A 57,671-nucleotide genomic window follows, 5' to 3' on the forward strand; every position below is an offset into this window, starting at 1 on the left:
ACGGACGGCCTGTGCGCCGTTCTTGCCTCTTAAAAAGAAGGTTCCCGCTCAAGGGGACCGGTGACCTCAACAAAGGAGAACAGCAGAATGCTCAAGAAACTGATCCTCGCAGCCGCCATGTCGACGGCGCTTTCCGCGGCGGCTCACGCGGAGACGCTCAAATGGGGCTCTTCGCGCGATATCTACTCGCTCGACCCCTATTCCTATGGCGACAGCTACACGCTGTCCTTCCTCAATCACGTCTATGAGGGGCTCGTGCGCTTTGACGCCGACCTGAAGATCGAGCCGGCCCTGGCGACTTCCTGGGAGACGGTATCGGACACCGTCTGGCGGTTCCATCTGCGCGAGGGCGTCAAGTTCCACAATGGCGCCGATTTCACGGCCGATGACGTGATCGCCTCGCTGACGCGGGTTAGCGATCCGGCATCACCGCTGCGGGGCAACCTCCCGGCCTACAAGTCTGCGAAGAAGGTCGACGACCGCACCGTCGATATCGAACTGACCGGCCCCTATCCCCTGCTCTTGAACGACCTGACGAACATCCACATTTTCGACGCCACATGGCTCGCCGACAACAACTCGCTGAAGCCGACGGATGTCGGCAAGAAGATCGAGGGCTACGCAACCTATCACACCAACGGTACGGGCCCGTTCAAGCTCGAAAGCCGCACGCCCGACAGCAAGACCGTTCTCGTCAAGAACGACGAGTGGTGGGACCCGGCGAAATCCAACATCGATCGCATCGAGTTCACGCCGATCGTCTCGGCCGCAACACGCGTGGCGGCACTGTTGTCAGGCGAGATAGACTTCACTGAGAATGCGCCGGCGCAGGATCTCCCACGCCTTCTCGCGCAGCCGGACCTGAAGGTCATGGAGCGCACGGACCTTCGCACCATCATGATGGGCTTCAACCGCAAGCCGAAACTGGCCGACGGCGTCGACAACAAGTTCAACGACCTGCGTGTCCGCCAGGCCGTCGCCCATGCGCTCGACACAGAGCTCATCCAGAAGCGGGTCATGCGCGGCAAGTCGAGGACAGCGGGTGCGATCGTTGCGCCGGAGATCCCGGGATATGTCGAGGCACTGGACAAGGTCGTACCGTACGATCCCGAATTGTCGAAGAAACTGCTTGCCGAGGCCGGCGCCAGCGATCTCCCCTTCACGCTCGTCTGCACGAACGAGGCCTATGTCAACGAAGAGGAGCTTTGCCAGAGCATCGTCAACATGCTGAGCCGCGCCGGCTTCAAGCCGCAGCTCGACATCGGCCCGACGGCGGCACAGGCGCCCAAGCGCACGGGCGGTCTGTCGGACGTCTACATCATCGGCTGGGCGAACGAGCCGATGCTCGACAGCTACTCGATCCTGCTTCAGATGATCGAAACGAGGAGCGACAAGGCGGGCGTCTTCAACTGGGGCGGCTGGAGCTATCCTGAGATCGACAAGCTGATCATCCAGGCCTCGACGGAAATGGACCGGACGAAGCGGCTCGATCTGCAGACCAAGGCAATGCAGATGGTCAAGGACGAGATCATCATGCTGCCGCTGCACCAGCAGCCAATGGCCTGGGTGATGAGCAACAAGATCGATAAGGTCGCTCAGCTCGCCGACAACAAGCCGCGCCATTGGCTCACGCATATCGCGGAGTAGCCCTGTTGCGGAGCTGGAACGGCGGAACGTTGCGGCTCCCCTTCACTACCAGATAGGCTCAACCGGAGCCGGCAGCGTGGATGCTGCCGGCTCCCTTCGCCTCTTGTCCGTCTAGATCAGCCAGTCGGCGTCGAGCGCATAGGCCTCGATGGAATCGATCTGCATCTCCGCCCCATCGTCAAATTCGCCATCGGGCGAACCGGCCATTCCGCCGACCGCGAGATTGACGAGCATATACATCGGCTCGTGTATGTCCGCTGGGGTATCGGCGCGGGCGATCTCCGTATCGTCGAAGTACCAGACGATCTCGTCTTCCGTCCAAAGCACGCCGTAGTCATGGAACCCTTCGGTATCGGCGACTTGCGCGCCGTCTCGGACGATCGTGTGCTCGCCGTTTTCGTTGGAATGGGCGGTGGTGATGACGGTGTTGGCGTCCTGCCCGCGCATTTCGACAACATCAAGCTCCGGCGGCCAGGAACCGTCGGCGGGGAGCAGCCAGAAAGCGGGCCAGGCGCCTTGATCGTCCGGCATGTCGGCCCGCATCTCGAAGTAGCCGTAGGTCTGGGCAAAGGACGAATAGGTCGTCAACATCCCGGACGTGTAGTCATAACCGCCGATCTCGGACTGGATCGCCTCCGGTGCACGTTCTGCGGTGATCGTTAGAACACCATCCTCGACCGAAAACGGGTTGGCGGATGCGGTCGGCCCGTAGCCCGGATTGATGTACCATTGCAGCTCACCGTTTTCCGAGAGCGTCGCCCCCTCCTCCGGCGCCCACCAGTATTTCGCGTCCCAAACGCCGCTTGCACCGTCGATGAGCTGAAGCGTGTCGAAATCGTCCGAGAAGGTCTGCGTCAGGCCGGATCGGTCCAGGCTCAACTGGAACTGGCCTTCTTGCAATTCATCGGCTGTGGTATCGGCCAGGACCAGGCTTTCGCCATCGTCGAGATGGAGGCGGAGATCGTTTCCCTCCTGGGCCGCATTCGCCAGCAACTCGTCGAACGAAGTGATCCCGTATCCGTCGAGGCGAATGGTATCGTTGGAACTGAAATCGGCGACAAGGTCACTGCCGTTGCCGCGCTCGAGCACGAAGGTATCCGCACCGCCGGAACCGATCAGCACGTCGTTGCCTACCCGTCCATCGATGGTCTGGCTGCCGGAGCCACCGGTAATGATGTTGTCGGCGCCGTTGCCGAAGGCGTGTCGGCCGTCACCGGTGACGGTCAGGTTTTCGAAGTTCTCCGGCAAACTGTAGCTCATCCAGGTATCGATCGTGTCGATCCCTTCGCCGGCTGCCTCTTCGGCCCGGTTCGCCGATGAATAGAGGTAGTAGATGTCGTCGCCCGTGCCGCCGAACATGGTCACATCGACGGAACTGTCGCCCCAGATCGAATCGTTGCCGGGTGTTCCGTAGAGCGTGGACCCGGATCCGGTTGCGGAAAACCATGCGGTCGAACTTCCGCTGTAATGGAGCGGTTGTCCGAGGGCGTTCATGGCTGTTCTGCTCATCGAGAAGTCTCCTGTTTACTGGAGTGCCCCTTCCCGATGAACACCTCTAGCATCTAGAGCTGTGGCCTGTCGCCCACACCGGCGACATTTGCGAAGAATCTCGAATGAAGGCCTTTGGCTTGGAAGCCGAAAGGGTGTCAGAACCACCAACCGAAAGCGGGCGCATCGGTCGGACCGACCTAGGCGTATTTGGACGCGAGAAGGGCTGCGAGCTCTGCCTGACAGTTTACGAGCGGGCGCGTGTCCTGACTGGCTTTTGCCATCGCCATAGCGCCGGAATAGGCGGCGATGATGAGGGTCGCGAGACTGTTAGGTTGAATGTCGGCGACGCGTTTCAGGCGGATGTCTTCGTGGAATCGCGCCGCCAGCGCTTTCTCCCAGGCGTCGAAAATCGCACCCAGTGCCTCCTGCATCTCGTCATCGTGCTTGGAGACTTCGATCGCCATATTGTTCAGCGGGCAGCCGGAGACGGAACCGTTCTCGGAGAGTTCGTTGATGATCTCGGTGAAGATCTGATCGATTGCTGCAAGCGTATCGCTGGAGGCATGCAGCGGTTCGATCCACGTCTGCCGCACCGCCTCGGCGACGCGGTCGCGGATAACGGCCAATCCAAGTTCCCGTTTGGCTGGAAAGTGGTGCGCCATGGCGCCCCCCGATACGGAGGCCTTCGCGCGCAGTTCCGACATTCCCGTCGCGAGGTATCCTTGCGTGACAAAGGCCTGGTAGGCCGCATCCACGATCCTGCGGCGCACCGCTTGCGGGTCGTTGGTTCTTTTGTGTTCGATCATGACCGTCACCTGAAAATCCGATTCAGATAGTGCCTTGACAAAACAGGTCAATCAACCTGTTATTGGAAACAGGACAATCGACCTGTTTTGGAGGAATCATGAAACCGCACGCCGTTTACGAACTTCGCCGCTACCGACTTCATCCCGGCGGAAGGGAGCGTCTGATCGATCTGTTCGACCGCGAATTCGTCGACCCGCAGGAAGCGCTTGGAATGCGTGTCGAAGGTGAATTCCGCGACTGTGGTGATCCCGACGCCTTCGTCTGGGTACGGTCCTTTGCGGATATGGAGACGCGAACGGAGGCGTTGGCGGCCTTTTATTCGGGGCCGGTCTGGAAGGAGCATGGATCTCTAGCCAACGAGACGATGCTCAACTCGGACAACGTATTGCTGCTGAAGCCTGTCGCCGGCACACAGCCGTTTGCTCGCAATCTCGCAAGGGAGAAGGAGGCACGGTCGACCAAAGGTCTCGTCACTGTGAACATCTGCTCGCTGGCCCCCGGCACGGAGGACCGTTTCGCCGCATTCTTCATCGCCGAGGCGCTGCCGATCCTCGAAGAAGCCGGCGCTCGCATCGAGGCGGTCTTCGTCACCGAGCGCAGCGCAAACGCCTTCCCAAGGCTCCCCGTCCGTGAAGGCGAGACGGTGTTTGTCTGGTTTGAAATGCATGAGGACGAGGACGGCTTTTCACGGCATCAGGAGCGGTTGAGCAACGACGTCAGGTGGACCAGTGAGGTCTTTCCTCGAATGGATAGCCAGTGCTGGCGAAGGATCGAGGTTTCGAGGCTGACCCCGACGTCGCGCTCGCTCTGCACCCTGTAGCCGTCGCTCATCCACTATGGCTCGGCACGCATAGGCGATAACCGCCGGGAACGTATCCTGGCGGAACCAAACCGGCCTCCAAACGTTGTGTTGGGTTAGGGGAGGCACGGGATGAAACACACGGATGTTCGAACAGTCGACAACTCCCAGATCAAACATATCTGGGACGTCGCGGATTATTGCCGGCGGACCGGCATTCACAAGACCGAAGAGCTGCGCCTGATCAAGGTGCTTGGCAGATACGCAACCAGCCACGAGCTTCAGATGAACATCGTGCGCGTTCAGACGCGCATCCGCTGAAGCTTCAATTTCGGAATTGCGCGAACGATCACCGGCGTGTTCGGTGGCCGATTTCGCTTTTTGGCCATTCAAAAATTTCTGAGCGTCTTAGGTAGCTTAGTCGACGAACTTGACGATGACGCCAGGCTTGACCATCGCCGCCAACTCCTCCGCATCCCAGTTGGTTAGGCGAACGCATCCGTGCGATCCGGACTTGTCGATCATCGAAGGCTCCGGCGTCCCGTGAATTCCGTAGGTGGGCTTCGAGAGATCGATCCAGACGGTGCCGACCGGCCCGTTCGGGCCACCCGGCAAGGTCAGGACCTTTCGGTTATCGCCCTGCTTGAAGTTGATCCTGGGATTGTAGACATAGGGCGGCATCCGGGCGACGCCTTTGACCTTGTGCGTTCCCGAAGGAGACGGTGTCTCCCGGCTGCCGATCGTCGCCGGATAGGCCGCGATCAGCGTACCATCGGCGCTAAGCGCCAAGATTTGACCGGTGCGCCGGTGTGCTTCGATACGTTGGACCGTTCCTTGCCTCGCAGCCCCTGGGTTCACAACGGAGACCGTATCACCGACCGAGAACGCTGAAATCGGATTGAGCGCCCTGAGGAGATCGATATCCATGTGGAAGCGCTCTGCCAGCCTCTCGGCGACGCTCGTGTATCCGAGCTGATCCATCTTCGCCTGCTCGGAATAGTCTTCGGGAATCTCAGCCACCAGCCCTTTGACGTCGTCCTCGGAGATGACATAGGGCTCGACCACCGTCGTCTGCTCCAACAGTCGCCCGATCACGTCGGCGTCCAGTTTTCCGTCAGCGGGCAGGCCTTGCATGGTCTCGAAGGCGGCGATCGCCTTGGCGACATTCTCGCCGGCGAAACCATCGATCACGCCGGGCGAAGCCCCTGCCCGATCGAGAAGAACCTGAAGCCGGACGATGGCGGGATCTGGCGTGTCCGAGGTCTCGGTCCTTCGTTCCAGCGATGTGGGCGTGATCGACGCACGGTCGATGGTTTCTGGCTGAAGCGCCTGGGCATTGGCCAGACCGGCGGGGGATAGCAGCACTACCGCCGCCAATAGAACCTTGTTTTCCATGATCGCTCAATCGATCAGGGCGCTGATTTGTTCCCGCCTCGCAGCTCCAAGATGCTGTTTTCTCAAGAGCAAACGGTATCGGTCTTTCGGTCTTTTCGCCGCCGCCAATCGTCCCAAATCCGTGGCCAGATACGCGCGCCACCGCCGCGTCCGAGAAAGTCTCTTGACAGAACATGAAACTCGAAATCTTATTGTAAAGCGTTTTAGTAAATCGGTTTACAACGGCAAGGGATGGAGCCAAGGTGACCACACGACGCGTCACAGGTCTGAAGGATGTAGCCCGAGCTGCCGGCGTTTCCGTGACGACGGTGTCACGCCTGCTGAACGGATCGCTCGACCTGCCCTTCGAGACGAAGAAGCGGATCTCGGATGCGATCCGCGACCTCAATTACCAGCCCAACCCGCATGCCCGCCGGCTCAGCCGCGGTCGTTCCGACACCATCGGTCTTGTCGTTCCCGATATTGCCAACCCCTTCTTCGCGACGCTCGTGGCAGCCGTCGAAGAAGAGGCGGATACCCGCGGTCTTGCCGTCTCGCTTTACGCCACCCTGAACCGGGCCGGTCGTGAGGTCGCCTATCTTCAACTGATCGAACGCAATCATGTCGACGGCCTGATCTTTGTCACCAACCACCCGGATGACGGTCAACTCGCCACCTTGATAAACCGCACCGGCAAAGTCGTGATCGCCGACGAAGACGTCCCGGGCGCCCAGGCACCGAAGCTGTTCTGCGACAACGAGATGGGCGGATCGCTCGCCGGCCGGCATCTGGCCGAATTCGGGCATAGGGATGTGCTCTTCGTCGGTGGCCCCGAAGCGATGATCAGTTCGCGTCGGCGCTTCAACGGTCTTGAGCAGGCGCTGCGCGATGCGTTCGGCGAAGATTTCCGGCTGTCAAAATACGCCGGCGACTACACCGTGACCTTTGGTCGGCAGGCGGCGAAACGCTTCATCGAGGAAGGCCGCCCGGCAACGGCGATCTTCGCCAGCTCGGACGAAATCGCCATCGGCATGATCGAGGTCTTCCGTGACCAGGGGGTGTCCGTTCCTGACGATGTCTCTGTCATCGGCTTCGACGATGTCGGCCCGCTGCATCTTTTCGGTCCGCCCATGACCGCCATTCGCCAGCCGGTCCGAGCGATCGGCGAGCGCGCCCTCTCCCTTCTTCTCGAAACAAACTGGCAGGGCAAGCAGGCTCTCGTCGAAGAGCTCCTGCCAGTCGAAATCGTCGTGCGGAAATCCGTTGCTCCGCCGGCGAAACGATAAATCACGCAATGGAGAACCAACAGAGGATGAGAACATGAACTGGAATTTGAAACGCAGGACCTTAATCGCCACGCTTGGTTTTACGGCATTGACGACCCTCGGCGCGGCTCTTTCGCCAGCCCTTGCCGCCGAAAAGACTTTCGCACTCGTGCAAATCAACCAGCAGGCGCTTTTCTTCAATCAGATGAACGAAGGCGCGCAGAAGGCAGCTGACGCTGCCGGCGCGAAGCTCGTCATCTTCAATGCCAACAACGACCCGGCTGCACAGAACAGTGCGATCGAAACCTACATCCAGCAGAAGGTCGATGGCATCGCCGTCGTCGCAATCGACGTCAACGGCATCATGCCGGCGGTCAACCAGGCGGCCGAAGCCGGGATCCCCGTCGTTGCCATCGATGCAATCCTTCCGGAAGGCCCCCAGAAGGCGCAGATCGGCGTCGACAACGCCACGGCGGGCGCCGACATGGGCAAGTTCTTCCTCGACTACATCAAGACCAACGCCGATGGCAAAGCCAAGATCGGTGTCGTCGGCGCGCTTAACTCGTTCATCCAGAACGTTCGTCAGGAGGGATTTGAAAAGACGATCAAGGATGTCGACGGCATCAGCTCGGCCGGCGTCGTCGATGGACAGAACGTGCAGGACAACGCACTTGCGGCCGCCGAGAACCTGATTACCGGCAACCCCGACCTGACCGCGATCTATGCGACCGGCGAGCCGGCCCTGATGGGCGCGATCGCCGCGGTTGAAAGCCAGAGCAAGCAGGATAGCGTCAAGGTCTTCGGTTGGGATCTTACCGCCCAGGCGATTGCTGGCATCGACGCAGGTTATGTCACCGCCGTGATCCAGCAGGATCCTTCTGCCATGGGCGCCGCTGCGATCGACGCCTTGAAGAAGGTCTCCGACGGCGGCAGCGTCGAGAAGACCATCGCCGTGCCGGTAACGATCGTCACCAAGGACAACGTCGAGCCATATCGGGCGATCTTCAAATGATGACGACTGAAAGACAGCATCCTCCCGCTGTCGCTGGTGTCGGGGGGGCTTTGCCCTCCCGCACCGGTGTCAGCCCCCGCGTGTCCCTCAAGGGGATCGTCAAAACGTTCGGATCGCACCAGGCGCTGCGCGGCGTCGACCTCGATATTTATCCCGGCGAATGCCTTGGCCTCGTCGGCGACAATGCCGCCGGCAAATCGACGCTGACCAAGGTCATATCGGGAACCTACATTCCCGATGGCGGAACCATTACCCTGGAAGGCGAAGAGGTCCGGTTCTCAGGACCTGCAGATGCGCGCAACCGCAACATCGAAATGGTCTTTCAGGACCTGAGCCTTTGCGACCACATCGACGTGGTCGGCAATCTCTTCCTCGGCCGAGAAATCAGCAAGGGACCATTCCTCGACACGAAGACCATGCTCGCCGAAGCACGCAAGATGCTCGACGCGCTGGAAATCCGCATTCCGCGGCTGACCGGCAAGGTCGCCCAGCTCTCGGGTGGACAGCGCCAGGCGATCGCGATCGCGCGTGCCGCATCGTTCAATCCGAAGGTCCTGATCATGGACGAGCCCACCTCGGCGCTTGCCGTGGCGGAGGTCGAAGCCGTGCTCGCGCTGATTAACCGCGTCAAGGCAAAGGGCGTCTCGGTCATCCTGATCACCCATCGCCTCCAGGACCTGTTCCGGGTCTGCGACCGCATTGCCGTCATGTACGAAGGCACCAAGGTGGCAGAGCGCGAAATCGGCAAGACCAACCTGGAAGACCTCGTCAAGCTGATCGTCGGGGAAGGAGCCAAGCAATGACGGCCTACACCGAACGCGCGAAAGGCTCGCCAGCGGCAGACTTCCTCTCGGAAAACGCCCAGGTCCTGTCGATCGCCTTCTTCTTCCTGGCCTGCGTCGTCTTTTTCGCGGCCACGACCGATACCTTCATGACGCTCGGCAACATCCTGAACGTCATCCGCCAGGCAGCGCCGATCCTCATCGTCGCCGTCGCCATGACGCTGGTGATCATCACCGGCGGCATCGATCTGTCGGTCGGCTCGCAGGTCGCCCTGGTCAATGCGGTCGCCGCCATCGTCTTGGCGATGGGGTATCCCTGGCCTCTCGTCGTCATCGCGATGCTGTTCTTCGGCGCTTTTCTCGGCTTCGTGCAGGGATGGTTCACCGCCTATCAGGGGATTCCGGCCTTCATCGTCACGCTTGCCGGCCTGTCGATCCTGCGCGGCTTGGCGCTCTATCTGACGCAGGGCTATTCGATCCCGATCAAGGATGCCCCGGGCTTCTTCATGCTCGGCCGCGGTGAATTGCTGGGTATTCCGATGCCTGCCCTGATCGCGGTTGCGGTCGCGGTCGCTGGTTATGTCGTCATTTCCTCGACCAAATACGGCCGCCAGGTCGTGGCCGTCGGCTCCAACATGGAAGCCGCCCGTCGCGTCGGCATGCCGGCAAAATGGGTGATCGCTTCGGTCTACATGATCGCCGGGGTCGCCTGCGCCCTTGCCGGCCTCTTGATCGCCGCGCGCCTCGGCTCCGGCTCGTCGAATGCAGCGGTCGGCTTCGAACTACAGGTCATCGCCGCGGTCGTGCTCGGCGGCACGTCGCTGATGGGCGGCCGCGGCACCATCCTCGGCACCGTGCTCGGCACCATGACGATCGCGGTCATCGGTAACGGCCTCATTCTCATGCATATCTCGCCGTTCTTTACGCAGATTGTTACCGGCGCGATCATTCTCGTTGCGATCTGGCTCAACACCCGGATCTTCACCGCCAACTTCCGCTTCGGCGGCAAGAGATGACCGTCATGAGCAAGGAGTTGTCAGAAGGACATGTGCGGTCCGGCAAGGTGATGACGGTGAACGGCGCGATCGGCGCGGGCCAGCTCGGCATCACACTGATGCACGAGCACATCCTCAACGATTGCCGCTGCTGGTGGAACGCGCCGCAAACGAAGGAGCGTCAGTATCTCGCTGAAGGCTTCGTCTGCATGGAGATCCTCGGCGAACTGCGCCAGGACCCCTTCGTCAACAAGCACAACATCACGCTTGACGACGAACCCCTGGCGATCGCCGAATTGCAGGCTTTCGCGACTGAAGGCGGCCGCACGGTGGTTGAACCCACCTGCAAGGGCATCGGCAGAAACCCGCTCGCCTTGCAGCGGATCTCCAGGGCGACGGGCCTCAACATCGTGATGGGAGCTGGATACTATCTCGCTTCTTCGCATCCCGCCGAGGTCGCCGACATGAGCGTCGACCAGATCGCCGATGGCATTGTCCGCGAGGCCATCGACGGTGTCGACGGCACGGGCGTGAAAATCGGGCTGATTGGCGAGATCGGCGTCTCCTCCGATTTCACTCCAGCGGAGGAGAAGTCCCTGCGTGGGGCCGCACGGGCGCAGGTCCGGACCGGCCTGCCGCTGATGGTGCACCTGCCCGGCTGGTTTCGGCTCGGCCATCGGGTGCTCGATGTCGTCGCCGAGGAAGGGGCGGATCTGCGCCACACCGTGCTTTGTCACATGAACCCGTCCCACGACGATTTCGCCTATCAAAGCGAGCTCGCCGAGCGCGGTGCGTTCATCGAATACGACATGATCGGCATGGACTTCTTCTATGCCGATCAGCAGGTGCAGTGCCCGAGCGACGAAGAGGCAGCACGAGCGATCGCCAGGCTGGTGGACGCCGGCCACATGGACCGCATCCTGCTCTCGCACGATGTGTTCCTGAAGATGATGCTCAGCCACTACGGAGGCAACGGCTATGCCTACGTCCTGCGCCACTTCCTGCCGCGCCTCAAGCGGCATGGACTGGACGACGGCGCGCTCGACAGAATGATGCGGGACAATCCCCGCTCGGTATTCCAAACCGGGGCCTGACATCGGCTCCCAACGCAATTCAAGACATACGGATAGACCATGACAAAGAAAGTGCTTCTCGTCGGTGAGAGCTGGGTAAGCTCCGCCACCCACTACAAAGGTTTCGACCAGTTCGGCAGCGTCACCTTCCATCTGGGCGCGGAACCGCTCGTCAAGGTGCTCAAGGACAGCGAGTTCGAGCTGACCTACATGACCGCACACGACGCCGTGGACCAGTTCCCCTATGAGATGGCCGGCCTCGACCAGTATGATGCGATCATCCTGTCGGATATCGGCGCCAACTCGCTGTTGCTGCCGCCGGCGGTATGGCTGCATTCGCGCACCGTTCCGAACCGCTTGAAGCTCATCAAGGCCTGGGTCGAAAAGGGTGGAGCGCTGCTGATGGTCGGCGGCTACTTCTCCTTCCAGGGAATCGATGGCAAGGCCCGCTGGCGCCGCACGGCCGTCGAAGACACGCTTCCGGTGACCTGCCTTCCCTATGACGACCGCGTCGAAATTCCCGAGGGCGCGGTTGCAGACGTCGTCAAGCCGGATCATCCGACCATGGCGGGGCTTTCGGGCAGCTGGCCGCTGCTTCTTGGCGTCAATGAGGTGGAGGTTCGCGATGGAGCGGAGGTCATCGCCCGGCTCCCAGAAGACCAGGGCGGGCATCCGCTGCTCGTGCTTGGCGGCTTCGGCAAGGGGCGCACCGCCGCCTGGACGTCCGATATCGGCCCCCACTGGCTGTCGCCGGCATTCTGCGAATGGGAGGGCTACGGCCGCCTCTGGAAGAACATCCTTGGGTGGATGACGGAAACGGCGCGCTAAGCACAGCGAGGATCGCGCGCTAGGGAGAGCCTAGCGCGCGGCGAGGATCGCTTGCAACTGCTCGATCGACGGAAACGCCGAACGGGTTCCGGGACGGCTGACAGTGATGGCGGCGGCCCGTGTTGCATGTTCGATCGCGGTGCGATCGAGGCGAGTGCCACGAAGTGCGGCGGATGCGAGCGCCACCGCCATAAACGTGTCGCCCGCGCCCGTCGTGTCGACGACGTCGCATTCGACGGCGCCGATCCGGACACTGCTTTCGGCGGTGACGAGCATGGCTCCGTCGCCGCCGAAGGTCAGAACGACTTCGCGAACGCCGGCCGCAAGCAGCTTGCGGGCAGCCTCTTCGCCGCTGGTGCCGGTCATCGCCTGCGCCTCGCCCTGGTTGAGGAAAGCGATGTCGATCAAGGGCCACAGGGTGCCGAAATAGGGACGCAAGGGAGACGGATTGAAGGCGGTGATCATGTGACGAGCGCGTGCAGCTTCAAGGATGCCGCGTGTCGTTTCGTCCGACAGGTTTCCCTGGAGCACCGCGAGGTCGCCGGGGACCGCGTCGGTCAGCGGAGCGATGGCGTCGGCAAGCGTGAGGTTCTGGGCTGAATCCGTGGTCGTGATGTTGACGTTCTCGCCATCCGGCGTGGTCAGCACGATCGAGAAGTCGGTGGACTTGCCGAGGACCGGCACAAGCCTGCTGACGACCGGCTCGCTCGCCAGATGCTGGCGGATCATGTCGGCGCGAAAACCGTCGCCGAAGGCTGCGACAAGGCTCGTCAGTAGGCCCGTGCGGGCCATGACGACAGCCTGGTTCGCGCCCTTGCCACCGAGGTCCCGGGACCGCTGGCTACCGTGGATCGATGCGCCCGCGGCCGGCATTTCCGACACGGCGATGGTCTCGTCCACCGTCACATTACCGATTACGTAAGCGTGCATGAACATACCTTCGAAAGGGAGAGAAATGCAGGAAATATCTGACAAGTCCTCAAGCGCCATAAGGGAAATATTCGGGACTGACAAGGTTCTGATCGGCATGATCCATTGCCCCGCATTCCCCGGCGCGCCGCGCTATCGGGGCGCCGATATGTCCGCGATCTACGACGCCTGCATGCGCGATGCCGAGGCCTTGGTCGAGGGTGGGCTGCATGGCCTGATGATCGAAAATCACGGCGACGTGCCGTTCTCCAAACCGGAAGATATCGGCCACGAAACGGCGGCCTTCATGTCGGTCGTCACCGACCGGATCGCCCGGGCGACGGGTGTGCCGCTCGGCATCAACGTTCTTGCCAATGCGCCGATCCCGGCCTTTGCCATCGCCATGGCGGGCGGCGCCAAGTTCATTCGCGTCAACCAGTGGGCCAATGCCTATGTCGCCAACGAAGGCTTCATGGAAGGGCGGGCCGCAGAGGCGATGCGCTACCGCTCCCTGCTGCGCGCCGAGCACATCAAGGTCTTTGCCGACAGCCATGTGAAGCACGGCGCCCACGCCATCGTTGCCGATCGCTCGATCCAGGAACTGACGCGCGACCTCGCCTTCTTCGACGCCGATGGCGTGATCGCCACCGGTCAGCGCACCGGCAATACGGCAACCATCGAGGAAATCGAGGAAATCGGCTCGGCGACGAACCTGCCGCTTCTGGTTGGCTCCGGCGTGACCAAGGACAACATCGTCGAAATCCTCAAGCGCACCAACGGCGTGATCGTCGCCTCGTCGCTGAAGCAGGGCGGGGTCTGGTGGAACCCGGTCGATATCGAGCGAGTGAAGGCTTTCCGCGCCGCTGCCGAACCCGCGCTGGAGGCGTGACGATGGCGGCTGAAACGCTTTCGCAACAGATCCTGCGGGAGAACGCCGCCGTCTTCGAAGCCATGGTGAACCATCGCTTCGTCGAGGACATAGTCATGGAGCGCCTGCCCACACCGGTTTTCGAACGCTATCTCGTCTATGAGGGCGCGTTCGTGGAAACCGCGATCTCGATCTTCGCCTTTGCGACGGCCAAAGCCGAGACAATCGAACAGAAGCGCTGGCTGATTGCCGTTCTGGACGCGCTCGCCAACCAGCAGATCGCCTATTTCGAACGGATTTTTGCGGCGCGCAACATCGATCCCGGGGCCTACGATCTCGATGTCGCCGAGGTCGAGGCTTTCCGGGCGGGCATGCTGGAGATCGCCCGAAACGGCGGTTTCCTCGATACCGTCGCTGCCATGTTTGCGGCCGAGTGGATGTACTGGACCTGGTCGAAAAGGGCCGTCCGCTCATCGTTTGCCGATCCGCACTTGAAGGAATGGGTCGAGATGCACGCCGATGATGAGTTCGCGGCCCAGGCGAAGTGGCTGAGCCGAGAACTGGATGCGGCCGGCAACACGCTCGACGCTTCCGAGCGCAAACGCCTGAGCGCTATCTTCGGGCGAGCGCAGCAACTGGAAATCGCCTTTCATGATGCAGCCTACAGCTGATCAAGGCGACATGTGAGAACGGCCATGACCTCTCGAACAACGATCAACGGCAAGCGCCTGCTCAAGCGTCTCGACGATTTCGCAAGGATCGGCGGGACGCCGGCCGGCGGCGTCAACCGGCAGGCTTTGTCGCCGGAAGATCGCGCCTCCCGCCTGATGCTGGCGGAACTCGCGATTGCGCGCGGTTTTCGCGTCTTTCAGGATCCGATGGCAAACCTGTTCATCAGGCGGGAGGGCCGTTTTCCTCATCGCCCGCCGTTCGTCATCGGCAGCCACCTCGACAGCCAGCCAACCGGCGGGCGCTATGACGGGGCACTCGGCACCCTGACGGCCTTTGAGGTGATGGAGAGCCTCGAAGATTCCGGCATCGAGACCGATCTTCCGCTTGAGGTCGTCGCCTGGACCAACGAGGAAGGAAGCCGCTTTGCCCCAGGCACGATGGGATCGATGGCTTTTGCCGCCGGCGCCATCCCCGAGGCCTGGTCCGATCTTCGCGGGCGCGACGGAGCGTCGTTCGTCGACGAGTTGGAGGCAACACTGAAAGCCTTGCCGGACGCCGAAATGCGCCCGCTTGGCTTCCCGATCTCCGGATACCTGGAGCTTCATATCGAACAGGGCCCGTCGCTCGAGCGGGAGAACATACCGGTCGGTATCGTCTACGGCATCCAAGGCACGCGGTGGTTGGAGGTTACGATCGAGGGACAGGCAGCGCATGCCGGCACGACGGCGCTTGAATTCCGTCGCGACCCGATGGCCGCCGCCGTGGCCGCGCTTGAACCACTTTACAAGAATGCCATGCCGAGCGACCCGCGCGCACGCTTTACCGTCGGCCGCTTCGCAGTCGAACCAGGTTCGGTGAACGCGATACCAGGTTCGGTCACGTTTACAGTCGATCTGCGCCACCCGGAGACCAAAGCCATCGACGACCTGGAGGCGCGGGTCCGGCAGGCATGTGCCAGCGCCTCCAACGCCAACGGTTGCCAGAGCGCAGCGCGGCAAATCTTCGACATGCCGCCCGCCCTCTTCTCGGACGACCTGCTCGCCTGTCTCGATCGCGCCGCCGCCTCGCTCGGGTTGAAGACCAAGCGCATGCTCTCCGGTGCCTTCCACGATGCCCTGTTCGTCAGTCGCGTCGCGCCGGCAGCCATGATCTTCGTGCCTTGCCGAGACGGGCTCAGCCACAACGAAGCGGAATATGTCGAGCCCGCGCATTCCATCGACGGTGCCCGTATGCTGCTTGCCGCAACCCTCGAAGCGCTAGCCGCGAGCACATAGGGGCAGCCCGGGGCAACCAAAGCGCAAGCGCGCTCCGCTTATGATGGCGAATATGCTATCCGAATGTGCCGCATCCGGGTGGACGATATTTTTTTTCGTCGACCATGGATGAGAAATCGCATCGGCTCCGTATATGCGGGTATGGATTCGAAAAAGGGTGCTTTCGACGTTATTGGGCAGCTGGCCGCGCTGCGGCGCTATGCGCGTTCGCTCGCGCGCAATTCGCCCGACGCTGAAGATCTCGTCCACGATGCCCTGGTGAGAGCCTACGAGCGGCGCTCGACATTCCGATCGGGCGCGAACCTTCGGAACTGGCTCTTCGCCATCGTTCGCAACGCCCATATCGATCGCGTGCGGTCGGCGATGTCGCGCGGCCAGCGTGACGGCCAGACGGCGCAGGAAGCGGCGTCGTCCTACCCGGCCCACCAGGAACACAGCGTCCGGCTCGCGCAGGTTCGCGAAGCGTTCATGCTGTTGCCGGAAGAGCAGCGCGAAGCCCTACATCTCGTTGCGGTCGAAGATCTCTCCTACCAGGAAGCGGCCGATATACTCGACATTCCCGTCGGGACCTTGATGTCGCGCGTCTCGCGCGCACGAGCGGCGCTCAGAGATTTCGAAAGCGGTCGGAAGAAGCCCAACCATCTGAAGCTTGTCGGAGGCGACAATGACTGATGTCGATACGATCACCGATGGCGATCTCGACGCCTACATCGACAATCAGCTGGATGCGACCGGTCGACTACGGGTCGAGACCTGGCTTGCCAGGAACCCGGATGCGGCGGCGCGCGTCATGGCCGACCTTGGCATGCGCACCACGCTCAAGCTGGCGATGACGTCGGACGCCGTTGCCGGTCGTCCGGAAACGCGCGAAGCGGCTCGGCGCCTTTCATCTGGCCTGGCCAATGCGCGCGTTTGGAACGCGCTGCACAAGGTTGCGGCGGTCGGCTTGCTGGTGTCGGTCGGGTGGATTGCCCATTCGGCTGTCGGCCCGAGCGAAGTCAATGCCTCGGCCCATCCGCCGGCATTCGTGGAACACGCCATCCGCGCCCATCAGACCTCGCTCGTCCGGGCGGGAATGCCGTCGCAGCCGGAGGTCCAGACCTACGACCGGGACGACATTCGTGCCGCGACCGCCATCGTCATGCCGGAGTTGCCGAAGGGCTGGAACGTCGTCGATGTCCAGGTATTCCCGTCGGAATTCGGACCCAGCGTCGAGATGAGCGTCAAGACCGATGCGGGCACGGTCATTTCACTTTTCGCCGGCAGGCCCGGTCGCTTTGCGGTCGAACCCGTGAAGGACCTCAACCTATCCAATGCCGAGGCTGCCTGGTGGCAGGTCGGCGAGGTTGCCTATGCCGTCGTTTCAAGCACGCCGGGCATCGGCCTCAGCGACGAGGCCGAGCTTCTCAAGAACTCACTTTACTGAGGAAACCTTCATGTATCAGAACCAGAACCGCTTCGGCGGTATGAGCCAGGCTTCGGCCGCCGCCCTCGACGAGGGCCTTCGCCAGCACATGCTGCGCGTGTTCAACTATATGGGCCTCGGCCTCGTGGTGACGGGCCTCGTCGCCTTCGTCGTCGGTACCACTCCGGCGCTTTACGTGCCGATCTTCTCCACCCCGCTGAAGTGGGTGGTGATGCTGGCGCCCCTCGCCTTCGTCTTTTTCTTCTCGTTCAAGATGCACTCGATGTCGGCATCTTCGGCGCAGATGACCTTCTGGGCCTTCTGCGCCGTCATGGGTCTGTCGCTCGCCTCGGTGTTCCTGGTCTTTACCGGCGCCAGCATTGCCCGCACCTTCTTCATCGCCGCCACCATGTTCGGCGCGACGAGCCTCTACGGCTACGTGACGAAACGGGACCTCGCGAAGTTCGGTTCGTTCATGATCATGGGCCTGATCGGCGTGATGATCGCTTCGATCGTCAACATCTTCCTCGGCTCCAGCGCTCTTCAGTTTGCCGTCTCGGTGATCGGCATCGTCGTCTTCGTCGGCCTGACCGCCTGGGACACGCAGAACATCAAGGAGCAGTATGCCGACAACTTCGACCAGGAATCCCAGCAGAAGCTGGCGGTCTTCGGCGCCCTCTCGCTCTACCTGAACTTCGTCAACATCTTCCAGCTGCTGCTGAACTTTACCGGCCAGCGCGAAGAATAACTGTCGCCGATATCAAGGACATATCTCATGGATCGCAATGATCAGCAGGCCATCGACGGCCTGTTCTCCAAGCTCGCCCAGGCGGAGCGGCAATCCGCTCCGCGCGACGCCCACGCGGACCGCTTCATTCAGGAGCGGATCGGCCAGCAGCCGGGCGCGCCCTATTACATGGCGCAGACGATCGTTGTGCAGGAGCAGGCGCTGGAGGCGGCTCAACGCCGCATCGAGGAACTGGAAGCGCGCGGCGCACAGAGCCAGCAGCGCGGTGGCTTCTTCGCCTCGATGTTCGGCAGCAATGCTGCCCCTCCGCGCCCGGCGCCGCAACAGGCCGGGTATGGCCATGCCGCCTCGAGCTCGCCATGGGGCAACCAGAGCCAGGCTTACGGCCAGCCGATGCAACAGCGCGCCGGCGGAGGCTTCCTCGCGGGCGCCGCGCAGACTGCGATGGGCGTTGCCGGTGGCGTCCTGCTCGGCAACGCGATCGCGGGCATGTTCGGCGGTAACGAGGCTCAGGCCGCTCAACCCGCCGCCCCTGCCCCCGAGCCGGAAGCGCCCGCCGACGACATGGATTTCGGCGGCGACGAAGATATTTGACGCCGCTTTTGGCTTCCGGGGATCATCCCCCTCCCCCGGAAGCCAGCCTCCGACCTGAGTCATCCTCCTCTCATGACCCCAGCTGCACCAAGCCCATTGCCTGTCCCCCATCCGGTCACGACGACCCGCCGCCTCTCCGGTCGCGCAGGATGGGCCGCGTTCGGCTTGCTGTTTGCTGCGCCTTACCTGGCCTATCCGATAAGGCGGACCACGCGGCATGCCTGACGACGCCGACCCTGACCAACCTTTATCGGACCCCACAATCGCGACGCCGCTGAAGCGGTTTCGCAGTCACTTCCGTTGCGCTCGTAGCCGTCTGCCAGACGGGCGGGCGACGCATTTTCTTTTCCCCTTAACAATAGAAGGATTGGCCTTGCCTTGAGGGCTGGCCTTTAAACCCAATGATGTTCGAATGGATGTCTGATCCGGCCGCCTGGGCGGGTCTCGCCACCCTCATCGTTCTCGAGATCGTGCTCGGTATCGACAACCTCGTCTTCATCGCCATCCTCGCGGACAAGCTTCCAGAGCATCAACGGGAAAGAGCCCGACTGATCGGTCTCGGACTGGCGCTGGGCATGCGCCTCGTCCTGCTTGCCTCGATCGCCTGGATCGTGACACTGACCACGCCTCTGTTCACGGTGCTCGGCGCCGAGATCTCCGGGCGTGACCTGATCCTTCTGTTCGGCGGCCTGTTCCTTCTGTTCAAGGGGACAATGGAGCTGCACGAGCGCCTCGAGGGCCATGCCGGTCACAAGGAAGGCAAGGTGGAGCATGCGGTCTTCTGGCAGGTCCTCGTGCAGATCGTCGTCCTCGATGCGGTCTTCTCGCTGGACAGCGTCATCACCGCCGTCGGCATGGTGCAGCATCTTTCCGTGATGATGATCGCGGTTATCGTCGCCGTCGGCGTCATGCTGCTTGCGTCCAAGCCGCTGATGGCCTTCGTGTCGAAGCACCCGACCGTCGTCATCCTCTGCCTCGGCTTCCTGATGATGATCGGTTTCTCCTTGATCGTCGAAGGCTTCGGCTTCCATATCCCCAAGGGCTATCTCTATGCGGCGATCGGTTTCTCGGTGCTGATCGAGGCCTTCAACCAGATCGGCCGTCGCAATCGCGAGCGGTTCATGACAACGGGTGATTTGCGCGAGCGCACCGCGAATGCCGTTCTCTCGCTCCTCGGTCGACGCAAGAGCGAGACGTCACTCGGCGAAACGGCCGATGTCATCGCGGAGCGGGCGACAGAGGACGAGCTGTTCACGCCGGTCGAGCACGAGATGATCGAAGGCGTGCTGACACTTGCGGAGCGACCGGCGAAGTCGGTCATGACCCCGAGGCTCGATGTCGAGTGGCTGGATATCGAGGAGAGTGATGACGAGCTGCGCCGCAAGATCATCGAAACAGGCCATTCGCGCTTCCCGATCGGGCGCGGCAATCTCGACGAGTTCCTGGGCGTCGCGCTCGCAAAAGACCTTCTGAGAGACCTTCTCGAGACCGGCAAGATCGACTTCAACCGATCGCTTCGCCAGCCGCTGGTCGTGCATGAAACCGTGAGCGCCCTGCGCCTGCTCGAGCAGTTGCGACAGTCGCCCCTCCAGGTTGCGATCGTGCTCGACGAGTATGGCTCGATGGAAGGCCTGGTGACGCCGACCGACCTGCTCGAAGCCATCGCCGGCGACTTTGCCGACGATGATGACGACCAGTTGACGGTCGAGCACGAGGAAGACGGCGCGCTGCTCGTCGACGGGTGGATCGATATCCGCCATGTCTCAAAGCTGCTGGACGTCGATCTGGTGGATGAGGCCGACCGCTACTCCACGCTGGCGGGCCTCGTTCTCTGGCGCCTCGGACATCTGCCGAACCAGGGCGAAAGCGTCAGCTTCGGTGGCCTGACCTATGAAGTCGTCGCCCTGGATGGCCGCAACGTCGACAAGGTCAGGATCAGAAGGCCGCAGCCGGAGGAGATGGCGGGCGCCCAGCTTCGCTGAGCTTCCGCCCGGCTGCTTCCGCATCGCGAGTTAAGCAGCCGCTCCGCCAGTTTTCACGCCCGACAGCGGCTATTCCGCCGGTTCGGGCGTGAAAAACACGTCGGCATGCATGTCCGAGCGGTTCAGGCCACGCGCGAAGGCAACCTCCATTGCCGCGTCCACCATCGGCGGCGGGCCGGCGACATAGGCTTTCCATCCGTCGAGGTCAGACAGATCCTCGGCCACGGCCTTTGTCACGTATCCACGGCGGTATCCTGCCGAATCCGCTTCCGACAATACGGCCTGGAAGACGAGATTGGCGTGCCACTCGGCGAGCGCACGGAAATGATCGACGAGATAGAGATCGCGCTCGCTGCGTGCGCCGAAATAGAGATGGATCGGCTGTTTCATTCCGTGAGCAAGGGCGGTTTCGACGATCGACTTGATCGGTGCGAGGCCGGAGCCGCCGGCGATGCACAGGATCGGGCCGGAATGGTTCTCCCGCAGATACGAAGATCCCATCGGGTATTCCAGCGCCACCCTGTCGCCTGCCTTCAGAGCGCCGTGCACATGTTGCGAGGTCGCGCCGCCGACGACATGACGAATGTGGAACTCCACACCGCCATCGCCGTGTCGATTGGCCATGGAATAGCTGCGGGCCGGGACCCCTTCAAAGCGGACATCGGCATATTGCCCCGCAACGAAGCGCGAACTTGCCCCACCCTCGGCATCGATGCGCACCAGCTTGATGTCGTGCGTGAGGTCCTCCAGATGCGTCACGATGCCGTTTAGCCGTTGGGGCGACTGAGGCGCATCTTCTTCGCCGTTTCCAAGCCATGCCACGGCAGTGTCCGTTACGGGAAGCGCCCGACAGGCGAGGATAAGGCCGCCGGCTTTCTCCTCATCGGTGAGAGCGAAGGGCGAATGCTGGAGCAGCTCCACCTCGCCTTCGATCAGCCGAGACTTGCAGGCGCCGCACCGCCCGGACCTGCAGCCATGGGGGTAAGGAAGCTTGGCCGCGAGCGCGGCGTCGAGAATGGTCTGGTCGGCATACACCTCGAGGTTTGTCCGCGCCGATCGTATGTCTATGCGTTTGACGGTCATATCAAATGTTTCCTCATGAGAGTTCGGATCCGCTCGCCGGCCGGCTTTTGACGGCGGCAAGCGGAAATGCCTGCAGGCTGCGGCTTCCAGCGCTGGTAAGGTCAAGGGGTGTCGGATGACGGCCGACGCTTTTGGGTTCGGATGCCGTAGGCTCAGAATGCGACGGCGAACCTGCACCGATCGCCGGGCGGGACTTTCGGCGCGACCACACCAATGAGAGTGGCGTCGTGCCCCAGCGGAGAGCACGGCTCAATCGTAGGCGGCGGCTCCCCCACCGGAGTGCCGGAGCCGGAGAATACACAAGACGAAAATCCAGATTTTCCAATCTCTTTCCGGCAGATCCTGATCATTCGTATCAGGGTGAGCGAAAGAAATTTCTGGAGGTCTTGACCTTTCCATCGTTGGAAACCGCACCTTCGCGAAGAACTGATCGCTGCCGTGGCCACTCCGGCCGGGCGCGTGAACAGATGAAGGTGAACGAGAATGAGTAAAAAGGCCGCCGCCCTGTTTCTAGCCGGTATCGCAACCGTTGGAGGGCTTGCCCTTGTCAACGACGATGGAGCGGGAACCTTCGCCAAACGCCTTCTTGCGCTTGCCTCCTCGACCAGTGCGTCCGAGGCAGTCGCGGCGACCGGAACCGCGGGTGCGCCCATGCCCAAGGTCCCGGTCGCCGAGGTCGTCACGCGCGAGGTCGCGCCGGCGGTGGAATTCACAGGCCATTTCGAGGCGGCAAAATCCGTTGAATTGCGTCCGCGCGTGGGCGGCGCCGTCGACAGCGTCAGTGTTCCCGAAGGCGCGCTCGTGAAAGCGGGACAGGTCCTGTTCCAGATAGATCCGCGACCGTTCCAGGTCACCATGGACGCCGCCACGGCGCGGTTGAAACAGGCGATCGTTCTGCTCGATCACGCCGACATTGCGTTCCAGCGCGCCAAAACCCTGGTTCCGAACGGAACCGTGTCGCGCAAGACCTATGACGATGCCGAAGCCGTCCAGCGCCAACGGCAGGCCGAGGTCGAAATTGCCAAGGCGGCAGTGGCTGCGGCCGAGCTTGATCTCTCCTTCACCCGCGTCGTGGCTCCGATCGGCGGGCGGGTCGATCGCGTGCGGGTGACCGAAGGCAACCTGGTTTCAGGCGGCAATGCCGGCGCCGCCACGCTGCTGACCACCATCGTTTCGACGGACCCGCTCTATGTCTACTTCGACATAGACGAGGCGACGTTTCTCGATTTTAGCGGGCGAGCGCGGCCTGACAAGGGAGAAGGCGCCACCGAGAAGCTGCCTGTCGGGGTTGGCGTCATGACGGATACCGGTTTCCCCCATGCGGGCGTTCTCGATTTCATCAGCAACCAGGTCGAACGCAGCACCGGCACGATCCGGGCCCGCGCGATCGTCGCGAACCCGGATGGATTGCTCGCACCCGGTCTCTTTGCACGGGTAAACCTCGTAACCGCGGAGCCTGCCCGCACAGTTCTCATCCACGATCAGGCGATCGGTACCGATCAGGGGCGCCGCTACGTGCTGGCGCTCGGGCCGGAGAACAAGGCCGAATATCGACCGATTGAGCTTGGGCCGATGATCGACGGCCTGCGGGTGGTCTCAAGCGGTCTCAAGCCGGGTGACAAGATCATTATCAAGGGGCTCGTTCGCCCTGGCATGGAGGTGGACCCGCAGGCGGTTTCGATGGTGTCGGGCGAAGCGGCCGAAGGTGATGTGGCAGCGGCCGCTTCGCAGGGGGCGCGTCGATGAACATTCCACGCTTCTTCGTCGACCGCCCCATCTTCGCGGTCGTTCTTTCGGTGCTGATGCTGATCGGTGGTGGCCTGACCCTCCTTAAGCTGCCGCTCAGCGAATATCCCCAGGTGACGCCGCCGACCGTGCAGGTCACCGCAAGCTATCCGGGCGCGAGCCCCGAAGTGATCGCCGAAACGGTTGCCGCTCCGCTGGAGCAGGTGATCAACGGCGTCGAGAATATGCTCTACATGAGCTCGCAGGCTGCAACCGACGGACGCATGACGCTGACGGTGACTTTTCAGCAGGGCACCGACCCCGATATGGCGCAGATTCAGGTTCAAAACCGCGTCTCTCGCGCGCTTCCGCGCCTGCCACAGGAAGTTCAGCGCATCGGCGTCGTGACGCAGAAGACCTCGCCGGACATCCTGATGGTCGTGCATCTCGTCTCCCCGGACGACCGCTACGATCCGCTCTATCTGTCGAACTTTGCCACGCTGCAGGTTCGCGACCAGCTCGCGCGCCTGTCCGGTGTGGGGGACGTGCTTGTCTGGGGCGCCGGCGAATACTCCATGCGGGTCTGGCTCGACCCGGCCAAAGTCGCAGCGCGCGGATTGACCGCCTCCGATGTGGTCGCGGCAATCCAGGAACAGAACGCTCAGGTGGCCGCCGGCTCCGTCGGCCAGCAACCGGACGCGTCGGCAGCGCTGCAGGTCACGGTCAACACGCTCGGCAGGCTATCCAACGAGGAGCAGTTCGGCGCGATCGTCGTCAAGACTGGCGCCGATGGCCAGGTCACCCGCCTGCGCGACATTGCCCGTATCGAACTGGGCGCGGACTCCTACGCGCTTCGCAGTCTTCTTGACGGCAAGCCGGCGCTGGCGCTGCAGATCATCCAGAGCCCCGGCGCCAACGCACTCGACGTGGCAAGCGCCATTCGCGCCACCATGGAAGACCTGCAGAAAGGCTTTCCGGAGGGCATCGAGTATCGCATCGCCTACGACCCCACCGTCTTCGTGAAGGCCTCGCTGGAGGCCGTGGTGATGACCCTGCTCGAAGCGATCGTTCTGGTCGTCATCGTGGTCGTGCTCTTTCTTCAGACCTGGCGGGCGTCGATCATCCCGCTGGTTGCCGTGCCGATCTCGTTGGTCGGCACCTTCGTGCTGATGTACATGTTCGGCTTTTCGCTCAACACGCTGTCGCTGTTCGGCCTGGTGCTCTCGATCGGGATCGTGGTCGATGACGCCATCGTCGTCGTCGAAAACGTCGAGCGTCACATCGCGCTTGGCGAAACACCGAAGGAAGCGGCGCGCAAGGCGATGGACGAGGTGACCGGGCCGATCATAGCCATCACCTCCGTGCTCTCGGCCGTGTTCATTCCGTCCGCCTTCCTGTCCGGCCTGCAAGGCGAGTTCTATCGCCAGTTCGCGCTCACGATCGCCATCTCGACGATCCTGTCTGCTGTCAATTCCCTCACGCTTTCCCCTGCACTTGCAGGCGTACTTCTGAAGCCACACCACGGCGAGGTGAAGCGCGATCTCTTGACCCGGGTGATCGACGGCCTGTTCGGCTGGTTTTTCCGGCTCTTCAACCGGTTCTTCGAGCGCGCTTCGGATGCCTATGTCTGGTCCGTCCGTCGTGCCGTCAGGCTCAGCGCGCTCGTGCTGCTCGTCTATGGCGGCCTGGTCGCTATGACATGGCTGGGCTTCCAGACCGTGCCGGCCGGTTTTGTGCCGGCGCAGGACAAGTACTACCTCGTCGGCATCGCCCAATTGCCGACAGGCGCATCGCTAGATCGAACCGAGGCGGTCGTCAAAAAGATGTCGGAGATCGCACTCGCCGAACCAGGCGTGGAAAGCGTCGTCGCCTTCCCGGGGCTCTCGGTCAACGGCATGGTCAATATCCCCAATGCCGCCGTCATGTTCACGATGCTGAAGCCGTTCGACGAACGCAAGGATCCCTCCCTGTCCGCATTCGCGATCGCCGGTCGCCTGATGGGCAAGTTCAGCCAGATACCGGACGGTTTTGCCGGCATCTTCCCGCCGCCACCCGTTCCGGGTCTCGGCACGACCGGCGGTTTTAAGATCCAGGTCGAGGACAGAGCGGGCCTCGGCTTTGCGGCGCTTGCCGAAGCGCAGGGCGCGATCATGGGCAAGGCGATGCAGACGCCGGAGCTTGCCGGCATGCTCGCAAGCTTTCAGGTGAATGCGCCACAGGTGCAGGTGGACATCGATCGGGTGAAAGCCAAGTCTCAAGGGGTGCCGCTCAACACCATCTTCGAAACGCTGCAGGCCAATCTCGGTTCGCTCTACGCCAACGATTTCAACCGTTTCGGCCGGACTTATCGCGTGGTGGTTCAGGCGGACGCGCCATTCCGAATGCAGCCGGAGGATATTGGCCGATTGAAGGTGCGCAACGCGGCGGGTGCAATGATCCCGCTGTCGGCGCTGCTGACGGTCAAGCACAGTTCGGGGCCGGATCGCGTCATGCATTACAACAGCTTCCCGTCGGCCGATATCAGCGGCGGACCTGCGCCCGGTTACTCCTTCGGACAGGCGACCGCAGCCATAGAACGGATCGCCGCGGAGACGCTGCCACCCGGCATGACCTTTGAATGGACGGAGCTCGCCTATCAGGAGAAGCAGGCCGGAAACACGGCGATGTATATCTTCCCCCTGTCGGTCCTGTTGGCGTTTCTCATACTCGCTGCTCAGTACAACAGCTGGTCGTTGCCCTTCGCCGTTTTGTTGATCGCACCGATGGCGCTGCTTTCCGCGATCGCAGGCGTCTGGCTTACCGGCGGCGACAACAACATCTTTACGCAGATCGGCTTTGTCGTTCTCGTGGGGCTCGCGGCCAAGAATGCGATCTTGATCGTCGAGTTTGCGCGAGCGAAGGAGGACGAAGGCGCCGATCCTCTGTCCGCCGTGCTCGAGGCGGCCCGTCTTCGGCTGAGACCGATCCTGATGACGTCGCTTGCCTTTATCGCCGGCGTCGTTCCGCTGGTGATTGCAAAGGGCGCCGGCGCCGAGATGCGTCATGTCATGGGCATCGCCGTCTTCGCCGGCATGCTCGGCGTCACTGTGTTCGGCCTTGTGCTGACACCTGTGTTCTACGTCCTGGTGCGGAAACTGGCGATCCGACGCGAAAATCGCCAAGGCAACGAGGCAGTACCGCTCGAACAGCACGCCTGAAAAACAGCGGCGATCGCATGCCGGTTTGGCCTCACGGCCAAGGGGCCGCCTGCGATCGCCACCTCGCCCGTCGCCTGATCTCTTACGACCTTAGAACTCGCAGGTCGGCATCTCACGTTGAGAGGAAGAGCCCGCGAAAATGATGGCCAGGCCGACACCAAGCGCCGCCCAAACGCTGCCACACACGGCACCTCTTCCAACGGCTCGCCTTTTGCCAGGCGATCGCGCCGTATCTCGACCGGATGGGGTGCGGCCGCGCTTGAGGGGCAAAGACGATAGAGCGTCGATGTCAGAAGCGCACATGGGCACCCGCCTTCGCGCCGATCGTCTGCTCGCCATCGCTCTCGATTCCGTAGAGCAATGAGAAATCGAAATCCCAGTTGAGGTCGTTGGAGAGGTTCAGCCCGGCGCTGACCGTTCCGAACGCACCGTTGTTGTCGAGCGCGGCAAACCCGGCTGTGCCGCCGACGCGCGGCGTCAGCACCAGGCCGTTGTCGAGGCGGTAGGCCCGCTCCAGATCTGCCCCGACGCTGAGCCGCAACTGTTCCTCGGTGAAGCCTTTGAGGTCGACCTTGGTGCCGTCGCCGCTCGAAACGCTATAGTCTTCGACCTTCTCGTTAAGGAAAACGGCGCGTAGCGCAGGCGTCAGCACGGTTGCATCCCCGAGCTGCCACTGCCCCTGCAGTTTCGTGTCCCACATGATCCGGCGCGTATCGAACGAACCGTCGAAATATTTTGTGTCGATGTCGTTCCACGAGCCGCCGTAGAGCAGGCTGGTATCGAGGAACACGCCGGTGCCAAGCTCGAAGGAGGCATAGGGCCCGGCCAGCCAGCCGTTTCCGGTCAGTTCGGCATCGGCGTCAGTCGGATCGGTCATGCGGTCGAGGTGAAACGACAGGCCTACCAGCACCTTCTCCGACAGCAGATAGTCCGCACCGGCAGAGAGGAGGCCGAACGTTCCCCAGCGGCCGGCGTTCTCATCCCTTTTGTGCACCGCGACAGTGCCGTCGATCCAGATATTGAACGGCGAAAGCGTGGCCGCGCCCCCGCCTTCGCCCCCGACCTCATCGGCGGAGGTAAGCTGAGCGAGGCTGGTGGAAAATCCGACCGTCATCCCATCGGCGGCAGGCGACATGCTGGTCGAGACCGGATCGCCACCGGCCCGGCCCATCCTGCGGCGCTCGATCAGGCCCGGCACCTTGACCGTCGTCGACAGGAGGTTCTGCCGCGCACGAACGAAATCTCGCACCAGACCGTCGATTTCTGCCGCGACTTTTTCGCTATTGTGCACGATCGCGTAGGTGATCGTGCCGGTATTGGACAGGCCGAGCGCGCTTTCCAAGCGGTATCCGACGACGGCCGTGCCGATGAAGCCGGGATTGGGCGTGAACCTCAGATAATAGCCAACCGGCGCGAAGGCTCCGCTTGCAGCGAGTTCGCCTTCGATGATCTCGGCCTTGCCGGCACTGGAAGGGTTCACGAAGGCGACCCCTGCACCGGTGAACGGCCCACCCGTCGCGCCGGCGTTCAGGTAGACGTTCCGTGGGCTGTCGCCCTCCACTACCGTATAGGATCGGCTGACAACCGTGACGCCCCGCCCCTTGACGGTCAGTCGGTAGCTGGCCTCGCCGGTATTGCCGACCGCATCGCGGGCCGCGATCGTAAAGCCGTAGGTTTTGGCTTCGACATCCGCATGCAGCGGGCCGCTGAGTTCTCCGGTCGACACGTTCAGGATCACGCCCTTTGGCAGTTCTCCGCGCACCTGGCTGTAGAGAATTCCGCCCTGGCCGCCTTTGGCGGTCACCATTGCCGAATAGCCTTCGCCCACCATGGCGTCAGGAAGATCACCGCCCGAAGGCAAGAACGTGAGCTTCGAGGCGACGACAGTAATGCTCACCGTCGCCGGCGCCGAGGTGCCGGTGGCGTTCGTCGCGGTATAGGTGAAGCTGTCCGCGCCGGCATAGCCGGGTTCCGGCGTATAGCTGATCGAGGTTCCGGACACAGACGCCGTGCCATGCGACGGCGACGCTGCGACCGAAACGCTTTGCGCCAAACCGCCGGAAAGCGAAAGGGGGATCGGGTTGGCTGCAGAGCTTGCCGTGACCGCCACGACGACGTTTCCGACGACAGGAAGCGGCTGACCGATGGCGATCTGGTAACTGACGGTACCGGTAGCCCCGTTCGCATCGGTTGCCAAGATGGTAAAGCCGCCGGAGCCCTCTGCCGTCGGCGTTCCGGTGATCGCGCCGGACGATGGATCGAGGTGCAGGCCTATCGGCAGCGTACCGGCCACAACAGCGAAGCGGTAGGGCGCGGCGCCGTTCGCGACGCCGATCGCCTGGCTGTAGGCCCTCCCGACCGCTCCTCCGTCGAGCGCACCGGTTGCTGGCGTGAAGGCAAAAATCGGCGGGCTGACGGTGACGGCAACGGTCGCCGGCGCCGAGGTGCCGGCTGCGTTCGTGGCCGTATAGGTGAAGCTGTCCGCGCCGGAAAAGCCGGGATCCGGCGTATAGTCGATCGACATGCCGGAAACCGTTGCCGAGCCATGCGCGGGCGCCGATGCAATCTCGACGCGATCCGCCGCACCGCCTGAGAGCGAAAGCGCGACCGGACTGGCGGCCGAGTTTGCCGCGACCGTTGCGGAGACGCTGCCGACGATCGGGAGTTGCGGATTGATGGCAAAGGAATGGGTCACCGTCGGCGCCGGTAGATAGGCTGCATTGCCGGGTTGGTCGGCGCTGATCGTGCAGGGACCGATGGCGACTGCCGTCAGTGTCGCGCTGCCGGTGATGGTGCAGATCGCTGGCGTCAGCGAGGTGAATACAGGCGGCAGACCGGAACTGCTGGTCGCCGTCAAGGTCGAGACAGTTCCCACGGTTTGCGAACCGGGATTTGCGAAGGTGATGAGCTGCGCAGCCACCGGTGTCACCGCGTTCGATGTCGCGGAAGTCGCACCGGCGCCGGCTGCGTTGTTGGCCGTGACGGTGAAGGTATAGGCCGTACCATTGGTCAATGCGGTGGCGATAATGGGGCTTACCGCCGCCGTGAAGCTCGCGCCGCCCGGATTGGCGGTCACGGTGTAATCGACAATAGTGGCCCCGCCGTTCGAGGCGGGTGCTGCGAAAGTGATCGTTGCCTGCGTGTCGCCGGCCGTGACGCTGCCGATGAGAGGTGCACCGGGCACCACGGGAATGACCGTGAAGGACTGGCTGACCTCGGCTGCCGGCAGATGGGCCGGGCTACCGGCCTGAAGGGCATTGATCGTACAGGTGCCCGCGGCGACGAAGGTCAATTTTCCGTCGCTGGTGATCGAGCAGACGTGCTGTGTACCTGAGGTAAAGGTTGGCGACAGGCCCGAATCCGACGTCGCCGTCAGGACCGGCGTGGTGCCGAACGTCTGTGTACCGGGATTGTCGAAACTGATTGTCTGGGCCGCCGCCGGGGTGACCGAATTGGACGTCGCCGATGCGGCGCTCGTTCCGGCCGCATTGGTAGCCGTCACGCTGAAAGTATAGTCGACGCCATTTGTCAGTCCGGTAACGGTGACGGGACTTTGCGAACCCGTGCCGGTCGCCCCGCCCGGATTTGCTGTGACGGTATAAACCACCGGCGCGCCGTCGGCAGGGATTTGTGCGGCGAAGGTGACTTCTGCCCGCCGGTCTCCTGCCGTTGCCGCACCGATTGTCGGGACACTTGGCACGACCGGATGAACCGCGAATGATCGCGTCACCGTCTGGGCCGGAAAGTAGGCGGCATTGCCTCCTGCGTCGGCATTGATGGTGCAGGTGCCCGCGGAATGGAACGTCAATTCGCCGGGTGGCGTCACGGCGCAGACACCGGGCGTCGCCGAACTGAACACGACCGGGAGCCCCGAGGTATTCATCGCCGACAATAGAGGCGTCGTGCCGAAGGTCTGTGGCCCTGGGTTGAAGTCGATCGTCTGGAAGTTTCTCGGCACCACCGCCTGCGACGGCGAAGACGACGGACCAACACCCGCGGCGTTCTTTGCAGTCACAGTGAAGGTGTAGGGCATGCCGCTCGACAGACCGGTTACGGAGATCGGGCTTTGGGTACCGACGCCGGTCTTTCCATGTGGGGACGACGTTACGACGTACTCGGTGATCGCCCCGCCGCCATTGTTGACCGGTGGTGTGAAGTTGACTTGGGCACCATCCGGATCGAGCGTCGTTACCGCGCCGATCGTCGGTGCGTCCGGCAAAGCCGGATTGACCGCGAACGACCGCGTGATCGTCTGTGCCGGGAAATAGGCAGCGTTGCCTGCTGCGTCCGCATTGATGGTACAGGTGCCCGCGGAATGGAACGTCAATTGGCCGGGCGGCGTCACCGTGCAGACAGCAGGTGTGGTCGAACTGAACACGACCGGGAGGCCTGAGGTGTTCATCGCCGACAACACAGGCGTCGTGCCGAACGTCTGGGGACCCGGGCTGAAATCGATCGTCTGGAAATTTCTCGGCACCACCGCCTGCGACGCCGAGGACGACGGGCCGACCCCCGCCGCGTTCTTTGCGGTGACCGTGAAGGTATAGGACATGCCACTCCACAGGCCGTGGACGGAGATCGGGCTTTGGGTGCCGACACCGGTCTTTCCATGCGGGGACGACGTTACGACATACTCGGTGATCGCCCCGCCGCCATTGTTGACGGGTGGCGTGAAGTTGACTTGGGCGCCATCCGGATCGAGCGTCGTTACCGCGTCGATCGTCGGTGCCTCCGGCAAGGCCGGATTGACCGCGAACGACCGCGTAATCGTCTGTGCCGGGAAATAGGCAGCGTTGCCCTCTGCGTCGGCATTGATGGTGCAGGTACCCGCGGAATGGAACGTCAATTCGCCAGCCGGTGTCACCGTGCAGACAGCAGGTGTGGTCGAACTGAACACGACCGGGAGGCCTGAGGTGTTCATCGCCGACAACACAGGCGTCGTGCCGAACGTCTGGGGACCCGGGCTGAAATCGATCGTCTGGAAATTTCTCGGCACCACCGCCTGCGACGCCGAAGACGACGGACCTACTCCCGCCGCGTTCCTTGCGGTCACCGTGAAGGTATAGGATACGCCGCTCCACAGGCCCCGGACGGCGATCGGGCTTTGGGAGCCGACGCCGGTCTTTCCATGCGGGGACGATGTTACGACATATTCAGTGATCGCCCCGCCGCCATTGTTGACGGGTGGTGTAAAATTGACCTGGGCGCCATCCGGATCGAGCGTCGTTACCGCGCCGATCGTGGGAGCGCCGGGAGCGCTGACCACATAATTGAAGCCACCTGAAAACGTCGTCGAACCGATAGCCGTCGCGACCACGATGTCTGCTGGGCCAACCGCTCCTGCGGGCGCGACTGCCGTGATTTGGTTCGGGCTGTCGATGGTGAAGCTCGTTGCGGCAGCTCCACCGAATTTCACCGACGTGGCTTCGGCAAATCCGGTCCCCGTGATGATCACCGAGGTGCCGCCCAAGGGCGAGGCGGTCGTGGGGCTGACGCTGCCGACGGCTGGAAAGGCGTTCGGCAGTGTGACGGAGATTGTGTTGGGCTGGGTGGCTATCGCGGCCTCGCCGCCGTACGGGGCCCCGTTTCTGTCGTAGCTGTAGAGCACGATGCTGTCGGAGGTGGCGGCCTCGTTTCGGACGGAGAGCAGCCTGATTGTGTAGGTGCCCGTCGACGCGTCGAAAGTGAAGCCGTAACGGGCATTTACCGTATCAACCAGGTCATCCGGCTTGGGGGTGTAAGACGTGCCGTCCACGACACCGATCGGAGCCTGATTATCCAAACGGGTTCCGTGAAGCCTGTACAGTCCGCCCCAGGTCGGAGGAATGTCGGGGAAATAGACATCGCAGGCGTTAAAGTTTCTGTCGACCGCCAGTCCAACGCTCGCAAATGAAATGCTCGGCCTGCACGGGGCGGCCATCGCCTCGTCTGCCAGCCCACACATTGCGATCGCGCCCACAAGCAGCATCAGCAACGCTCGCGGCATGCGCATGCACCGTTGCAACGGTGCCAGGACCATCTTTGGCAACGCGAAAGAAGAATACACAGGCGGGAAAGGCAGGCTTTTGAGCATTCGATTTGCCTAAGGGCGTTGTTGCAGGGGCAAAAAAAACGGCGCAGAACGCCATGGCCATGGCGCGCCTTGCGCGACGTGCATGGACCCGGGATGGACCGTTCGGTCAGTCGGCTACATCAAGCTTCGGCCGCAGCGACGGTCGGCCTCGGCAAGCTGTTGGCTCAACCTGCGCGTAGACGACAAAGAATTGATTTCATGATGTTTCCCCCAGAAGCTGGCCACTCATAGCGAGAGCGACGGAACAGGATCAACTAAAGAAGCAGTTTGTGGGTGAGTGCACCCAAAATTGAGTCACACAGGTGACGGCGTGACATGGTGATGCAACAGTGGATGGGTAGTAATGCCGGGGATGCCATCAGCCGTGGTGCGACAGACACAATCATGCCTTTAGGATCGCAAGACGCTTTCAGTCCCATAATGCCACTTGAAGGGTCGGCTTTCTTGGCCGTCCTGCGCGATGCGGCAAAAGACCTGCTCGCCATGCACGATGTCGCGCCGAGGGTGGTGCGCTATGTCGCCAGCATGCAGAAGTGGCTGATCACGCAGGCGATCATCGCGCTGCATTTTGAACGCAAACGCGATGAAACGCGTTCGCCACTAACGGCGGGCGCGCTCATCGAGTTCTTCGCGCCACAGCTCCCCTTCAGCAAGAACACGCTTACGGCCCATCTGGCGGAAATGGTTGCCTATGGCTTGCTTGTCCCGCAGGAAAGCAGGGACAAACGCATAAGGCCATTGCGGTTGAGCGCCTACGGCGAAAGCATGATCGGCCAATGGCTGGCGAGCCATCTGGTCGCCCTCGATCGGCTCGATGGCGGTGATCGCGCGTTCAGGTTCGAGGGCGACCAGCGCCTGCTTGGACGGATCCACCCGCTGGCCGTTCGATCCCTCGCATTCGATCCGGGTTGGGCGCAGCCGCCGGCGAGCGTGGATCTGTTCGTGCGAACGGAAACGGGAAGCAATATCCTGCACGAACTCATCGGCCGGGTCCCGGCCGGCCTTGAGGTGTTTGATCGGCCGGTTTGTCTCGGAGCGCTCGCCGCAGGCGAGGTTTCGAACAGGCACACCCTGTCGCGCGGCCACGTATTGCGGGTATTTGCCCGGGCCAAATCGGACGGGCTCCTCGTCTGGAGCCTTCCCGGCAATCGAGGCGACCTGTTCGTCTCCGAAACCCTGCTCAACGACTATGTTCGCTGGCAGGCGATCAAGTTCGCGGCCATTTCCGTGGCCTATCGGCGAGCGCAAGAGGACTTGGGGTGCGAACAAGCGCTTGAGCCGGCGGTGGCGGAGTTCAGCGCCTGAGGGAATGCCACGACGAGGCCGCCGGTCGCGTCGCGCCGAGCCTTAAAACAATCCGCCCTCACGAATGGTGTGACGGACAGAAGCTGCTCGCGCCTCGCCCGGACGGCGTTCAATCGAGTTGCTTGGCCAAGACGATCATCCCGGCAAGGTCCGCTTTCACGGGTTTTGCGAAACGCGTCACGCCCAGTTCGACAAAGCCCCATTTGAGGTACGCACGTCGTGCCTGTTCTGCCGACGCCATCACGTCCAGCCAGACATAACGGCTGCCTTCCTGCTTCGCCTGGGTGATGGCATATTCCACGAGTTTACGGCCAATGGCCTGCCCCTTGGCGGCCGGCAGGAGATAAATTCGTGGGATCTCAGTGCCGCCGGGCTTTGACCGGATCGGGTCGACGGCCCCAATGATCATCGTGAGAAAGCCGACAATTGCCTCATCCACCTGCGCCACCCAGACGCGCGCCTCCGGACGTTCGAGCAGCTGCGAGAATGCGTCCGAACTGAATGTCGCCAGTTGACGCGCCAGGGCAGCGCTGTCGTCCCAGAGATACGCATATTCTGCGGCATAGGCCGCTGGTCCGACATAGCCAAGCTCTTCCACATCCGCCGCCGTCGCGCGACGGATGCGTGGTTCCAGTCGATCCATAAAGCATTCCCCCTCGGTGAACGCACGGACTATTGCACCGCATTCCCCGGCTTCAAATCTCAAGCCGCAACGAGCGGCCAAGCGGGCGGCCGAGCGCCCGCTTCCGAGTTGGCGTTCGGATGCGCGGTTCGGACGGCTCGGCGGCGGCGGCTCACGCAAACGTGCAAGGACGTGACCGGCAACGCATTGCATCGGGTTCAAACCCTGCTAACACCCGGCTCCTCAAGCACCGCGTTGGAAGATCGACAACCGGTCGACGTCGGAATTTTGCGTGGAGGACTGCTTTGCCTGGCGCCCTTCATTGATCCCGACCGACCTGTCTCCCATATGCGACGGGCCCGGCCCCTTCCTCCCGGCGGGCTCGACAACAACAACCAAGGAAGAACAAAAAAATGAACAATAATGGACGCCTATCGGGCAACTGCTTCGCTGCGCCGAACCTTCGCGATCGCCTGACCGCCGACGGTCTCGCTTACCTGGTCGCCCTGATGCCGGTATTCCTGTTGCTCTGCTAGCTTCGACTGCCGAGCTTCGGGCCGGTGCCTGTCCCTTGAGCGCTCTGGAAGCGAGCCTCAAAGCCACCTTCGGCGCAAGAAAGAACCCCATTCCGCTTCAATTCTCAGCTTTCGCAGGCGATCGCCACTCGTGACGTGCGCGGCGTAGGAATTGGTGAAGGTGACGAGCAGGATGCGCGCCATCTTCGGATCTCCTCCGGTCCGCTCAAGTTCGTCGGCAATCTCTTGGTGGAGAGATTGGCTCGACGCGGGCTCGGCGATACGCCGCTCCGCCATCTCCAGCATCCGCTCGACAAAGGCGAGATCGATCACATAGGCCGGCATCGATTTTCCGATCATGACGATACCTCGCGGCCTGCAGAAAAGGTCCGGGATAGTGTCTCGTTCTTGGAAACGAGCGGGCGGCCCGTCTGAGAGAAGTTGGGATTCCGAGCCTTCCGGGGCGTTTCCTGTCCTCTTCGGAAAAGCATCATGCTCCCTCTCCTTCTCACGCAATAGGCCCGGCAAGGATCGGGCCGAACGACATCCCTATGGGAGCGCAACCGCCAAAGGCGCGAAGAGTTCCAAAGGAAAATCAATTTTTGCGATTAAAGGCCGGCGCACGTTCCAAGATCAACGCGAACCGCGCGAGCCCAGATGTGCGAACAGAGCTCGTGCCGACGGGCTCAGTTCTTCTTCCGCCCGCACGCAGACGGACAGCCGCCGCGTCGCCCAGTCATCGGCAAGGCGCACGAACGCAGTCTTTGCGGATCTGCCGCCGCGGCGCGCCGCCGTCTCCGGCATGATGGCAAGACCGACACCCGCCGAAACGATCTGACACAGGCCCTCGAAGCTGCGCAGGCGCGTGCGGATCTTCAGCGTCTGACCCAACCGGCGCGCGTGCGCGTCGATGTGGCCCTGCAATGCGCCATCCGTCAGGCCGACGAACGGCTGGTCGACAACGTCGGCAAAGTCGACATGCCTGCTTGCCGCCAGTGCATGATCGCGCGGGATCACGACGACGAGGCGGTCGATCGCGAAGGGGCGCAGTCGCAGGCCGCCCGTATCGACCTGGTCCGAAAGAATGCCGATCTCCACGAGGTCGGCGGCGACGGCTCTCGCAATCTCGATGCTTTGGCGTTCCTTCAGATCGACGTCGATCCGCGGATGTGTCGCCATCCAGGCGCCGAGCCGCTGCGGCAGAAACTCCGTGAGTGCGGCTGTATTCGCCGCGAGCCGGATTGTTGCTCGAAGACCGTCGGCGTGTTCACCAAGCTCTCCGCGCATCCGCGCCATCTGCCGCAGGATCAGCCGGGCGTGATGCGCCAGCGCTTCTCCGGCCGGCGTCGGCCGCACCCCACGGCGGCCACGTTCGAGCAGCTTGACCTTGCCGATCGCCTCCATGTCACGCAGGCGTTCGCTGGCCGCCGGTAACGAAAGCCCGGCATCCGCTGCGCCATGGGTTATGCTGCCGGCATCCACCACGGCAAGAAACAGTCGAAGGTCGGTGAGGTCGAAGCGCATGCAAACGAGGCTATCGGAAAAACAGCCTTCGGACCAGCCGAAGTCTGATTGCGGATGATCCGCATTGTGCCGGTGCGGGTATGCGCTATGCCGGTGGCATGCTCGATCTTGCTCCGTCCCTCGCCGTTGCGATTGCCGCAACTTTCTTCGCCGCCGGCATCCTCAAGGGCGTCACCGGCATGGGGTTGCCGACCCTGGCGATGGGTGTGCTCGGTACGCTCATCTCACCCCTTGCCGCCGCCAGCCTGTTGATTGCCCCGTCCTTCGTGACGAACGTCTGGCAGCTTCTTGCCGGCCCGAGCTTCGGCGCGCTCGCTATTCGGCTTTGGCCGATGATGCTGGCGGTCGTCGTCGGCACGCTCAGTGGTTCATCGGTGCTTGCCGGTGGAAGCACCGCGCTGACGACGGGCGCGCTTGGTGCAGCACTCGTTCTCTACGCGGCCTTCACACTCTTTGCGCGTCAGCTACACGTACCGGCAAAGTGGGAGCCGTGGCTGTCTCCGGTCGTCGGCGCGGCAACCGGGATCGTGACGGGCGCAACTGGCGTCTTCGTCATCCCGGCCGTGCCCTACCTGCAGGCGCTTGGTCTTGAACGGGACGACCTGGTGCAGGCGCTCGGCCTCTCATTCACTGTCTCCACGATCGCCCTCACCGCCGGGCTCGTCTGGCAAGGCGCCTTCGAGGCCGACAATCTGCTCGTCTCCAGTCTCGCCATTGCGCCGGCGCTCGTCGGCATGTGGGCAGGGCAACTCGTTCGCAGCCGTGTCAGCCCGTCCGCATTCCGGCGCGGTTTCCTCGTCTGCCTGCTCGTGCTCGGCGCCGAAATGCTGGCGCGGCCGCTTCTATAAACGGGTCATCCAGTACGCTGTTTGGTCACGTTGGGACCGCGAATTCCCGCTACGGAATGCTGACCCGCCACACACGACCGCGGCCGGCTGATTGTGACAGCAGCATGGTCGAGAAAGATGGCTCAATCTGTTGAAGAAGCTGTGTTTTGAGGCCTCTCTATCCTGGAGTTCATGCTGGCATGATCTTCAGCGCGATGACGCCGCCGGCGATCACCAGCATTGCGGTTGCCCGCGAGAGAGTGATGGCTTCGCCGAAGAGCAGCACGCCGCAGAGAACGGATCCGACGGCGCCGATGCCGGTCCAGACCGCGTAAGCTGTACCTAGCGGCAAGGTCTTGAGCGCCTGGGTAAGCAGGGAGAGAAAGACAACCAACGCGACGATCGAGACCAGCGTCCAGGACAGGCGGCTGTAGCCGTTCGAGAACTTGGTGCTGACAGCCCAGGCGACGTCTGCAACCCCGGAGAGAACAAGATAGATCCAGGCAAGCGATGTGGATGACATGGCAATTCTCCGGCGTTCGGCAGATCGCGATCGGTTGCGGCTTCAGACGAGTTTGATGATGGCGACACCGGCCAACAGCAGCACCACGCCGCCCAGGCGCAGCCCCGACACGGACCGCTGCGGCAGGCGGAACCAGCCGTAGCGATCGACGAAGACGCTTGCGACCTGCTGGCCGGCCACGGTGAGGCCGACAGCGGCGGCTGCGCCGATCGCCGGGATCGCGGTAAAGACAGTAGTGACATAGGTCGCTACTGCGAGACCGCCGAGCCAACCCCACCAGGGCATCGTCTGCACGCCGGCGATGTCAGGGCGGGATGTCTTTTGCCCGGCGAGCACCAGAAGCATCACAGCCGCCATGGCGAGCGTTGCGACGAGAAACGAGATCGCACCCACCGCGAACGGCGCACCACCGAGATCATGACGCAGGAGCGCATTGACGGCGCCCTGGACCGGGAGCACGGCCCCTGCCATCAACGCAAGGGCGATCCAGCCAAGCCGGTCCGCTTTAAGATTGTCCCTTCCGCCTTGCCCGAACACGACCATGGCAACCCCGAGGAGCACGACGAGCGTGCCGACGGCGGCCCCGAGCCGCAGTCCCGCCTGCGGGACGCCCAGCAAGCCGAAACTATCGAGCGTGAGAGAAGCGAGCATCTGTCCGGCGATGAACAACCCGACGGAAACGACGGCGCCAAGGCGGGGGAAGAGAACGATGGTCGAGACGACGTAGACGGCCGAGGCGGTGCCGCCGATGAGGTGCCACCACTTGACCGCGGGAATTGCGCCAAGGGCAGCGATTGTCCCCGTCACGAGGGTGACGAGAAACAACAGGCCGGTGCCAATCGCGAGCTGAAGCGTGGTCGCCGCAAAGGGCGATCCGACGGCTTTGGAAAGTTGGGCGTTAGCGCCCGCCTGAACGGCGAGCAGGCCACCCGCAAACAAAGCCAAGGGAACGAACAGGGTCTCCATCACGGGACCTCCTGGATAAAAATGACGTTGAAAATGGAGGAAGGGTTGATCAGGTGGACGCGCTCTAGTGCGGCAACGGCTGAGGACGGTGCGGGGCGGCCGAGTGAGCACCCGTCCTAAGCGCCCTATCGCCGAAGAATGGGATCATCTCGTGTCGCTCCACCGACCGGCCCATCCGATCGTGAGACCAACATTAGCCGGTGCTCCGTTGCAGAACGATCTGTCGTTTTGCCTAGTGCCTCTGCGTATTTGCACAGCCGCATTCAATGACGGCTCCAGACCGAATGGGTCGTCTAGACCGTGGAACTCGATGGCGAAAAGCGATTGACAATACGCGGTGGTGGCAGTGCAAATTCGCCCATCCGACGAACAACCTGTTTTAGGTTTGCGCAATCATGCACAGCCATCACCGTATCGACTGGGAAGACCTCCGCTTTGTTCTGGCGGTTGCCGAGGCGAACTCCCTTGCTGCCGCCGCCAGGGCGCTCGGCGTCAATCACACGACCGTGCTCCGGCGTGTCGGGTCGTTTGAGCAGAAGCTCGGGGTCCGGCTGTTTGACCGGCTCCCGTCCGGCTACACGCTCACTGCCGGCGGCGAGGAGCTCCTGGCGGTGGCCCGGCAGATGGCTGACACGGTCACGGAGCTCGAGCGCCGCTTGACGGGGCAGGATTTGCGGCTCGAGGGTAGCCTGAGGATCACCACCACCGATACGCTCATGGCGTCGATCCTGCCCTCGATCCTGGCTGATTTCCGTCAACGTCATCCCGGCGTCCTGCTCGAGGTCAGCACCTCGAATGCGCTTGCAAACCTCTCCCATCGCGACGCGGACGTCGCCATACGCCCCGCGGTCGATTCACCGGATGCTCTGGTCGGCCGGCGGATCGCCAAGGTCGCTTTCGCCGTCTATGCGGCGCCGTCCTATCTCGACATTCGGGGACTGGCCGCTGCCGATACGATCGATATCGCACGGGAACACTGGATCGGGCTTGGCGATGCGCTCGCGTCCACGAGCGTGGCACGATGGATGCGTGCGGCGCTCGCGGCGCCCGCGGTCTTGCGTTGCGATTCGCTGGTCACGGCGCGCGAGGCGGCAATGGCCGGCATCGGTCTTGCTGCCCTGCCCTGTTATCTTGGAGACACGACACCCGGTCTCGTCCGCATCGGCGCGCCGGTTGCCGAGATGACGCGGGAGCTTTGGCTTCTCACACACGAGGACCTGCGGCGCACGGCCCGTGTCAGCGCCTTCACCGAATTTGTCGGCCAGGCGCTCGCGAGACATCGCCTGCTTCTCGAAGGCAACAAGCCCTCTACTTAGGAGTTCCCCCGGGAACGGCCAATGCGGACGGAGCGCTTAAAATCACTGCAAATCCAGTTGGTCAGGGACACGTCAGATGCCTAGCTCAGTTTGCGAAACCTATCCCGGAATATGCGAAAAAAGCCGCCTGAAATATCCGAGGCCGCGCCGTCTCCTGCGTGCGGCAAATGAGAACCTCCGGGGTGCGCCACGGCCGATACTATCCACGCCGGTCGTCATTCCGTTGACGCTCGAAAGCGAACGCGTCTCGGCAATCCGGATTGGATCGGCCGTCTCTATGCTGGGATTGCTCATTCTTGCCGCTCATATCGGAACGACGGCCGTGGCGGGCATCCTTGCTGGCGCGTTCGATGGACTGTTGATCGAGGCGTCGTCGATCCTGTGGTGAGCGAAGTGGATCACACGTCACGTCGGGTCGTCAGAAGCGATTGACCACATTGCGGTTGGTCAGCGTTCCCGTCGCAAAAGCAAGGCTGGCCGCGGCGACGAGCGTGTCGCTGTAGGCGGTCGCCTTTGCGACTTTCGCCTGCAGCAGCGCCGTCTGCGCGATGCTGACATCGGTGATCGTGCCCAGGCCCTGCTTGTAGTAGTCGACCGCAGCATCGTAGGTCGTCTGAGCGGCGGTCGTCAGCTCGCTTGCTGCCGCATAGCCGGCCAGGCTGGTTCGCAGCAGATCGTAGGCGACGACAACTTCCCGCGCTGCGGTGTTTTGCAGCTGCGCCATCTCCTGCTCGGCAGCGCCGACCTGTGCCATCGCCGACTGCAGCCGCGAATCGCGCAACCCTCCATCGTAAATCGGGAAACTCAGGCCGATCATCAGGTTGGCGTTTGGCTGGTTGACCCGGATCGTCGAGCGCTGGTCGAAACGGGTGTCCTCGACGCTGAGCGAGCCGATGTTGCGGTTCACGTTGCCCACCAGTGCAACCTTCGGCATGAACTCCGCGCGGGCGGCCGCAATACCGTTCTTGTCGGCCTGCAGGCGAGCAAAAGCCGCCTGCACATCCGGGCGACGCTGGAGCGATGTCGCAATCAGCCGGTTGAGGTCTTCGGGTACGGCCTTTGGCAGAGCGCGATTGCTGCCGTCGGCGATGCGGATCTCGAGGGTTGGCGAGACCCCGACCGCTTCGAGAAGCGTCATGTAGGCATTGCGCTCGTGCCCTTGCGATTGGGTCAGGTTGAAGCGCGCCTGTGCCACCTGCTGGTTTGCCTGAGCGACTTCGATCGATGTGGCGATGCCGCGGCCCATGCGCGCCTTGGCGGCCGCCTGAACAAGCTCGGCATTCTGCACCGTCTGGCGGGCGATCTTCAGTTGAACGCGCGCCGCCGTCAGGACGAAATAGGCGTTTGAGACGTCAAAGATCAGCTTCTGGTGGGTGCCGTTGAAAGTGACGTTTGCGGCAAACGCCAATTGCGTCGCAGCCGCTTTCCCCGCATCCCGCCCGCCGAAATCGAGGAGCAGCCACTTGACAGTCAGGGATGGAATGAACTGCGCGCCGGTTGTCGTCAGCGTGCCGGGCGCGATCGGTATAGGCCCGCCGATGCCGGGTGCAGTCGCCGACGTCTGCTCAAGGCCGGCCAGAACATCGGCCGTCAGGAGAGGCAGGTACACCGCTTCGGTCATGCCGACGGCGATCGCCGCCTGCCGGGCGCGCTGCCAGGCGGCACGCGTGATCGGATTGGTTCGCTGCGCGATATCGACCAGTTCCGGCAAGCTGTAGTCGTGTTTCGGATCGATCGTCGGCGTCGCGATCGTAATCGGGATCTCAGGATTTGGCGCGAGAGAAAAATCCGGCGCGCCAGCACTCGCCTTCGAGGCTTCCTTGTTGCCCGTTCCCGAAACGGCCGGCCGGTCAGCGCTCGGTGGCGCCAGATCATCGAGAGCCGCGGACGTGCAGGCTGCCAGGATCGACAATGCGCCAAGGAGAAGAGAGCCTCGGGCTGCACGGCACAAGCTTCGGCAAAGGGCGATCACCCCTGCCGAACCCCACCTCGCCCCCGCAGAAACCATCATTCCAAGGCATCCCCCGCCGCCAGCCGCCGAACCACAGTCTCGATCTTCTCGTAGAGTTCAAGCCTCCAGGCGAGCTCGTCGCGAATTCGCCGGGGAAAACCTCGCGCATCGTCGATTGCCTGCCGGGCGCGGGCGAGACGCGCTTTCAGCCGTCGAAGCGCCAGGGACAGATCAGAATTTGGCTTCGTCGGGGGCCAAACCTCCAATCGCTCGGCCTGATCGTTCAGCCATTGCGCCACCGCGCGTTCATAGCCAACGACGGCGCGTTTGAGCGGCGCAGACGCGCCACGCAACGGGCCGAAGGCGCGGTCGTGTTCGCGCAGTTCGACGATGGGTGCGGCCAGTTCCTGCAGGGCGAGGGCAATACGCTCCGTCGTCCGGGCGTCGATGTCTCCCCGTCGCACGTTTGCCGGCTCGAACCGCAGCAGTTCGCTCCGGCGCAGGGCGCCGGCGACACCGCTGATCAGCTCGGCATAGTCGCCGGTGCGGCCGCCGCGGCGCGCCAAGAGGTCGGCAAGCATGGCGCCGCTTGCCGCAAGGCCCTTGCGTATTCCCTGCCCGATGCTGACCGGCCAGATCGTCGAGAAGACGACCGAAACGACGATGTTGCCGAAGACGATACCGATGATGCGATCGCGCGCCTCGTTGAGATCCAGGTTTGGGCCGAAACCGTGCAGCACGACGAGGAAGAAGCAGAGCGCCATCTGCCAGCCGATGTAGGAAATGCGCTCAGAACCGACGGAAATCCATGCCGCAATGAGGCTGACCGTACCGACGAGGAAAGCGAGCTGGCCGATATCCGTCATGTGCGGCACGAGCCAGATCGTCGAGCCAATCGCAACGGCGCCGCCAAGCAGGCAGCCCGTCAGCCGCAGCGTCAGCTTGTGCAGGGTCTCGCCCGTCGTCCCAAGCGCCACCATGAAGCAGGTGATCAGCGCGGTGTGGATCGCAAACCAATCGAGGGCCGTATAGGTGATGTAGGTGATCATCACCGCAAGCAGCGCCTTCAGCGCGAACTGCGTGTAGAGCGGATTGCTGAAAGCATCCGGCAGGAAGAAACCTTCCTCAACAGCGCCTGACGCGAGCGCGGGCTGGTCAACCCCCGCCAAAATGTCGACGATCCTTTCAACCTGGCGCGCCGGGAGAGGATCAGCGGCTTTGAAGGCACGAAAATCAGGCGAGCCGAGCAAGCCCTGCTCGGGCGGCTTATATCTACGGATCGCTTCGGCAATGCGGCGAAGAACCTCCGCCGCCGCAGCATTTTCCCGCGGCCTCCGCTCATCGAGCGATAGGGCGAGTGCCAGTGTCAGCAGATCATAGGACGCGTCCGTCGCCGCCTTCATGCGCGCCACGTCGCGCTTGCCCATCAAGGCCAGCAGCTTTGCGACCCCCGCATATTTCTTGAGCTCGCCATTGCCTTTGGCCAGCAATGCCGCAGCCACAGGTTTCGCCGCGTCGTCTCCGCCGGCCAGAAGTCGGCCTGCCACTTCCAACCGTTCGGCGATCGCGGAGCGAAGCTTTCGCGCCGGGCTACGGCCGGCGATGACATGGATCGCGACCAGGTAGACGACCGGGAAGAACACGACCACCCACATCCAGGCGAGCCCTCGGATCAGCAGTTCCGGGATCGGCACGATGTCGTAGAGTGTCATGACGAAGGCAAAGACCATGGCGACCGTGCCGATCGGCGGCCCGGCGCGGCTTGCCTGCGTCAGGTACATGCCACCGAACGTAAAGAAGGCGACCAGCGCCAGGCGCAAGGCCGGCTCGTCCGCCACGACCATGAGGCAGACGATGGCCAGCAGAATCCCGATTGTCGCGCCGACCAACAAGCCGATGGCGATCAGGATGCCGGAGCCGGCATCGGCTCTGAAAGCGAAGAAGACGAGATAACAGGAGATCGCCGCTTCGGGGACCTGCAGCGCCATCGCCGTCACCGCAACCAGCGTGGTGACCAGCGCCATGCGCAGGGAAAGGTCCAGCCGGCCCGGATAGGGCTTCAACTCGTCCCAGAGGATCGACGTGTAGCGGACGCTACTTCGCGGCTGGAACAGCATCGGCGTCGTTGCGCGCGGGCCCGATGACGACGACGGCGGAGGCGCCGACGCGCATCAGGTCCTCCGGCGGGTTTTCAAGTCGCACATGTACGGGAAAGCGCTTGGCGACCCGCACCCAGTTCAGCGAGTTGGAAACGATCGGTATGCCGAGGATCGTGGCCGAATCTTCCGATCGCACGCCCCAGCCGACACCCTCGACCGTGCCGGAAACACGACGCTCCGGATCCGCCATGACGAAGACATCGGCGCGGCTGCCGATGGCGATCGCCTTGAGTTCCGTTTCGCGGAAGAAGGCGACGGTCTCCCATTCGGCCGTGTCGATCAGGGTAAACAGCGTTTCGGCAGGAACCACGACCTTGCCGACCGTCGTGCGCAAGCCGACGATCTTGCCGTCGAACGGCGCCCGAACGATTGTGTTCTCCAGGTCCCGCTCCGCAAGTGCGACCGTCGCCCGCGCCACATCTGCCTGGGCCTTACGGGTATCGAGGGTGCCGATCACCCGGTTTGCGCCATGGGCCGACTGCAACGCTTGAGCAAGGCTGACCTCGGCATCCTTGACGGCGGTACGCGCCTCGTCGACCTGCTGCGCCGTCACGAACCGCTTCGGCAAGAGCGGCTCCAGCCGCTCCTGTGTCTGGCGCGCGAGCATGACATTGTTCTTTGCGCGGGCGATCTGCCGGTCGGCGACGTCGGCATTGGCACGCTCGAGATCGAGATTGCGCTCTCCCTGCGCCACTTCCGACTGCGTCGCCGTCAGTTCGGCCTGCGCCTGCTCGAGGCGAAGGCGATAGGGTTCCGGATCGAGGCGGAAGAGCACATCGCCCTTCTTCACGCTCGCATTGTTGCGCACCTCGACGGCGATGACCCGGCCCGGCACGCTCGCGGCGATCGCGACCGTCGGCGCATCGATTTCAGCGACGTCCGTGCGCGGGCTGCGATCGACCTGCCAGAAAGCGAAATAGACCGCGAAGGCCGCGCTGGCGATGATGAGCGGGCCGAGCACACGCGCGACCGCGCGCCGGAAGAGATCACCGGCACTCAATGCGGCGCTCCGCCAAAGGCCAGGAACCAATAGACGATGCTGGTGGTGAGCGCGAGCGAGAGGTAGACGAGAAGCGGCGCCGGCAGGTGTTCGTCGATGCCGGCGTGTACGAGGATCAGCCTTGCGACGACCGTCGTGACGATACCGAGCCCGGCACAGAGCAGCCAGGCTGGAAAATACGAGCCGAACACCACGATCGAAGGCGCAAGCGGATCCCGGGCACAGCCCGCGACCGTCAGCATCCCCACCGACAAAAGTGCGCGCCCGAACGTCCGCCGCCGGCGGCCGGCACGCATGCTAAATCGAACCACACCATCCCCCATGTCATGGCCATCGTCATGCAGTTGCCGATACTGGTGAATTACGCGAACCGATTCAACCATTCATGGACCTGCATCACCCGGGTTCGGGAGACGACCGGTCGTTGAAGGGCTGATGATCAGTGGTTCCTGCGACGGATGGCCTCGCCCCATATAGGTGCGATCAAGGGCCGGGTTAGTTGTCGGCGCGCTCCGCCAGGCGCCGCAGCCCGGGAATGTCCTTCAGCGTCAGCTTCTGCCGTCCGCCGACGACCAGGCCCCGCCCCTCCCAAGCGCTGAGGATGCGCGAGACCGTGTGCAGCGTCGTTCCGGTCATCTCGGCGATATCCTGACGCGAGATCGGAAAATCGATGCGGATGCCGCCGCTCTCCGGTTTTCCGGCCTGTTCGGCCAGCCGAAGCACCGTGTGTGCGACGCGGCGCTCGACTTCTTCGGTCGACATTTCGCGGATACGGGTATGGGCCTCGTCGAGGCGCTGGCCGATCGTATGGAGGGCATTGACCGCAAGATGCGGATTTTTCTGGACGAAGATGTTCCAGAGTTCCGTCGGCCAGGCGAGGACCAGGCTTTCGGTCGCCGCCGTCGCCGTGCCCGGATAGTCGCTGCGCTGCAGTGCCCGGGCGAAACCGAAGAGATCGCCGGGATTGACGACCCGCACGATGATCTGTTGCCCGTCCTTGGTGACCTGGGTCACCTTCAGCCGACCATTCAGCAACAGGAAGAAGAAATCGGCCGTCGCACCTTGTTCGAACACGGCCTCGTTCTGCGGCACGCGCCGCACCGTGGCGCGCGTCAGCAGCGTGTCCAGTTCCGGGTCGCTCATCTTCTGAAACAGAGGGAGCGATTTGACGAGTGTGCGATCGAGTGCAGCCACGTTGGCCCTACATCCTGCCGATTAGAAATTGCCTCTGCTCTAGCATAGCGCCGGGTCCTGCAAAAGGACCCGGCATTTATGCACTAGAGAGGGTTTTCCCAGCAATTTCATCGGCCGTCCCATCTCAGCCCGCACCCTGAAACCGGCGTTCGAAGGCATAGAGATAGCCCGAATACCAGCGTCCGTCGCGCACGAGCCGGAAGCCGAGATTGTCAGGCGGGACGCCGACCGCGCAGCCGCCGCTCTTCGGATCCCGGATGAAGAAGCTCATCGACGCCCGATGCTTGCCGTTGACGACGAAGATGCCGCAGGCGGGCGCCTCCTTCAGCACCTCGCCGTCGTCGCCGATCGTGACGCGGCGGTGGCAGGTCTCGGTCCATTCCCAAACGTTGCCGTCGAGATCGGCAACGCCGTACTCGTTCTCGCCGAAGGCGCCCGAGGGCTGCGGCATCGGGTTCTTCGCCCGCTGCCGACTGGATTCGCGCTCGTAGTCCGCAAGCCAGCGCAGCGCCGGATTGTCCTTGGTACCATCGATCCCCAGCGCATCGTCGGGGAATTTGGACCCGGCGGCGAAGGCCCATTGCTGGTCGGTCGGAAGGCGCCAGACCGCGCCGGTCTTCTTGGTCAGCCAGGCCGCGTAGTCGGTTGCGTCCGTATAGTTGACCCCGGTCATTGGCACGCCCGACAGGCCGGCACCATGGCCGCCCTCCGGCTGCTGGCAGCCGTTATCGGCGACGCAGCGGTCATAGTCCTCGCGCGTCACCTGGTATTTCATGATTTCGAGCGGATCTTTGAGCGCGGCGACGACGATCGGCGCATCGACGGCAAATCCGTTCTTCAGGAAGTGGCCCTCGGCGCGATAGCTCATCTGACGCGGCGCAATTGTGACGGTCACCGGCGGCCGGATCGACGGATCGATGCCGTCCTTGAGATCGTCGAACAGCCCCACCTTCGCCGAAAGCACGCCGCCGATTGCCGCCAAAAGGACGGCCGGGGCTGCGAGCGAGAGGAGCGAAACCGCAGTTTTCTTGGTGCTGGGCATGGGAGGTCTCCGGGGGAAGTAGCACGCGCCTGTTGGCGCGTACTTTTGTTCGCGCGTGGGGTCGCTGTCGGCGCGGCCCCACGATCATCCGCTGTCACCCGGCTACATCGACGCGGGCTTGACGACCGATGTCATCAGGTCGTCGTTCCATTCGCCGGTGACCTTGAAGTGGCCAGCGGCACCCAGCTCGAACGCCTCGATCAGGTTGTGGTTGACGTAGGCGTACACACCCGGCTGGCGGAAGGTGTAGAAGGCAGCGCCCGCGGTACCGCCCGGTATGAGCCAGGTTTCCTGGTCGAGGTCCGGCGGGTTGCGGAACTTGCCGGTCGCCCAGACATAGTCACCATGTCCGCCGATCAGGTGCGGCCGCGTATCGCGGTTGGCCTGCGAATGGACGACGAGCACGCGCTCGCCCACGGCCGCGGTCAAAGCATGATCGCCGGTCAGCGCGCCGACCGCGCCGTTGAAGACGATGTGGGTCGGGGTGAGCGTGCGCATCGCCTTGACCGCATCCTCATAGGCTTCGCCGGGGGTTTCGTACTTCTTGTAGTTTCCGGCCTCATCCTTCGGCACGTAGAAGTCCTGCTCGCCGACATAGTAGATCTTGTCGTAGGTCAGCGGCTGGCCCTTCTCGTCCTTCAGGCCGTCGCGCGGCAGCACCATGATGGCGCCGTTCATGCCCGAGGTGACGTGCCAGGGCACCATGCCTTCAGGCGCGCAATGGTAGACGAAGACGCCGGGCTTGGTCGCCTTGAAGCGCAGCGTAGTTTCCTCGCCCGGGTTCACCTGCGTCAGCGCCCCACCGCCAAGCGCACCGGTTGCGGCGTGGAAGTCGATGTTGTGCAGCAACGTGTTGGTGTCGGGGTTGATCAGCCGCAGTTCGACATAGTCGTTCTCATGCACCACCATCAGCGGGCCGGGCACCGAACCATTGAAGGTCATCGCATGGATCTCGGTGCCCTCGCGGTCGATCACCAGCTTCTTTTCCTCGATCGTCATGGTGAACTCGACGACGCGCGGTCCGGTCTTGGCGACCTGATCATGGGCGTGGACGAAAGGCGGCTTGACGAGATCGACCTTCACGCGCGGCAGCGTCGAGATGTCGACGGGAGCAGCACCGGCTGCCGCGGCGGCGCCAGCGGCATGTGCCTGGGCGGTATGGAGAAGCGGCGCAACCGCGCCCGCCAGGGCAGCGCCGGCAAGCATCGTCCGGCGGGTCATCTGAAGTTGTTCAGTCATCTTGCTCTCCTTCAGCGCGTTCCAGCGGCCGGGATTGGCCTTCTGCAAAACGCGCCTGTATTCAACGCGTTAGGGTGGGTGGCGCCGACTTTGGCGGCCTCACCTCCGGTCTCGACCACCGGTCCCCCAGCAGCCACTAGAGAAGTAGAACCACAGACGAATCGCGTCTTTGTCTTGGAACAAATCGTTGCGAGGAGATCGCTTTTCTTTATGCCTTGCGACGTCGGTGGTCCGACCGGGCCGCGATACTTGCGTTTTCGCAAAGAGGGCCTTCGAACCCATTGATAGATCAAGCCTCATCCGCAAGTCCCTAAAGGACGCACGACGAGGACCACGACCATGTTGGACAGATTGATAAAGCCGAAACCAAGCGGCGGCATTCCGCGCGGACTCTCGACCACCGGTCCGGTGCTTTTTTCCTATGGCTTCCGGCCGTTCTTTCTGGCGGCCGCCCTGTGGGCGATCGGCGCCATGGCGCTGTGGATCGCCGCGCTGATTCTCGGGCTGGACCTAGCCGGCGACTACGGTGCCGCCCATTGGCACGCGCATGAGATGCTGTTTGGCTTTTCCTCCGCCGTTCTCGGCGGCTTTCTGCTGACGGCGATCCCGAACTGGACCGGAAGGCTGCCGGTTTCCGGCCAACCGCTCGCTGCCCTCTTCGGGCTCTGGGTCATTGGCCGGGTTGCTCTGCTTTCGAGCGGCATCATCGGCCTACCTGTCGCAGCCGCTGTCGAAGCTCTGTTTCTGCCGGTGCTGTTGCTGATCTGCGCGCGCGAGGTGATCGTCGGTCGCAAGTGGAAGGACCTCAAGGTGATCGGCGGGCTCATAATTTTGTCCGCCGCCAATATCTGGTTCCACCTCTCGGTCCTCGGCAATCTCGATGTCGACGCCGCAGCGCGGCTGGCGATCGGGGCCTACACCATGCTGATCATGATCGTCGGCGGACGCATCGTGCCGAGCTTCACGCGCAACTGGCTGAACAAGGTTGGCCGCACCGATTTCCCGGTTCCCTACAACCGGTTCGACACCGCAGCGATCCTGATCGGCGTTGCGGCGCTCGGCGCCTGGACCTTCGCGCCCGTTCACATCGTCACCGCATCAGTTGCTGTCATCGCGTGCGCCTTTCATGCGGTACGGTTGCTGCGCTGGCACGGATCGCCGACCTGGCCGGAGAAGCTGCTTTTCGTCCTCCACGCGGCTTACGCCTTTGTGCCGCTCGGCTTCCTGGCGATAGCGGCCGGCGGGATCGAGCTCCTCGGTGACTACCCGGTCATGCATGTACTCACCGTCGGTGTGATCGCCTTCATGATGCTCGCCGTGATGACGCGCGCCACGCGCGGCCATACCGGACGGCCACTGGTGGGATCGGCACTCACCAGTGCCTCCTATGTCGCGATTGCGGGCGCGGCGCTGATCCGGCCGCTGGCCGAGGTGCTGCCGGCTCACTACCACCATCTAATTGCGCTTTCGGGTGTGTTGTGGATCGCCGCCTTCGCACTGTTCACGGTGGAATACGGACCGATGCTGGTGCGCGAACGCCGCGCGCCCCGCGCCTCGTCCTGACCGCACGCCCAAACCCCAATGCAAAAGGCGCCGCATCTGCGGCGCCTTTTCTTTTCTAGAAGGCTGGTCCTAGAAGATGCTGCCGTGGCCAAGTTCCAACGCGCCGTCGGCGATCATGTCAGGCGTCCACTGCGGCTCGTACGTCAGCCGGACCTCGGCATATTCGACACCCGGCACATACCAGACGCAGTTCTGTACCGCTTCCTTTAGGAACGCGGTCGCCGGGCAGCCCTTGATCGTCGTCGTCATGGTGACGCGGACAATGCCGCCCTCCTGCACGTCGATGTCATAGATCAGGCCGAGATCGACGACGTTCCCGCCCATTTCGGGGTCGATGATGATGCGCAAGGCATCGCGGATCTTGGCTTCGAGGTTCAGGTTTTCAGGCGCCGACATGGGAACGTCTCCCTCCGATGCGAATGAGGATCCGATAGGTCTCACCGGTCGTATCGAAATTGCCCGCCCATTTGTGGCCGCGCTTGGCGAGTTCCGGATAGAGGAACAGCGGCTCGCGTGCGAGCAACGCGAACAGAACCTCGCCTTCGGCCATCTTCTCGGCCGTCGCCAGGATGCGCACCATCGGTTCAGGCGGATCGAGCTCCGTCAGATCGAGCTGCCGGCTCGGGTCGGGCCAGGTGTCGAGTTCCGTTTCACCGGCCGAAAGCCTGATCCCCTCGACCTCCCCTTCCAGCGTAAACAGAACCTCCCAGTCGCCATTGTCGAGCGGGCGGTCCTGATGGGTAAAGCCGCGACCTGCCATGACGCTGAAAAGCGGAACGGGCCGGAAGGTTGCGATCAGCTTCAACGCCTGGCCCGGCGCGAGGCTATCGACTGCATTCATAATGGCCTGGAACGGATCGCTGCCGCCGCGCAAGTGCGGCCGTACGTCGAGTTCATAGGGATCTTGGCTCATGGGAACCTCCGTGAGGAATGGATGGCAGAAACAGGCCTGGCCGAACTAGTCCGTCAGGCAATCGAAGCTCGGCCGGAACGTTGATCAGTCGCCGTGTTCGCACGAACTCAAGGATGAGCGCATTGACGGCAATCAACTGGCCGAGACTTGCAAAACGAAAGAGAGGCGCGCTGCCGATCAGGAGCGCGAGCGTGCCCACCGCGATCGTCAGATAAAAGAGCCGGAACCAGCGAAGGGCGGACGTTTCGCTGACGAGGTCCTGCACCCTCGGGGTCGGCATGCGCCCAAGCGCCGGCCCGTAACATTCGAGCCAGGTCAAGAACGGTACGATCTTGTAAAGCTGGGCGAGGCCCATGCCCGTCAGCCAGCCAAAAGCGACGAGATAGACGACAGCGCCGATAGCTTCACCGAGGCGGCCGGCGACCAGCAGCGCGACGAAGAGCAGGCTCGCGGCGACGAGCGATGCGAAGGCGCCGATACTGGCGCGGCTGTTGAGCTCGATCGCCTTGCGCCGGCGTTCGCGATAGATGCGCTGGATATCGTTGACATAGATCGCGACCACGGCCACGCCGGAACCGACGGCAAGGAGGAGAAGCGGCGAGCGGCCAATACTGCCCACGAGAATGACAGGCACTGCTGCCGCCAGAAGGCCGAGGGAAAGGGTGCCGAGCGCGAAGACCAGCCGGCTGCTCGTCCGTTCCTTGTCCGGCGACAACATGAACATGGTCAAAAGCCGATAGCTGACACCCATCGTGCTGAAGCTCAACCAGCCGCAAAGGCCGAGCGAAGCATGTAGGGAAAGACCGTCGACCGTGAGGTCGATCGCACCCTCCGCGTCGATCAGGCCCGAGAGCACACCGGCATAGACGCCGCCGAGCAGCATTGTGCCGAAGAGAGCGGCAAGGCCGACCGCGACGAAGCGGGCCGGGAGTGGCAGGGGGCGTGAATGCCAAAGCGTGACCGCGAAGGAAAAGCCGAGCACCGAAAAGCCGACGATCGAGAAAGCGGCTCCAAGAGGAAGCAGCATCACCGGAAGATCGATCGCGCCGGAAAGGCTGATAAAACCGAGCGCCAGGCTGGCGATGCCGACGATAAGAAAGAGCAGCGCCGGCAAAGCGACGCTCGGCAAGGATAGCGGCTGGCCGACGAGAACAGGCACGAATTGCAGCAATGCGCCGGTCATCAGCAGGCTCAGCCAACCCAGAACGACAACATGGACGAGCGCCAGCGTTTCGGGCGCCTCAAGGGCCAAGACCGGATAGCCGAAGCCGAGGACCATCATGGTCTCGCCAAGGACGAGGAAAATCAGCGCGGCCGCGAAATAGGACATGGTCCAGCGGGATAGCGTGGCTGCGAACATGGTGGTTCAACCCTCGGATCACGATGGCGCTGGTTAGGCCAAGCAAGCGCGATCGATTCTGGTAAGTGAGAGCGGGATGGGAGCGGAAAATGACTCACGCTTTTTCTCACCCCGCTCTTGAAGGACACCAGGGGCTCAGTGCCCGCCGCAGCAGCAGTCACAGCCAGAGGACTGCTGCCGGCCGATTTCCACACGCCAGACGTCAGGTCCCTGCTCGAGATATTCCCAGGTGAATTCGCCCGGATAGCGGGTTTCGAGCTGATAGTGCAGCGGGCGCGGATCGTGGTCGTTGACGATGATGAAGGCGCCGCCCTCGGCAAGCGCGTTCAACATGCCGAAGATTTTCGGATGGCGTTCTACCGGCGGGATCGTCCGCACATCGATGAAGGGCTTGTCGGTCTCTGCAATGGTCATGGTCATCCGCTTCTGAGCGCCGTCGTTTAATGATGATCCGGGAAACGCCGGCGCACACGCCCCGGATTTCCACAAACTAGCGACAGTGCCGCCGCGACATTTTGTCGAAGCGCAAACAAATCTCGCTTTGGCCGAGACCAGCCCCGTCCTTGACTTTTCGCAAAGAGATACCGGCCCGCACGGCCTAGAAAAGCTGCATCCATCGCCACCCAGATGAGGACGAAATGTTAGCTTCCGCGCTCCTGAAATATGGTGAAATGCGCCTGCCGCGCTATACGAGTTATCCAACTGCACCGCGCTTTGCCGCTGATGTCGACGATCACACCTACAGCGACTGGCTGAAGGCGATCCCGGATGGGCAGGACGTGTCGCTCTACCTGCACATTCCCTTCTGTCGCTCCATGTGCTGGTACTGCGGCTGCCACACGACGATCACCAAGAAGGACGATCCGATCATCGACTATCTCGATGTGCTCCGGGACGAGATCCGCATGGTCGCCGATACCATTGGCCGGCCGCTTCCAGTATCGGAGGTACACTTTGGCGGCGGCACGCCGACGATCATCGAGCCGCGTGAATTCCTGGCGCTGATGGCGCTGATGAGCGAGCGTTTAGCGCTGGCACCATCGGCCAATGTCGCCGTCGAGATCGATCCGCGCCGGCTGACGCTCGCCATGGCCGAGGCGCTCGGCGAAGGCGGCGTTAGGCGTGCCAGCCTCGGCGTGCAGAGTTTCGATCCCGTCGTGCAGAAGGCGATCAACCGCATCCAGAGCGAAAAGCAGACGGCCGAAGCCGTCGACCATCTGCGCGGCGCGGGCATCGGTGGGATCAATTTCGACCTGATCTACGGCCTGCCGCATCAGACGGTGCGCTCCTGCGTCGAGACGGTCGAAGCGGCCGTTTCGATGCGGCCGGAACGGTTCGCGGTTTTCGGCTACGCCCATGTGCCGAGCTTCAAGAAGCACCAGCGCATGATCGACGAGAACGCGCTGCCCGACAGTGCCGCCCGCGCCGAACAGGCGATGGCGATCAGGGAAGCGCTGGTCAAAGCTGGCTACCGCCAGATCGGCCTCGATCATTTTGCGCTTCCTGACGACGATCTCGTCACCGCACAGGAGGCTGGGCAACTCCGCCGCAACTTCCAGGGCTACACGACCGACACCTGCGAGACCCTGATCGGTTTCGGCGCCTCGGCAATCGGCCGCTCGCGCGACGGTTATGTCCAGAACGAGGTGCCGCCCGGCGTCTATGCAAGCCGTATCGCATCGGGACGCCTCGCAACCACCAAGGGCTACCGGCTGACCGACGAGGACCGTCTGCGCGCAGCGATCATCGAACGGCTGATGTGCGATTTCAACGCTGATATTTCCGCGATCGCCGTGGCGCATGGCCGGGACTGGCAATCGCTCATTGAAGGCAACGGCAAATTGGCCGAACTGCGAAAGGATAGCGTGATCGATATCACCGATGGCATCATCTCCGTTCGCCCCGAACACCGCTTCGTCATCCGCGCGGTGGCCGCGGCCTTCGATGCCTATATCGACGAGTCCCAGAGGGTGCACAGCAAGGCGGCGTGACTGACCAGTTCGAGCGAAACCCTTCAGCCTGACGGCTTTAACGTTTTGCGATAGTGGTGGGTTTCAACGGTAAACCGGCCCGTGACGTCCTTTGGAAGCCAGAGGGTGTCTACAAACGAGCGGGATAGCAGCCATCCTTCCCGCTCATAGAACGCTTGGGCACGCGCGTTGCCCGCGGTGCAAAACAGTTCCGCTTCTTCTACACCCCTCTTTTGCTGGAATGCCTCGGCGAAGGAGAGCAGTGCGCTTGCCAGGCCGGTTCCGCGAGCGCTCTCACCGACATAGAGCTTCACGATCTCGGAACCTTTTACCGAAACAAACCCGAGCACGCCCTGATCTACAGCGACGTAGAATTCGTCGCCAGCCTGTGCCAGCCAAAGGGAAAAATGCGCCAGCGTGCGAAACGGCAATATCCCTGCTGGAACGAGATGGGCATGAGCTTGATACCACCCCTGGTGCCAAAGCTCGACGATCGCCGGATGGTCCTCGTCTCTTGCGCTACGAATCTCAAACATGCGTCAACTTCTGTGAGAATGGTGCAGTTGAAGGTCTCACGGCCAGATGCCGCCAGGGCCAAAACAACGCAGAGATGAGGGGGCGATTGGTTGTAGCCGCGATCGGCATTCGGAACAAGGAGCCCTCACCCGGGGGCCGACGAATGCCAGCCTCCGAGTTTTGCTATTGGAGTTCAACCCACCAGATTGCGATAGATCGCCGGCAGTGCCGCCGGCAGCCGCGAGATGTTGCCGACCACGGCGTAGCCGTTCTGGCCGAACATGGCGGGCACGTAGGACTTCGCCTCCCGGTCGACAGTAACGGCGAAGGTGTTGATGCCGCTGCGCCGTGCCTCGGTGACCGCGCGGCGGCTGTCTTCAAGCGCGAAACGCCCCTCGTAGTGGTCGATATCGTTGGGTTTGCCGTCGGTCAGCACCAGCAACAGCTTCTTGCGGTTCGGCTGCCGACGAAGCTCGGCCGAGGCATGCCGGATCGCGGCGCCGATGCGCGTGTAGTAGCCGGGCTTCAGCGCTGCGATGCGCGCTTCGACCAGCGGCCCCATCGCCTCATCGAAGGCCTTCACGGTTTCGACCCGCACCCAGTCGCGCCGCCTTGAGGTGAAGGTCAGGATCGAGTGGTTGTCGCCGCAGGCCGAGAGCCCGTGCGCAAGGATGAGCAGGGCCTCTTTTTCCACGTCGAGCACCCGCCGGTTGTCGGACCAGGAATCGGTCGACAGCGACACGTCGACGAGGATCGTCACTGCCAGATCATGCACCTGCGGTCGGCTCATCAGATGAATACGGTCGCTGCCCTGGCCGCCGGCCGCGAGATCGGTGCGGGCGCGCACGACCGCGTCGAGATCGAGATCGGCGCCGTCGAGTTGTGCACGTAGCATCTCGTGCCGCGGGCGCAGCACTTCGAACTGGCGCCGCACCCGGCGGATAAGGCTCCTGCTTTCCTCGGTAAGTTCCGTCCGCTCTTCCTGGGCGGAAGCCGGCATGGCCAGCACGCGGCAATGGTCCTTGAGGTACTGGCCGGTCCGGTAGTTCCATTCGGGATAGGTCAGTTCGGCCGTCAGCGGCGTCGGGTCGACGGCTTCAGGCGGCAGATCCAGATCGAAGCGGAAGCGTGCCGAGGGCCGTCCCTTGCGCTCGCCGAGCGTCATGTCGTCGAGTTCCTCGGCAGCCTTGCTGTCGTGGTCGTCGCTGTCGTCGCCGGGCCGGTCGACATTGACCATCTCGGCCATGGCCAGGATCTTCTCGAAGCGATTGAGAATGAAGGGGCTGCGTTCGCCCTTGCGGTTCTCCGGATTTTCGCGCACCGCCACATGGCGCTCGACCTCGGCGCCCGCACTCTGCGTGCCCGGTGCCGCGGCAACATCTTCGTCGCGCGTGGTCGTGGTTTCGGTGCGCAGCATCGTATCCGGCCAGAGCGGCATCGGCAGCATCGGCAGGTAGCCGGGCGGCGCGCGGTGCGGGAAAATGAACGGCAGCGTGGTGTCTGCTTCCCCCGTCGTCTTGCGCAACAGGCGCAGGATACGGTTTTCGAGATGTTGCTCGACCGACGGCAACGCCCCCCTTTGCCGCTCGGCAAGTGTTGCCTCGGCGAGACGCCGATAGCGCCGCCTAAGGCCTGGGAACCGCTGGAAGACTTCTTCGACCGTTTCGAGCGCGCGCGATACCAGCGCAAGATCACGACGGAGCGGATCGATTTCGTTGACCGGGTCGACCGGCATCGTCGCCATATAGGCGACGAGCCAGTGATAGAGATCCCGGTTCAGGTCTTTCGTCGGAAAAAGGTCGATCTCGCCCGGCAGCATCAGCGACGCGTGGTCGCGCGCCGGCTGGACGAGTTTTTCTTCGCCGAGCCCCATTCGCTGCCGCCACCGTAGGCGATGGGTCGACGTGCGTCCGCGAGCGGGGACGATCTGCACCGCCGCCTCGCCGCCATGTCCGCGAAAGGAGACGCCGAGCACCGGCAGCATGTCGGCGAGCTTCACCGCCTCTTCCGGATAACGCCGCCTGGTTCTGGTGTTGCCGACGAAACGGTGCCAGGCCCGTCCGACGGTTTCTTCGAGCTCGAGGAAATCAAGCATGGTTCACCTCACGCGATCAGCGAACCGGCCACTTCGAGAAGTGCTGCGCGCACATCCGGTTCGTCGGTCAGAGGCTCGATCATCGCGGCGCGCACCGCATCCTTGACCGGCATGCCGGCATCAATCAGCGAGGCACAATAGACGAGCAGCCGGGTCGACACGCCTTCTTCGAGGTCATGCCCCTTCAGGGCGCGCAGCCGCTGCGCGAGGTTGACGAGCGGCGCCACCTGGCTCTCCAGCAGTCCGCTCTCCTGCGAAACGACTGAAATCTCCGCGTTGCGCGGCAGGAAATCGAACTCGATCGCCACGAAACGTTGCCTTGTGCTGGGCTTCAGGCTCTTCAGCAGGTTCTGGTAGCCGGGATTGTAGGAAACGATCAGCATGAAACTCGACGGTGCTTCGAGCAGTTCGCCGGTGCGCTCGAGCGGCAGCATGCGGCGGTCGTCGGTCAGTGGATGCAGGACGACG

At 62.9% G+C, this 57,671-nt stretch carries 50 protein-coding genes (1 of these 50 only partly in view); 25 read left to right on the forward strand and 25 right to left on the reverse strand.

The window, feature by feature from the left end; genetic code table 11:
* Positions 1–87: 87 nt before the first annotated feature.
* Entirely contained in the window at positions 88–1,647 is a 1,560-nt protein-coding gene (locus tag OKW20_RS29200) for an ABC transporter substrate-binding protein (protein ID WP_043621161.1), read from the forward strand.
* A gap of 111 nt (positions 1,648–1,758) precedes the next feature.
* Here OKW20_RS29200 and OKW20_RS29205 read toward each other — a convergent pair whose 3' ends face one another.
* Both OKW20_RS29205 and OKW20_RS29210 read right to left on the reverse strand, forming a co-directional pair.
* Positions 1,759–3,156: a family 16 glycosylhydrolase gene (locus OKW20_RS29205; protein WP_429177852.1), complete on the reverse strand. Its 1,398-nt coding sequence runs from the start codon at positions 3,154–3,156 to the stop codon at positions 1,759–1,761.
* Between the two features lie 179 nt (positions 3,157–3,335).
* Positions 3,336–3,944: a TetR/AcrR family transcriptional regulator gene (locus OKW20_RS29210; RefSeq protein ID WP_429177992.1), complete on the reverse strand. Its 609-nt coding sequence runs from the start codon at positions 3,942–3,944 to the stop codon at positions 3,336–3,338.
* Positions 3,945–4,042: 98 nt separating this feature from the next.
* Between OKW20_RS29210 and OKW20_RS29215 the strand changes: the two genes are divergently transcribed.
* Both OKW20_RS29215 and OKW20_RS29220 read left to right on the forward strand, forming a co-directional pair.
* On the forward strand, positions 4,043–4,765 hold the full coding sequence (locus OKW20_RS29215) for an NIPSNAP family protein (protein WP_429177854.1): 723 nt from the start codon (positions 4,043–4,045) through the stop codon (positions 4,763–4,765).
* 111 nt (positions 4,766–4,876) lie between these two features.
* The gene (locus OKW20_RS29220) at positions 4,877–5,065 is read left to right on the forward strand and encodes a hypothetical protein (RefSeq protein ID WP_043621173.1); all 189 of its coding nucleotides are present in this window, start codon (positions 4,877–4,879) and stop codon (positions 5,063–5,065) included.
* Between the two features lie 96 nt (positions 5,066–5,161).
* On the opposite strand, the gene OKW20_RS29225 is transcribed toward OKW20_RS29220, so the two are convergent.
* Positions 5,162–6,139 (reverse strand): L,D-transpeptidase family protein, encoded by a 978-nt coding sequence (locus OKW20_RS29225; protein WP_429177857.1) that lies wholly within the window; start codon positions 6,137–6,139, stop codon positions 5,162–5,164.
* 242 nt (positions 6,140–6,381) lie between these two features.
* On the opposite strand from OKW20_RS29225, the gene OKW20_RS29230 reads away from it, so the two are divergent.
* From OKW20_RS29230 to OKW20_RS29255, 6 genes are read left to right on the forward strand one after another with little or no spacing between them, the layout of a single operon-like run.
* Positions 6,382–7,404 (forward strand): LacI family DNA-binding transcriptional regulator, encoded by a 1,023-nt coding sequence (locus OKW20_RS29230; RefSeq protein ID WP_156134187.1) that lies wholly within the window; start codon positions 6,382–6,384, stop codon positions 7,402–7,404.
* 34 nt (positions 7,405–7,438) lie between these two features.
* Entirely contained in the window at positions 7,439–8,395 is a 957-nt protein-coding gene (locus OKW20_RS29235) for an ABC transporter substrate-binding protein (protein WP_429177859.1), read from the forward strand.
* Positions 8,395–9,198 (forward strand): ATP-binding cassette domain-containing protein, encoded by an 804-nt coding sequence (locus OKW20_RS29240; protein ID WP_429177994.1) that lies wholly within the window; start codon positions 8,395–8,397, stop codon positions 9,196–9,198. The genes OKW20_RS29235 and OKW20_RS29240 overlap by 1 nt, the downstream gene beginning before the upstream one ends.
* Positions 9,195–10,193 (forward strand): ABC transporter permease, encoded by a 999-nt coding sequence (locus OKW20_RS29245; protein WP_192449862.1) that lies wholly within the window; start codon positions 9,195–9,197, stop codon positions 10,191–10,193. The genes OKW20_RS29240 and OKW20_RS29245 overlap by 4 nt, the downstream gene beginning before the upstream one ends.
* Before the next feature lie 5 nt (positions 10,194–10,198).
* Positions 10,199–11,266, forward strand: a complete 1,068-nt coding sequence (locus OKW20_RS29250) for a phosphotriesterase family protein (RefSeq protein ID WP_429177863.1) — start codon at positions 10,199–10,201, stop codon at positions 11,264–11,266.
* 39 nt (positions 11,267–11,305) lie between these two features.
* The gene (locus OKW20_RS29255; protein ID WP_034790452.1) at positions 11,306–12,073 is read left to right on the forward strand and encodes a glutamine amidotransferase; all 768 of its coding nucleotides are present in this window, start codon (positions 11,306–11,308) and stop codon (positions 12,071–12,073) included.
* Positions 12,074–12,103: 30 nt separating this feature from the next.
* Here OKW20_RS29255 and OKW20_RS29260 read toward each other — a convergent pair whose 3' ends face one another.
* Positions 12,104–13,003, reverse strand: coding sequence for a ribokinase (locus tag OKW20_RS29260; RefSeq protein WP_429177870.1), 900 nt, complete (start codon positions 13,001–13,003; stop codon positions 12,104–12,106).
* 25 nt (positions 13,004–13,028) lie between these two features.
* Here OKW20_RS29260 and OKW20_RS29265 point away from each other — a divergent pair, with 25 nt between their 5' ends.
* The 8 genes from OKW20_RS29265 (at position 13,029) to OKW20_RS29300 (ending at position 20,525) form a co-directional block, all read left to right on the forward strand.
* Positions 13,029–13,871: a BtpA/SgcQ family protein gene (locus OKW20_RS29265; protein ID WP_043621188.1), complete on the forward strand. Its 843-nt coding sequence runs from the start codon at positions 13,029–13,031 to the stop codon at positions 13,869–13,871.
* Between the two features lie 2 nt (positions 13,872–13,873).
* The gene (locus tag OKW20_RS29270; protein WP_429177872.1) at positions 13,874–14,521 is read left to right on the forward strand and encodes a TenA family protein; all 648 of its coding nucleotides are present in this window, start codon (positions 13,874–13,876) and stop codon (positions 14,519–14,521) included.
* 24 nt (positions 14,522–14,545) lie between these two features.
* Positions 14,546–15,796 (forward strand): Zn-dependent hydrolase, encoded by a 1,251-nt coding sequence (locus tag OKW20_RS29275; RefSeq protein ID WP_429177874.1) that lies wholly within the window; start codon positions 14,546–14,548, stop codon positions 15,794–15,796.
* 141 nt (positions 15,797–15,937) lie between these two features.
* Complete coding sequence (locus tag OKW20_RS29280) at positions 15,938–16,468, forward strand: sigma-70 family RNA polymerase sigma factor (protein WP_043621195.1); 531 nt, start codon at positions 15,938–15,940, stop codon at positions 16,466–16,468.
* A complete protein-coding gene (locus OKW20_RS29285; protein WP_429177880.1) occupies positions 16,461–17,222 on the forward strand; it encodes an anti-sigma factor family protein in 762 nt (253 codons plus the stop codon). Before OKW20_RS29280 ends, OKW20_RS29285 begins: the two co-directional genes overlap by 8 nt.
* A 10-nt stretch (positions 17,223–17,232) precedes the next feature.
* Complete coding sequence (locus OKW20_RS29290; protein ID WP_043621199.1) at positions 17,233–17,949, forward strand: Bax inhibitor-1/YccA family protein; 717 nt, start codon at positions 17,233–17,235, stop codon at positions 17,947–17,949.
* 27 nt (positions 17,950–17,976) lie between these two features.
* Complete coding sequence (locus OKW20_RS29295) at positions 17,977–18,543, forward strand: DUF2076 domain-containing protein (protein WP_429177882.1); 567 nt, start codon at positions 17,977–17,979, stop codon at positions 18,541–18,543.
* A 401-nt stretch (positions 18,544–18,944) separates the two neighbouring features.
* Complete coding sequence (locus tag OKW20_RS29300) at positions 18,945–20,525, forward strand: TerC family protein (protein WP_429177884.1); 1,581 nt, start codon at positions 18,945–18,947, stop codon at positions 20,523–20,525.
* 69 nt (positions 20,526–20,594) lie between these two features.
* Here OKW20_RS29300 and OKW20_RS29305 read toward each other — a convergent pair whose 3' ends face one another.
* Entirely contained in the window at positions 20,595–21,608 is a 1,014-nt protein-coding gene (locus OKW20_RS29305; protein WP_429177886.1) for a 2Fe-2S iron-sulfur cluster-binding protein, read from the reverse strand.
* Positions 21,609–22,091: 483 nt separating this feature from the next.
* Here OKW20_RS29305 and OKW20_RS29310 point away from each other — a divergent pair, with 483 nt between their 5' ends.
* On the forward strand, positions 22,092–23,354 hold the full coding sequence (locus OKW20_RS29310) for an efflux RND transporter periplasmic adaptor subunit (protein ID WP_429177888.1): 1,263 nt from the start codon (positions 22,092–22,094) through the stop codon (positions 23,352–23,354).
* Positions 23,351–26,530 carry an efflux RND transporter permease subunit gene (locus OKW20_RS29315; protein WP_429177894.1) on the forward strand — a complete coding sequence of 1,060 codons (3,180 nt, stop codon included), beginning with the start codon at positions 23,351–23,353 and terminating at the stop codon, positions 26,528–26,530. The genes OKW20_RS29310 and OKW20_RS29315 overlap by 4 nt, the downstream gene beginning before the upstream one ends.
* A 289-nt stretch (positions 26,531–26,819) precedes the next feature.
* Here the strand turns inward: OKW20_RS29315 and OKW20_RS29320 are convergent, their stop codons facing one another.
* Entirely contained in the window at positions 26,820–32,312 is a 5,493-nt protein-coding gene (locus OKW20_RS29320; protein ID WP_429177896.1) for a fibronectin type III domain-containing protein, read from the reverse strand.
* Positions 32,313–33,047: 735 nt separating this feature from the next.
* Here OKW20_RS29320 and OKW20_RS29325 point away from each other — a divergent pair.
* Positions 33,048–33,908, forward strand: a complete 861-nt coding sequence (locus tag OKW20_RS29325; protein ID WP_429177898.1) for a hypothetical protein — start codon at positions 33,048–33,050, stop codon at positions 33,906–33,908.
* Positions 33,909–34,017: 109 nt separating this feature from the next.
* On the opposite strand, the gene OKW20_RS29330 is transcribed toward OKW20_RS29325, so the two are convergent.
* Positions 34,018–34,551 carry an N-acetyltransferase family protein gene (locus OKW20_RS29330; RefSeq protein ID WP_429177900.1) on the reverse strand — a complete coding sequence of 178 codons (534 nt, stop codon included), beginning with the start codon at positions 34,549–34,551 and terminating at the stop codon, positions 34,018–34,020.
* Positions 34,552–34,943: 392 nt separating this feature from the next.
* Here OKW20_RS29330 and OKW20_RS29335 point away from each other — a divergent pair, with 392 nt between their 5' ends.
* A complete protein-coding gene (locus tag OKW20_RS29335; RefSeq protein ID WP_429117539.1) occupies positions 34,944–35,066 on the forward strand; it encodes a hypothetical protein in 123 nt (40 codons plus the stop codon).
* 57 nt (positions 35,067–35,123) lie between these two features.
* Here the strand turns inward: OKW20_RS29335 and OKW20_RS29340 are convergent, their stop codons facing one another.
* Positions 35,124–35,405 (reverse strand): hypothetical protein, encoded by a 282-nt coding sequence (locus tag OKW20_RS29340; protein ID WP_043616973.1) that lies wholly within the window; start codon positions 35,403–35,405, stop codon positions 35,124–35,126.
* A 273-nt stretch (positions 35,406–35,678) separates the two neighbouring features.
* The gene (locus tag OKW20_RS29345; protein WP_429177902.1) at positions 35,679–36,569 is read right to left on the reverse strand and encodes a LysR family transcriptional regulator; all 891 of its coding nucleotides are present in this window, start codon (positions 36,567–36,569) and stop codon (positions 35,679–35,681) included.
* An 80-nt stretch (positions 36,570–36,649) separates the two neighbouring features.
* Here OKW20_RS29345 and OKW20_RS29350 point away from each other — a divergent pair, with 80 nt between their 5' ends.
* Complete coding sequence (locus tag OKW20_RS29350; RefSeq protein ID WP_429177904.1) at positions 36,650–37,417, forward strand: sulfite exporter TauE/SafE family protein; 768 nt, start codon at positions 36,650–36,652, stop codon at positions 37,415–37,417.
* Between the two features lie 169 nt (positions 37,418–37,586).
* Here OKW20_RS29350 and OKW20_RS29355 read toward each other — a convergent pair whose 3' ends face one another.
* Positions 37,587–37,919 (reverse strand): DMT family transporter, encoded by a 333-nt coding sequence (locus tag OKW20_RS29355; protein ID WP_043616967.1) that lies wholly within the window; start codon positions 37,917–37,919, stop codon positions 37,587–37,589.
* Between the two features lie 42 nt (positions 37,920–37,961).
* Positions 37,962–38,885, reverse strand: a complete 924-nt coding sequence (locus OKW20_RS29360; protein WP_429177995.1) for a DMT family transporter — start codon at positions 38,883–38,885, stop codon at positions 37,962–37,964.
* Positions 38,886–39,280: 395 nt separating this feature from the next.
* Here OKW20_RS29360 and OKW20_RS29365 point away from each other — a divergent pair, with 395 nt between their 5' ends.
* The gene (locus OKW20_RS29365; RefSeq protein WP_429177906.1) at positions 39,281–40,201 is read left to right on the forward strand and encodes a LysR family transcriptional regulator; all 921 of its coding nucleotides are present in this window, start codon (positions 39,281–39,283) and stop codon (positions 40,199–40,201) included.
* A 418-nt stretch (positions 40,202–40,619) separates the two neighbouring features.
* On the opposite strand, the gene OKW20_RS29370 is transcribed toward OKW20_RS29365, so the two are convergent.
* The 7 genes from OKW20_RS29370 to nirK all read right to left on the reverse strand — a co-directional run bounded on the left by OKW20_RS29370 (position 40,620) and on the right by nirK (position 48,786).
* Positions 40,620–42,113, reverse strand: a complete 1,494-nt coding sequence (locus OKW20_RS29370; protein ID WP_429177908.1) for a TolC family protein — start codon at positions 42,111–42,113, stop codon at positions 40,620–40,622.
* A 95-nt stretch (positions 42,114–42,208) separates the two neighbouring features.
* Complete coding sequence (locus OKW20_RS29375) at positions 42,209–44,269, reverse strand: FUSC family protein (RefSeq protein WP_429177910.1); 2,061 nt, start codon at positions 44,267–44,269, stop codon at positions 42,209–42,211.
* Entirely contained in the window at positions 44,247–45,311 is a 1,065-nt protein-coding gene (gene mdtN / locus OKW20_RS29380) for a multidrug transporter subunit MdtN (protein WP_429177912.1), read from the reverse strand. The genes OKW20_RS29375 and mdtN overlap by 23 nt, the downstream gene beginning before the upstream one ends.
* Positions 45,308–45,553 (reverse strand): YtcA family lipoprotein, encoded by a 246-nt coding sequence (locus tag OKW20_RS29385; protein ID WP_429117521.1) that lies wholly within the window; start codon positions 45,551–45,553, stop codon positions 45,308–45,310. Before OKW20_RS29385 ends, mdtN begins: the two co-directional genes overlap by 4 nt.
* A 253-nt stretch (positions 45,554–45,806) precedes the next feature.
* Entirely contained in the window at positions 45,807–46,454 is a 648-nt protein-coding gene (locus tag OKW20_RS29390; RefSeq protein WP_429177997.1) for a Crp/Fnr family transcriptional regulator, read from the reverse strand.
* A 175-nt stretch (positions 46,455–46,629) separates the two neighbouring features.
* The gene (locus OKW20_RS29395; RefSeq protein WP_429177915.1) at positions 46,630–47,547 is read right to left on the reverse strand and encodes an SUMF1/EgtB/PvdO family nonheme iron enzyme; all 918 of its coding nucleotides are present in this window, start codon (positions 47,545–47,547) and stop codon (positions 46,630–46,632) included.
* Positions 47,548–47,649: 102 nt separating this feature from the next.
* Positions 47,650–48,786: a copper-containing nitrite reductase gene (gene nirK / locus OKW20_RS29400; RefSeq protein ID WP_034790564.1), complete on the reverse strand. Its 1,137-nt coding sequence runs from the start codon at positions 48,784–48,786 to the stop codon at positions 47,650–47,652.
* Positions 48,787–49,125: 339 nt separating this feature from the next.
* Between nirK and OKW20_RS29405 the strand changes: the two genes are divergently transcribed.
* Positions 49,126–50,349: an NnrS family protein gene (locus OKW20_RS29405; protein ID WP_429177919.1), complete on the forward strand. Its 1,224-nt coding sequence runs from the start codon at positions 49,126–49,128 to the stop codon at positions 50,347–50,349.
* Between the two features lie 69 nt (positions 50,350–50,418).
* Here the strand turns inward: OKW20_RS29405 and OKW20_RS29410 are convergent, their stop codons facing one another.
* The 4 genes from OKW20_RS29410 to OKW20_RS29425 form a co-directional block, all read right to left on the reverse strand.
* Positions 50,419–50,745: a metal-sulfur cluster assembly factor gene (locus tag OKW20_RS29410; RefSeq protein WP_429177921.1), complete on the reverse strand. Its 327-nt coding sequence runs from the start codon at positions 50,743–50,745 to the stop codon at positions 50,419–50,421.
* A complete protein-coding gene (locus tag OKW20_RS29415; RefSeq protein WP_429177923.1) occupies positions 50,732–51,262 on the reverse strand; it encodes a DUF2249 domain-containing protein in 531 nt (176 codons plus the stop codon). Before OKW20_RS29415 ends, OKW20_RS29410 begins: the two co-directional genes overlap by 14 nt.
* Positions 51,243–52,622 (reverse strand): hypothetical protein, encoded by a 1,380-nt coding sequence (locus tag OKW20_RS29420; protein WP_429177925.1) that lies wholly within the window; start codon positions 52,620–52,622, stop codon positions 51,243–51,245. The genes OKW20_RS29415 and OKW20_RS29420 overlap by 20 nt, the downstream gene beginning before the upstream one ends.
* 135 nt (positions 52,623–52,757) lie before the next feature.
* The gene (locus OKW20_RS29425) at positions 52,758–53,036 is read right to left on the reverse strand and encodes a DUF2249 domain-containing protein (RefSeq protein WP_156134081.1); all 279 of its coding nucleotides are present in this window, start codon (positions 53,034–53,036) and stop codon (positions 52,758–52,760) included.
* A gap of 224 nt (positions 53,037–53,260) precedes the next feature.
* Here OKW20_RS29425 and hemN point away from each other — a divergent pair, with 224 nt between their 5' ends.
* A complete protein-coding gene (hemN, locus tag OKW20_RS29430; RefSeq protein ID WP_429177927.1) occupies positions 53,261–54,613 on the forward strand; it encodes an oxygen-independent coproporphyrinogen III oxidase in 1,353 nt (450 codons plus the stop codon).
* A gap of 23 nt (positions 54,614–54,636) precedes the next feature.
* Here hemN and OKW20_RS29435 read toward each other — a convergent pair whose 3' ends face one another.
* The 3 genes from OKW20_RS29435 to OKW20_RS29445 form a co-directional block, all read right to left on the reverse strand.
* Positions 54,637–55,128: an N-acetyltransferase family protein gene (locus OKW20_RS29435; protein ID WP_429177929.1), complete on the reverse strand. Its 492-nt coding sequence runs from the start codon at positions 55,126–55,128 to the stop codon at positions 54,637–54,639.
* 173 nt (positions 55,129–55,301) lie between these two features.
* Entirely contained in the window at positions 55,302–57,203 is a 1,902-nt protein-coding gene (locus OKW20_RS29440; protein ID WP_429177931.1) for a nitric oxide reductase activation protein NorD, read from the reverse strand.
* A gap of 8 nt (positions 57,204–57,211) precedes the next feature.
* On the reverse strand, positions 57,212–57,671 hold the 3' portion of the coding sequence (locus tag OKW20_RS29445) for a CbbQ/NirQ/NorQ/GpvN family protein (RefSeq protein WP_429177933.1). The gene runs 353 nt beyond the window's last position; only the last 460 of its 813 coding nucleotides appear in the window; the start codon falls outside the window, past its right edge; the stop codon is at positions 57,212–57,214.

Source organism: Ensifer sp. LBL, from assembly GCF_050435225.1.
In the GTDB taxonomy this organism is placed as follows: domain Bacteria; phylum Pseudomonadota; class Alphaproteobacteria; order Rhizobiales; family Rhizobiaceae; genus Ensifer.

Bases quoted from the DNA above. Each gene is read 5' to 3' on its own strand.
- nirK (WP_034790564.1), bottom strand. From the start codon at position 48,786: ATGACTGAACAACTTCAGATGACCCGCCGGACGATGCTTGCCGGCGCT.
- OKW20_RS29255 (WP_034790452.1), top strand. From the start codon at position 11,306: ATGACAAAGAAAGTGCTTCTCGTCGGTGAGAGCTGGGTAAGCTCCGCC.
- OKW20_RS29310 (WP_429177888.1), top strand. From the start codon at position 22,092: ATGAGTAAAAAGGCCGCCGCCCTGTTTCTAGCCGGTATCGCAACCGTT.
- OKW20_RS29275 (WP_429177874.1), top strand. From the start codon at position 14,546: ATGACCTCTCGAACAACGATCAACGGCAAGCGCCTGCTCAAGCGTCTC.
- OKW20_RS29235 (WP_429177859.1), top strand. From the start codon at position 7,439: ATGAACTGGAATTTGAAACGCAGGACCTTAATCGCCACGCTTGGTTTT.
- OKW20_RS29250 (WP_429177863.1), top strand. From the start codon at position 10,199: ATGAGCAAGGAGTTGTCAGAAGGACATGTGCGGTCCGGCAAGGTGATG.
- OKW20_RS29415 (WP_429177923.1), bottom strand. From the start codon at position 51,262: ATGAGCCAAGATCCCTATGAACTCGACGTACGGCCGCACTTGCGCGGC.
- OKW20_RS29330 (WP_429177900.1), bottom strand. From the start codon at position 34,551: ATGGATCGACTGGAACCACGCATCCGTCGCGCGACGGCGGCGGATGTG.
- OKW20_RS29315 (WP_429177894.1), top strand. From the start codon at position 23,351: ATGAACATTCCACGCTTCTTCGTCGACCGCCCCATCTTCGCGGTCGTT.
- OKW20_RS29285 (WP_429177880.1), top strand. From the start codon at position 16,461: ATGACTGATGTCGATACGATCACCGATGGCGATCTCGACGCCTACATC.
- OKW20_RS29220 (WP_043621173.1), top strand. From the start codon at position 4,877: ATGAAACACACGGATGTTCGAACAGTCGACAACTCCCAGATCAAACAT.
- OKW20_RS29440 (WP_429177931.1), bottom strand. From the start codon at position 57,203: ATGCTTGATTTCCTCGAGCTCGAAGAAACCGTCGGACGGGCCTGGCAC.
- OKW20_RS29265 (WP_043621188.1), top strand. From the start codon at position 13,029: ATGCAGGAAATATCTGACAAGTCCTCAAGCGCCATAAGGGAAATATTC.
- OKW20_RS29225 (WP_429177857.1), bottom strand. From the start codon at position 6,139: ATGGAAAACAAGGTTCTATTGGCGGCGGTAGTGCTGCTATCCCCCGCC.
- hemN (WP_429177927.1), top strand. From the start codon at position 53,261: ATGTTAGCTTCCGCGCTCCTGAAATATGGTGAAATGCGCCTGCCGCGC.
- OKW20_RS29270 (WP_429177872.1), top strand. From the start codon at position 13,874: ATGGCGGCTGAAACGCTTTCGCAACAGATCCTGCGGGAGAACGCCGCC.
- OKW20_RS29335 (WP_429117539.1), top strand. From the start codon at position 34,944: ATGAACAATAATGGACGCCTATCGGGCAACTGCTTCGCTGCGCCGAAC.
- OKW20_RS29200 (WP_043621161.1), top strand. From the start codon at position 88: ATGCTCAAGAAACTGATCCTCGCAGCCGCCATGTCGACGGCGCTTTCC.
- OKW20_RS29355 (WP_043616967.1), bottom strand. From the start codon at position 37,919: ATGTCATCCACATCGCTTGCCTGGATCTATCTTGTTCTCTCCGGGGTT.
- OKW20_RS29280 (WP_043621195.1), top strand. From the start codon at position 15,938: ATGGATTCGAAAAAGGGTGCTTTCGACGTTATTGGGCAGCTGGCCGCG.
- OKW20_RS29425 (WP_156134081.1), bottom strand. From the start codon at position 53,036: ATGACCATTGCAGAGACCGACAAGCCCTTCATCGATGTGCGGACGATC.
- OKW20_RS29350 (WP_429177904.1), top strand. From the start codon at position 36,650: ATGCGCTATGCCGGTGGCATGCTCGATCTTGCTCCGTCCCTCGCCGTT.
- OKW20_RS29435 (WP_429177929.1), bottom strand. From the start codon at position 55,128: ATGTTTGAGATTCGTAGCGCAAGAGACGAGGACCATCCGGCGATCGTC.
- OKW20_RS29210 (WP_429177992.1), bottom strand. From the start codon at position 3,944: ATGATCGAACACAAAAGAACCAACGACCCGCAAGCGGTGCGCCGCAGG.
- OKW20_RS29345 (WP_429177902.1), bottom strand. From the start codon at position 36,569: ATGCGCTTCGACCTCACCGACCTTCGACTGTTTCTTGCCGTGGTGGAT.
- OKW20_RS29245 (WP_192449862.1), top strand. From the start codon at position 9,195: ATGACGGCCTACACCGAACGCGCGAAAGGCTCGCCAGCGGCAGACTTC.
- OKW20_RS29295 (WP_429177882.1), top strand. From the start codon at position 17,977: ATGGATCGCAATGATCAGCAGGCCATCGACGGCCTGTTCTCCAAGCTC.
- OKW20_RS29375 (WP_429177910.1), bottom strand. From the start codon at position 44,269: ATGCTGTTCCAGCCGCGAAGTAGCGTCCGCTACACGTCGATCCTCTGG.
- OKW20_RS29395 (WP_429177915.1), bottom strand. From the start codon at position 47,547: ATGCCCAGCACCAAGAAAACTGCGGTTTCGCTCCTCTCGCTCGCAGCC.
- OKW20_RS29340 (WP_043616973.1), bottom strand. From the start codon at position 35,405: ATGATCGGAAAATCGATGCCGGCCTATGTGATCGATCTCGCCTTTGTC.
- OKW20_RS29365 (WP_429177906.1), top strand. From the start codon at position 39,281: ATGCACAGCCATCACCGTATCGACTGGGAAGACCTCCGCTTTGTTCTG.
- OKW20_RS29240 (WP_429177994.1), top strand. From the start codon at position 8,395: ATGACGACTGAAAGACAGCATCCTCCCGCTGTCGCTGGTGTCGGGGGG.
- OKW20_RS29390 (WP_429177997.1), bottom strand. From the start codon at position 46,454: ATGAGCGACCCGGAACTGGACACGCTGCTGACGCGCGCCACGGTGCGG.
- OKW20_RS29260 (WP_429177870.1), bottom strand. From the start codon at position 13,003: ATGCACGCTTACGTAATCGGTAATGTGACGGTGGACGAGACCATCGCC.
- OKW20_RS29385 (WP_429117521.1), bottom strand. From the start codon at position 45,553: ATGCTGACGGTCGCGGGCTGTGCCCGGGATCCGCTTGCGCCTTCGATC.
- OKW20_RS29205 (WP_429177852.1), bottom strand. From the start codon at position 3,156: ATGAGCAGAACAGCCATGAACGCCCTCGGACAACCGCTCCATTACAGC.
- OKW20_RS29405 (WP_429177919.1), top strand. From the start codon at position 49,126: ATGTTGGACAGATTGATAAAGCCGAAACCAAGCGGCGGCATTCCGCGC.
- OKW20_RS29360 (WP_429177995.1), bottom strand. From the start codon at position 38,885: ATGGAGACCCTGTTCGTTCCCTTGGCTTTGTTTGCGGGTGGCCTGCTC.
- OKW20_RS29300 (WP_429177884.1), top strand. From the start codon at position 18,945: ATGATGTTCGAATGGATGTCTGATCCGGCCGCCTGGGCGGGTCTCGCC.
- OKW20_RS29410 (WP_429177921.1), bottom strand. From the start codon at position 50,745: ATGTCGGCGCCTGAAAACCTGAACCTCGAAGCCAAGATCCGCGATGCC.
- OKW20_RS29290 (WP_043621199.1), top strand. From the start codon at position 17,233: ATGTATCAGAACCAGAACCGCTTCGGCGGTATGAGCCAGGCTTCGGCC.
- OKW20_RS29420 (WP_429177925.1), bottom strand. From the start codon at position 52,622: ATGTTCGCAGCCACGCTATCCCGCTGGACCATGTCCTATTTCGCGGCC.
- OKW20_RS29305 (WP_429177886.1), bottom strand. From the start codon at position 21,608: ATGACCGTCAAACGCATAGACATACGATCGGCGCGGACAAACCTCGAG.
- OKW20_RS29215 (WP_429177854.1), top strand. From the start codon at position 4,043: ATGAAACCGCACGCCGTTTACGAACTTCGCCGCTACCGACTTCATCCC.